This window comes from Methanobacteriaceae archaeon (assembly GCA_013403005.1).
Taxonomy (GTDB): domain Archaea; phylum Methanobacteriota; class Methanobacteria; order Methanobacteriales; family Methanobacteriaceae; genus Methanobacterium.
This window is the reverse complement of record JACBOA010000004.1, coordinates 27,501-85,171: the sequence shown is the minus strand read 5'-3', so window position 1 is coordinate 85,171 and position 57,671 is coordinate 27,501. Positions and strand designations below refer to the sequence as shown.

At 37.0% G+C, this 57,671-nt stretch carries 51 protein-coding genes, 3 tRNA genes, 1 other RNA gene and 1 pseudogene (2 of these 56 cut by a window edge); 21 read left to right on the top strand and 35 right to left on the bottom strand.

The annotated features are described in order from the left end of the window. Positions 1-634, top strand: the 3' portion of a protein-coding gene (locus HVN35_04485; GenBank protein ID NYB51800.1) for an NAD-binding protein. Its footprint begins 1,295 nt before the window's first position; only the last 634 of its 1,929 coding nucleotides appear in the window; its start codon lies off the left edge, out of view; its stop codon occupies positions 632-634. 105 nt (positions 635-739) lie between these two features. On the opposite strand, the gene fhcD is transcribed toward HVN35_04485, so the two are convergent. From fhcD to HVN35_04470, 3 genes are all read right to left on the bottom strand, one after another. After that, the gene (fhcD, locus tag HVN35_04480) at positions 740-1,633 is read right to left on the bottom strand and encodes a formylmethanofuran--tetrahydromethanopterin N-formyltransferase (GenBank protein ID NYB51799.1); all 894 of its coding nucleotides are present in this window, start codon (positions 1,631-1,633) and stop codon (positions 740-742) included. Between the two features lie 186 nt (positions 1,634-1,819). Continuing rightward, positions 1,820-2,836, bottom strand: a complete 1,017-nt coding sequence (locus tag HVN35_04475; GenBank protein ID NYB51798.1) for a UPF0104 family protein — start codon at positions 2,834-2,836, stop codon at positions 1,820-1,822. A 190-nt stretch (positions 2,837-3,026) separates the two neighbouring features. Next, the gene (locus HVN35_04470) at positions 3,027-3,509 is read right to left on the bottom strand and encodes a metallophosphoesterase (protein ID NYB51797.1); all 483 of its coding nucleotides are present in this window, start codon (positions 3,507-3,509) and stop codon (positions 3,027-3,029) included. A gap of 354 nt (positions 3,510-3,863) precedes the next feature. Between HVN35_04470 and HVN35_04465 the strand changes: the two genes are divergently transcribed. From HVN35_04465 to HVN35_04455, 3 genes are all read left to right on the top strand, one after another. Continuing rightward, the gene (locus tag HVN35_04465) at positions 3,864-4,649 is read left to right on the top strand and encodes a slipin family protein (protein ID NYB51796.1); all 786 of its coding nucleotides are present in this window, start codon (positions 3,864-3,866) and stop codon (positions 4,647-4,649) included. 270 nt (positions 4,650-4,919) lie between these two features. Then, on the top strand, positions 4,920-6,350 hold the full coding sequence (locus tag HVN35_04460; protein NYB51795.1) for a TrkH family potassium uptake protein: 1,431 nt from the start codon (positions 4,920-4,922) through the stop codon (positions 6,348-6,350). A 41-nt stretch (positions 6,351-6,391) separates the two neighbouring features. Beyond that, positions 6,392-7,348 (top strand): metal-dependent hydrolase, encoded by a 957-nt coding sequence (locus HVN35_04455; protein NYB51794.1) that lies wholly within the window; start codon positions 6,392-6,394, stop codon positions 7,346-7,348. Between the two features lie 106 nt (positions 7,349-7,454). On the opposite strand, the gene HVN35_04450 is transcribed toward HVN35_04455, so the two are convergent. The 25 genes and pseudogenes from HVN35_04450 to HVN35_04330 all read right to left on the bottom strand — a co-directional run bounded on the left by HVN35_04450 (position 7,455) and on the right by HVN35_04330 (position 28,005). Continuing rightward, entirely contained in the window at positions 7,455-8,075 is a 621-nt protein-coding gene (locus HVN35_04450) for an MBL fold metallo-hydrolase (protein ID NYB51793.1), read from the bottom strand. Between the two features lie 111 nt (positions 8,076-8,186). Next, positions 8,187-8,339, bottom strand: a tRNA-Trp gene (locus HVN35_04445). A gap of 40 nt (positions 8,340-8,379) precedes the next feature. After that, positions 8,380-8,451, bottom strand: a tRNA-Cys gene (locus HVN35_04440). A gap of 116 nt (positions 8,452-8,567) precedes the next feature. Continuing rightward, on the bottom strand, positions 8,568-8,948 hold the full coding sequence (locus HVN35_04435) for a DUF3221 domain-containing protein (protein ID NYB51792.1): 381 nt from the start codon (positions 8,946-8,948) through the stop codon (positions 8,568-8,570). 504 nt (positions 8,949-9,452) lie between these two features. Beyond that, positions 9,453-9,749, bottom strand: coding sequence for a hypothetical protein (locus HVN35_04430; GenBank protein ID NYB51791.1), 297 nt, complete (start codon positions 9,747-9,749; stop codon positions 9,453-9,455). A gap of 77 nt (positions 9,750-9,826) precedes the next feature. Then, complete coding sequence (locus HVN35_04425) at positions 9,827-10,414, bottom strand: transglutaminase domain-containing protein (protein NYB51790.1); 588 nt, start codon at positions 10,412-10,414, stop codon at positions 9,827-9,829. 34 nt (positions 10,415-10,448) lie between these two features. Next, positions 10,449-11,141, bottom strand: a complete 693-nt coding sequence (locus tag HVN35_04420; GenBank protein NYB51789.1) for a RibD family protein — start codon at positions 11,139-11,141, stop codon at positions 10,449-10,451. 35 nt (positions 11,142-11,176) lie between these two features. Further along, complete coding sequence (locus tag HVN35_04415; GenBank protein ID NYB51788.1) at positions 11,177-12,013, bottom strand: isocitrate lyase/phosphoenolpyruvate mutase family protein; 837 nt, start codon at positions 12,011-12,013, stop codon at positions 11,177-11,179. A 346-nt stretch (positions 12,014-12,359) separates the two neighbouring features. Then, on the bottom strand, positions 12,360-12,692 hold the full coding sequence (locus HVN35_04410; protein NYB51787.1) for a hypothetical protein: 333 nt from the start codon (positions 12,690-12,692) through the stop codon (positions 12,360-12,362). Positions 12,693-12,731: 39 nt separating this feature from the next. Then, positions 12,732-13,016 (bottom strand): winged helix-turn-helix transcriptional regulator, encoded by a 285-nt coding sequence (locus tag HVN35_04405; GenBank protein ID NYB51786.1) that lies wholly within the window; start codon positions 13,014-13,016, stop codon positions 12,732-12,734. A 350-nt stretch (positions 13,017-13,366) separates the two neighbouring features. Further along, positions 13,367-15,769 carry a DUF362 domain-containing protein gene (locus HVN35_04400; protein ID NYB51785.1) on the bottom strand — a complete coding sequence of 801 codons (2,403 nt, stop codon included), beginning with the start codon at positions 15,767-15,769 and terminating at the stop codon, positions 13,367-13,369. A 17-nt stretch (positions 15,770-15,786) separates the two neighbouring features. Then, positions 15,787-16,623 (bottom strand): SDR family oxidoreductase, encoded by an 837-nt coding sequence (locus HVN35_04395; protein NYB51784.1) that lies wholly within the window; start codon positions 16,621-16,623, stop codon positions 15,787-15,789. A gap of 23 nt (positions 16,624-16,646) precedes the next feature. Next, a complete protein-coding gene (locus tag HVN35_04390; GenBank protein ID NYB51783.1) occupies positions 16,647-17,441 on the bottom strand; it encodes an acetoacetate decarboxylase family protein in 795 nt (264 codons plus the stop codon). A gap of 592 nt (positions 17,442-18,033) precedes the next feature. Next, complete coding sequence (locus HVN35_04385; GenBank protein NYB51782.1) at positions 18,034-19,785, bottom strand: glycosyltransferase; 1,752 nt, start codon at positions 19,783-19,785, stop codon at positions 18,034-18,036. 720 nt (positions 19,786-20,505) lie between these two features. Continuing rightward, the gene (locus HVN35_04380) at positions 20,506-21,354 is read right to left on the bottom strand and encodes a bile acid:sodium symporter family protein (GenBank protein NYB51781.1); all 849 of its coding nucleotides are present in this window, start codon (positions 21,352-21,354) and stop codon (positions 20,506-20,508) included. Positions 21,355-21,602: 248 nt separating this feature from the next. Continuing rightward, positions 21,603-21,767, bottom strand: coding sequence for a hypothetical protein (locus HVN35_04375; protein ID NYB51780.1), 165 nt, complete (start codon positions 21,765-21,767; stop codon positions 21,603-21,605). Positions 21,768-21,800: 33 nt separating this feature from the next. After that, complete coding sequence (locus HVN35_04370; protein NYB51779.1) at positions 21,801-22,265, bottom strand: NAD(P)H-dependent oxidoreductase; 465 nt, start codon at positions 22,263-22,265, stop codon at positions 21,801-21,803. A gap of 23 nt (positions 22,266-22,288) precedes the next feature. Then, positions 22,289-22,954, bottom strand: coding sequence for an MBL fold metallo-hydrolase (locus tag HVN35_04365; GenBank protein ID NYB51778.1), 666 nt, complete (start codon positions 22,952-22,954; stop codon positions 22,289-22,291). A gap of 66 nt (positions 22,955-23,020) precedes the next feature. Further along, the gene (locus HVN35_04360; GenBank protein ID NYB51777.1) at positions 23,021-23,899 is read right to left on the bottom strand and encodes a CPBP family intramembrane metalloprotease; all 879 of its coding nucleotides are present in this window, start codon (positions 23,897-23,899) and stop codon (positions 23,021-23,023) included. Positions 23,900-24,097: 198 nt separating this feature from the next. Beyond that, positions 24,098-24,709, bottom strand: a complete 612-nt coding sequence (locus HVN35_04355; GenBank protein ID NYB51776.1) for a GNAT family N-acetyltransferase — start codon at positions 24,707-24,709, stop codon at positions 24,098-24,100. Position 24,710: 1 nt separating this feature from the next. Beyond that, a complete protein-coding gene (locus tag HVN35_04350) occupies positions 24,711-25,280 on the bottom strand; it encodes a class I SAM-dependent methyltransferase (GenBank protein ID NYB51775.1) in 570 nt (189 codons plus the stop codon). Between the two features lie 80 nt (positions 25,281-25,360). Further along, positions 25,361-25,798, bottom strand: a complete 438-nt coding sequence (locus tag HVN35_04345; GenBank protein NYB51774.1) for a 4Fe-4S ferredoxin — start codon at positions 25,796-25,798, stop codon at positions 25,361-25,363. A gap of 82 nt (positions 25,799-25,880) precedes the next feature. Continuing rightward, a pseudogene (locus HVN35_04340) lies at positions 25,881-26,207 on the bottom strand (ATP-binding cassette domain-containing protein). 174 nt (positions 26,208-26,381) lie between these two features. Continuing rightward, entirely contained in the window at positions 26,382-26,918 is a 537-nt protein-coding gene (locus HVN35_04335; protein NYB51773.1) for a PadR family transcriptional regulator, read from the bottom strand. 481 nt (positions 26,919-27,399) lie between these two features. Beyond that, positions 27,400-28,005: a GNAT family N-acetyltransferase gene (locus HVN35_04330; protein NYB51772.1), complete on the bottom strand. Its 606-nt coding sequence runs from the start codon at positions 28,003-28,005 to the stop codon at positions 27,400-27,402. 463 nt (positions 28,006-28,468) lie between these two features. On the opposite strand from HVN35_04330, the gene HVN35_04325 reads away from it, so the two are divergent. The 4 genes from HVN35_04325 to HVN35_04310 all read left to right on the top strand — a co-directional run bounded on the left by HVN35_04325 (position 28,469) and on the right by HVN35_04310 (position 30,973). Beyond that, entirely contained in the window at positions 28,469-30,250 is a 1,782-nt protein-coding gene (locus HVN35_04325) for a ribonuclease H-like domain-containing protein (GenBank protein NYB51771.1), read from the top strand. A 45-nt stretch (positions 30,251-30,295) separates the two neighbouring features. After that, on the top strand, positions 30,296-30,505 hold the full coding sequence (locus HVN35_04320; protein ID NYB51770.1) for a hypothetical protein: 210 nt from the start codon (positions 30,296-30,298) through the stop codon (positions 30,503-30,505). 47 nt (positions 30,506-30,552) lie between these two features. Further along, the gene (locus HVN35_04315) at positions 30,553-30,813 is read left to right on the top strand and encodes a hypothetical protein (protein ID NYB51769.1); all 261 of its coding nucleotides are present in this window, start codon (positions 30,553-30,555) and stop codon (positions 30,811-30,813) included. 77 nt (positions 30,814-30,890) lie between these two features. After that, positions 30,891-30,973, top strand: a tRNA-Leu gene (locus HVN35_04310). 54 nt (positions 30,974-31,027) lie between these two features. On the opposite strand, the gene HVN35_04305 is transcribed toward HVN35_04310, so the two are convergent. Then, positions 31,028-33,955, bottom strand: a complete 2,928-nt coding sequence (locus HVN35_04305; GenBank protein NYB51768.1) for a DEAD/DEAH box helicase family protein — start codon at positions 33,953-33,955, stop codon at positions 31,028-31,030. A gap of 2 nt (positions 33,956-33,957) precedes the next feature. Beyond that, positions 33,958-35,841, bottom strand: a complete 1,884-nt coding sequence (locus HVN35_04300; protein NYB51767.1) for a site-specific DNA-methyltransferase — start codon at positions 35,839-35,841, stop codon at positions 33,958-33,960. Positions 35,842-35,936: 95 nt separating this feature from the next. Here HVN35_04300 and HVN35_04295 point away from each other — a divergent pair, with 95 nt between their 5' ends. After that, positions 35,937-36,449 carry a DUF1802 family protein gene (locus tag HVN35_04295; protein ID NYB51766.1) on the top strand — a complete coding sequence of 171 codons (513 nt, stop codon included), beginning with the start codon at positions 35,937-35,939 and terminating at the stop codon, positions 36,447-36,449. A gap of 270 nt (positions 36,450-36,719) precedes the next feature. Here HVN35_04295 and HVN35_04290 read toward each other — a convergent pair whose 3' ends face one another. After that, positions 36,720-37,085, bottom strand: coding sequence for a cupin domain-containing protein (locus HVN35_04290; protein ID NYB51765.1), 366 nt, complete (start codon positions 37,083-37,085; stop codon positions 36,720-36,722). A gap of 335 nt (positions 37,086-37,420) precedes the next feature. Between HVN35_04290 and HVN35_04285 the strand changes: the two genes are divergently transcribed. From HVN35_04285 to HVN35_04275, 3 genes are all read left to right on the top strand, one after another. Then, positions 37,421-38,152: an epoxyqueuosine reductase gene (locus tag HVN35_04285; GenBank protein NYB51764.1), complete on the top strand. Its 732-nt coding sequence runs from the start codon at positions 37,421-37,423 to the stop codon at positions 38,150-38,152. A gap of 398 nt (positions 38,153-38,550) precedes the next feature. Then, complete coding sequence (locus HVN35_04280) at positions 38,551-38,886, top strand: winged helix-turn-helix transcriptional regulator (protein NYB51763.1); 336 nt, start codon at positions 38,551-38,553, stop codon at positions 38,884-38,886. Between the two features lie 103 nt (positions 38,887-38,989). Next, entirely contained in the window at positions 38,990-39,799 is an 810-nt protein-coding gene (locus tag HVN35_04275) for a phosphatase PAP2 family protein (GenBank protein NYB51762.1), read from the top strand. A 170-nt stretch (positions 39,800-39,969) separates the two neighbouring features. Here HVN35_04275 and larB read toward each other — a convergent pair whose 3' ends face one another. Both larB and HVN35_04265 read right to left on the bottom strand, forming a co-directional pair. After that, a complete protein-coding gene (larB, locus tag HVN35_04270) occupies positions 39,970-40,737 on the bottom strand; it encodes a nickel pincer cofactor biosynthesis protein LarB (GenBank protein NYB51761.1) in 768 nt (255 codons plus the stop codon). 163 nt (positions 40,738-40,900) lie between these two features. Further along, positions 40,901-42,274, bottom strand: coding sequence for an MFS transporter (locus tag HVN35_04265; GenBank protein NYB51760.1), 1,374 nt, complete (start codon positions 42,272-42,274; stop codon positions 40,901-40,903). Between the two features lie 186 nt (positions 42,275-42,460). On the opposite strand from HVN35_04265, the gene HVN35_04260 reads away from it, so the two are divergent. Both HVN35_04260 and hypF read left to right on the top strand, forming a co-directional pair. Beyond that, positions 42,461-43,690: a GDP-mannose 4,6-dehydratase gene (locus HVN35_04260; protein ID NYB51759.1), complete on the top strand. Its 1,230-nt coding sequence runs from the start codon at positions 42,461-42,463 to the stop codon at positions 43,688-43,690. A 292-nt stretch (positions 43,691-43,982) separates the two neighbouring features. Further along, positions 43,983-46,331, top strand: a complete 2,349-nt coding sequence (gene hypF / locus HVN35_04255; GenBank protein ID NYB51758.1) for a carbamoyltransferase HypF — start codon at positions 43,983-43,985, stop codon at positions 46,329-46,331. A gap of 39 nt (positions 46,332-46,370) precedes the next feature. Here hypF and HVN35_04250 read toward each other — a convergent pair whose 3' ends face one another. Continuing rightward, positions 46,371-46,874 carry an ArsR family transcriptional regulator gene (locus tag HVN35_04250; protein NYB51757.1) on the bottom strand — a complete coding sequence of 168 codons (504 nt, stop codon included), beginning with the start codon at positions 46,872-46,874 and terminating at the stop codon, positions 46,371-46,373. A gap of 383 nt (positions 46,875-47,257) precedes the next feature. Between HVN35_04250 and grpE the strand changes: the two genes are divergently transcribed. The 7 genes from grpE (at position 47,258) to HVN35_04215 (ending at position 57,608) form a co-directional block, all read left to right on the top strand. Next, positions 47,258-47,797 (top strand): nucleotide exchange factor GrpE, encoded by a 540-nt coding sequence (gene grpE / locus HVN35_04245; protein NYB51756.1) that lies wholly within the window; start codon positions 47,258-47,260, stop codon positions 47,795-47,797. Positions 47,798-47,830: 33 nt separating this feature from the next. Continuing rightward, positions 47,831-49,693 (top strand): molecular chaperone DnaK, encoded by a 1,863-nt coding sequence (gene dnaK, locus HVN35_04240; protein NYB51755.1) that lies wholly within the window; start codon positions 47,831-47,833, stop codon positions 49,691-49,693. Between the two features lie 300 nt (positions 49,694-49,993). Then, a complete protein-coding gene (dnaJ, locus tag HVN35_04235; protein NYB51754.1) occupies positions 49,994-51,157 on the top strand; it encodes a molecular chaperone DnaJ in 1,164 nt (387 codons plus the stop codon). A gap of 361 nt (positions 51,158-51,518) precedes the next feature. Next, positions 51,519-51,887 (top strand): carboxymuconolactone decarboxylase family protein, encoded by a 369-nt coding sequence (locus tag HVN35_04230; protein ID NYB51753.1) that lies wholly within the window; start codon positions 51,519-51,521, stop codon positions 51,885-51,887. 142 nt (positions 51,888-52,029) lie between these two features. After that, positions 52,030-52,905: a hypothetical protein gene (locus HVN35_04225; GenBank protein NYB51752.1), complete on the top strand. Its 876-nt coding sequence runs from the start codon at positions 52,030-52,032 to the stop codon at positions 52,903-52,905. Between the two features lie 330 nt (positions 52,906-53,235). Then, entirely contained in the window at positions 53,236-53,715 is a 480-nt protein-coding gene (locus HVN35_04220; GenBank protein NYB51751.1) for a DUF308 domain-containing protein, read from the top strand. 404 nt (positions 53,716-54,119) lie between these two features. Continuing rightward, positions 54,120-57,608 carry a PAS domain S-box protein gene (locus tag HVN35_04215; GenBank protein ID NYB51750.1) on the top strand — a complete coding sequence of 1,163 codons (3,489 nt, stop codon included), beginning with the start codon at positions 54,120-54,122 and terminating at the stop codon, positions 57,606-57,608. Positions 57,609-57,663: 55 nt separating this feature from the next. Here the strand turns inward: HVN35_04215 and rnpB are convergent. Beyond that, positions 57,664-57,671: RNase P RNA component (gene rnpB, locus HVN35_04210), an RNA gene on the bottom strand (it continues 300 nt past the right edge of the window).

The following is a 57,671-nucleotide window of genomic DNA, read 5'->3' as shown; positions in this document are numbered from 1 at the left end:
TGGACTTAAAGATGCTCATGAAATGGAAAGATTCCTTAAAAAGTTGGAAGCAGACTCAATACGGATGGAAACTCTGGAAAGGCTTTACACGCTTTCTGGTGGAGGTATACACTCCCATAGGATTACAGGACCCGACACTAAAAGTTTGGGACGTTTGGAAAAAGAGCTAAAGGAGAAAGGATTCCTATTGGGAGTTAATCTCAGTCAAGATGAGATATTTCAGAAGATAAAGGAATACGGTAGAGTTAGTGAACTATTACTGCGACATGAGCCTGGTGCCACTGACGATAAAAACATTATTATTAAAAATGGAGGGCGTATACTGGATTCAAAACACTATCTTCCAGGTTTAGAGCAAGTTGTAACCCGTAAACTATATTTAAAAGATTATGAAGACCTTAAAAGATGTGAAGAGGAGTACAGAAAGCCGGATGCCAGGAGATCATTGGATACTTTATCACAAATTTCACGGAATATACATTCGCACACTGTTTCTGCAACAGATGTTAAAACTATTAAAAAGATTATAAAAGCACTGGATAAAGCGGGTTTACTTTTAGGAGTTGATTTATCTGAGAAAGAGATATGGAATATAATAGAAAGTGCGGAGCCTGCTGGTTTTTGTGTAGAATAACAAACCACGAATAAAATATAATAGAATAAATAGGATATTTTAGAAAAAATTATTTAAAAAAAGAGAAATTAAGGTAGTTGAGAACCTTAAAATCCATCTTTATCTTTAAAATAGATCATGCAGATTTAGTTTGTATGCACCCAGGTTTCCTCCGAAGTTACCTGCACTAATTTTTAAAACACCGGGGACCCGTACTGCTGCTTCTATACCTGCTTTCATGGCTGCTTTAACTGCTTCTTCACTGACACCATCAATAACGATTTCGAAAACTCCATTGACTTCTGCAGGGATTTGTGTGTCTTCAACTTCGTCTTTAAGGGTTACGCACATTTTTTCGTTGGTGGATGCACCCAGGAATTTGTACTTGTTGGAGCCCACTTTGGAACCTGAAGCTACGATTCCCCCAGGGAAGGGTGTAATAGTTCCAGGAACAGATTCAATGGCATCTACTACTGCTTCTGCAGCTATTAATCCGGATGCAGGAGTATCAGCCATTATAAATAGATTTCCGCCTGCAACACCAGACTTTACCCCTAGTTCTTCTTCAACCAAGAAGTCTCCTGCCATAAGTGGGATGGAATGTATGGTTCTTCCATCGATTTCTGTTTTTTTCTCGTAACCGTCTCCGTAGAACTTGAGTTTCTTACCCGTGGTCATCTTCTCATCGGGGTCTTCCATGGCATCAAAGACTGCAGTGGTAGCTGCAGTTAGGATACACATTCCAACTCTTTCTAATAATTCGTGGTCCAGTTTCTTCTTGTCCATGTTGCAGATCATGATAATGTAACCAGGTCTGCCGTCTGGGGTTTTTTCTGGTGGGACATAACAGTCTATGCCTGCCTCTGCAGGGCAGCCAATAACTGATGTTCCGTATCCTGTAGCTTCTGTTGCAGCGATTTTTGCCAGTTTTTTGGTTGCTGCGGTTACCAGCAGTCGGGATACTTGTATACCGAATGCTTCTGCAAAAGTGTTTTCTATTTCCACTCCGTTTATTTCCATGATAATCACCGACTTGATCTAGTGTTGGAGGTTTTATATATTTTTCCATTTGTTCTTAGGGTATTGGAGACGATTTATAGATTTTTAAACCAATATATGTTTCAAATTGCCATGAAACCTCAAAAAATCAGTTTAATAGCTCTGAAAAAATTTAAGGTCTAATTCCATTAACTCCCAGGATATTTTCTAAAGTTTTTTGGAAAGTTTCTCCACTGCATCTGCACCAAAGTAGGGTAGGACAGCCACCCCCAGAATAGATGTCATCCAGAATGATATCAACCTCTCCACTATAGTAGCAGCTGCACTCACTGATGGAGGTATACCTGCATAGGAGTAGAGGAGTATCATCATACCATCCACTGCCCCCAGTCCTCCTGGTAGTAAGGGTATCATCCCTATTAATGTTGAAATAACAAAAACTGCAGCAATAATTTCCAGAGGAACATTAATATTAAGTGCAACGAAAACTAGGTAGACTCTGAGGATTTCAAGAGCCCAAATGAAAAAAGAGAGGGGTATCCCATATAAAAATACTTTCCGATCACTTAACATGACTTTCATACTATTTTGAAACCCTTCAACAGCATTTATGGCCCTTTGTTCGATTTTTTCATGTTGTTTCTGTGAAATCTTTTTTAAAATTCGTAAAAGAAACCTGATAACCCTGTCTCCGAATTCACGGTTAATTGACATGTAAAGGGCCAGGCAGAAAATCACAATTAAAACTATAAGACCTATCACCAGGAGCAGGACCATCCATTGAGGCAGATTCAGGTACAAAACAGCGGCAATTATAGTTATTACAGCTAAAGCTATGAAAGGAAAAGTATCAAGACCCCTATCCGCTATGACTGTTGCAAAAGCGTTTTCAGTAGGTGAACGTGAATATTTTCCCAGGATGTATGCTCTGACTGGTTCTCCTCCACCCCTACCACTGGGTGTGAGGTTGTTGATGGCCAGACCCACCATAAGCATAGGCAAAAGATGCCTTCGTTTAACAGATATTCCCAGGGAAGAGGTGGTTAAAGCCCATCTTTCAGTCCACATACCATATATAGCCAGTTGTATTAGAACCGCAAGGGCCAGATACCAGGGGTTAGCCAGTTTAATTGCATTTTCAATCTTATGAGGTCCGATGAAGAGCACCATAGCTACCAGAACCCCTAAACCTGCCAACATTAAAATAAGAGTCTTATGTTTCATGATAAATCTGCAACCCTTTAAACCTAACTTGAGATAATTATCGGCACTGATTATGGCTCTTTATACTGAGTAATGGGAATAATATTAAATTTTCTAATGTAATTTTCAATAATGTACTGGAGATGCCTAAAATGTCCAATCAAAACTTAAAATCAATTATAATTTTAAAAGATAAAAAAACATGTCTTGGTTAAAGATTAACCACTTCCCAACTTAAATCCTCCTCATCCAGAAGTACTACTGTCTTTTTACCAGATAAGTAGCCACATGTCTCCCCGGGGTTGATGACCATTGTTTTTCCTTCTCTAATATCCATTTTATGGGTGTGTCCCCTGATCACCACATGATATTTGCCACTGTATTTAAGAGCATCCACAACGGCTTCTGTTGTTCCGTGTATCAGGGCCATCTTTTTCCCATTAACTTCTAATTCTTTGAAATCTTCCAATACACATAATTCTTGGAATGCCAACTGTAATCCGCGCCTTTCTCCATCATTATTACCATAAATAGCCTCCAGCGGAGATTGGAGATTTTTAAATTCATTGGCAGTGAAAGGTGATATCAGATCCCCGGCATGGATCACCAAGTCAACTCCAGTTCTGTTAAAAACTTTCACTGCTCTTCTGATTGCATCCATGTGGTCGTGGCTATCGGACATTAAGCCTATCATATCATTTGCACCTCAAAAACTAAAATCAGCCTCATGCTAATATAAGATTCTAAAGGAATATAAACTTTCCAACATAAGTGAATTTAATAGGAAAATAACCTGTTTTAAACTATTATTTGAATTTATGAACTATGATTTAAGTTTGAATAGATTTTGAATTACATAATAATGTTATATTCATTGGATAAAATGTTTAAATTGTTTAGCTGTAAATTTTATGGCTCTATCAGGGATTTTATTTCCCAAAATTTGTCTTAAAATGCTTCCTATGATTTTATTAAGCAGTATGCCCCATATTATTACAAGGATTTGTTGTGGGAATAATTTTCCAATTCAATTAAGGAGGTTCCAAAGATGGATTTATTTACTTTACTTATTATCGCAGTTGTGGTGCTGATTATACTTGGACTTTCCATAAGAATCGTTAATCAGTATGAAAGAGGAGTTGTTTTTAGACTGGGGAAGGTAATTGGGGTTAAAGAACCAGGATTACGCTTAATCATCCCCCTGGTTGACAGGATGGTAAAGCCATCCCTACGGATAGTTACCATGCCCATCCCGGCTCAGAAGATTATAACCCAGGACAATGTCACCATCGACGTTGCTGCGGTAGCCTACTTTAAAGTTGTGGATGCTTACCGGGCGGTGGTGGAAATCGAAAATTACAATAGGGCAGTTAACCAGATTTCCCAGACCACTGTAAGAAGTGTTGTAGGACAGTTCACCCTTGACGAAGTTCTATCCGAGACCCCCAAAGTTAACACCAAGATTCAGGAAATTATAGATGGACACAGCGAACCATGGGGAATAAAAGTCACCACCGTTGAAATTAAGGATATTAAACTACCTGATAGCATGCAAAGAGCAATTGCACTGCAAGCTGAGGCTGAACGAGAGAAAAGGGCCAAAATCATATCTGCTGAAGGAGAATACCTTGCTGCGGGTAAACTGGGAGAGGCTGCAGACATCATCACTGAACATCCGGTAGCTCTACAACTCAGGATCATGCAAGTCTTAAGTAACATCGCTGCAGAGAAAAACTCCACCATTGTATTCCCCGCACAACTACTCAATAGTATTCGAGATATTAAAGACTTCCTGGGGTCTGAACTGGAAATTTTAGACAAAAAGGAAAAATAAACTAGTTTAATGATATTTAAGGAGTTTTATGGACCTTTAATTTAATTTAGGTCTTTAAACTCCTCATATATTCCTTTTCTAAAGTTATATCAAATTGTTAATATTAGCCAGGTATTAAATCTTTTTTTTATATAAATTGATTTAATGTTTTTAAACTATCACAGAGTACATTAAATACTTTGTTTAAATATTAGAAGATTAATATGGCAAATAATTCTTTAATGAGTCCCTAGTGAGATTTATATATGAGGTTGATTATCTTCTGATTATATGAGAAATTATCTTGGCAAGAAAGATTTAATGTTGATAGCCAATCCTCTGGGCATAATAATGCAAGGCATAGGTGCAGTGGTATTAATACCGCTAATAATTGCCATTATATATCAGGAAGCTAATTTCATTGAGTTTATAGTTTTTGGAGCGTTTTCGATTGCTTTGGGTTCTATTCTAAGACGTTTACCCTCAGACTACAGTCAATTAAAACTTAAACATGGTATGATAATTGCTTCCATAGCTTGGTTATGGGCTGCGCTCATTGGAAGCTTCTGTTTAATTTATGGTACAAATGTAGATTTTTTAAACGCTTATTTTGAAAGTATGTCTGCCTGGAGTGGTAGTGGTCTCAGCATATATACTGATGTTGAAATCTTACCCAAATCTATACTATTTTTAAGAAGCCTTGAACAGTGGGTGGGAGGTCTAGGAGTTGTCATTGTTGTAATTGGAATTTTAATCCGGCCAGGAACTGCCGCGGCACGTTTATACAAATCTGAAGCACGTGAGGAAAAGATTAAACCCAGTATAGCCAGTACTGTTAAGACCATCTGGTGGATATATCTTTTATACACAATTGTGGGGATTTTTCTTTACGTTTTAGCCGGAATGAACCTTTTTGATGCTATAAACAATACATTTACCAACCTTTCCACCGGTGGAATGTCCATTAAAAATAACAACATTGGTGCCTATAACAGCACCGCCATTTACATCATCACCATGGTACTGATGATTATTGGAGGTACCAGCTTCCTGGTTCATTACAAAGCTTTAAAGGGACGTGCCATCGATGTTTTCCATGATATCCAGTTTCAAGCCATGATCATTATAATAAGCGTGTTTTATATTCTTCTGGTAGTAAATGCTAAGTTTGCCTCTATGGATTCTGTTTTCTTTGTTGTTTCTGCTCTCAGTTGTACTGGATCCAGTATTCAGCCTGTCAGCACCATGATCAACTGGTCTGACTATGCTAAGGGGATTATCATAGTAGCCATGATCATTGGTATGTCCGCAGGTTCCACCACCGGAGCCATAAAGCTCATAAGGGTGGTGACCCTTTTTAAAGGATTGTACTGGGAGATTAAGAGGATATTATCCCCCCAGGGATCTGTGATTCCTCGCAAAATCAGTGGAAGACCCGTAGGAGATGTTGAGATTAGAGAAGCAGGAAGTTACACCTTTATTTACCTTTTCTTTATATTCATTAGCTGGATAGTGTTAATGCAGTATGGCTACGGAGGAATCAATTCACTCTTTGAAGTGGCCTCGGCCCAGGGAAATGTAGGGCTTTCCATGGGAATTGTAGGGGCCAATATGCCTGATGTGGCGGAAATATTCCTAATATTCAATATGTGGATAGGCAGACTTGAAATTATACCGGCATTAGTCTTGTTTAAAGGTTTATGGGATGCTTTAAAGGGATAAACATTTAATATAGTGATAATCAGTTAAAAAGAAGTTTTCACATGGATCTATTTACCCACTTCATTGTTCCCTTTGCCATTTTAGTCTTTTTAAAATTCAAAGACACAAAAGATAGGTTATCAGGCGCTTTCGGAGGTATATCTGTTGATTTTGATTTTATAATCTTCGCAATAGGATTTCTTGCCCCCGAACTATTTATTTTCACCCACCGGGGAATAACCCACAGTTTCATCTTCGGATTTATAACTGCAATTATTTTTATTTTCATAATTTCAAGGCCAAAGGTACATGGTCTGATAAATTATGTGTTAAAAAGAAATGTTAAGGTAGAATTTAACTTGCGCAGTTTAGGATTAGCATACTTTGGAGTTTTAACCCATCTTTCCCTGGACTTTTTAACCACTGGAGGAATACCACTCCTATTCCCATTTTCTCTTACTCGGTTTTCTGCCAACCTATACTACTACACCGATATGGCCACAACCATAGTGGCCCTGGCAGTTCTGGTGATACTTTACCTCCGCATAGATTTTAAATATAAAAAGATTGCCCTAGCTGCATTTATGATAATGTTAATTTCATTGGGAGGTATTAGAGCCTGCGAAAAAATGGATGCCCTTCAGAGCCAGAGCATCAGCAACAGTTACACCCATATAACTGCCTATCCCACCCCTGATATTTTCACCTGGACTATGGTAGAAAGTGATGGAAATGGCAGATACCAGGTTTTCACCTATAATACCCTGGAAAAGAAGTCCTCTAATTGGAGGGAATTGAATAATCTCACCATCAACAATGGGAGCTATGAATCAGCAAAAAAAGCCATGAAATATGCGGATAACCTCCCAGAAGTTGTGAAATTCAAATGGACGTCACCATATACTGCAATCAATGTAACCAAAATGGAGGGAGGATGGAATATAACCTATTATGACTTTATTGGATTTCATTATGGAATAAAGGAGTTAAACGTGCTGGTATCTGAAAATCAGATATAAAAAATGAAACTATATTGAATTTGAAGTTTTAAGGATATTTATTTTAAGGATATTTATACCCGTACTAGAAATACTTAAGGAAAAAACCTTCAGAATACATTTTTTACTAATAATATCCTTTAGAAATCTCATAAGCCAGTTTAACATGCCTCGATCCATGGTTAACTGCAGGACCGTGCCCTGGAAGTAAATATTTGATGTCCAGTTTACTCAATCTTTCCAAGGATTTCCTCATTTCATCCATACTACCACCCAGATCCACTCTGCCGAAACCTCCACCTGAAAAAACTGTGTCCCCTGAGATGAGAGTTTCACCATTGTATAGACATATGCTTCCAGAGGTATGGCCTGGTGTTAGTAAAACTTCGAAGTCGTGTATCTTATCGCCTTCATCCAGTTTATGAGTCACTTCCATTTTTTCTATGGATCTTCCGAACATATGGGCCAGTATGGCGTCCTGATCACCTCGTTCAATTGCCACTGCATCAATAGTGTGCATGGACACATCCAGATCCAGGTATTGATTTCCTCCGATGTGATCATAATGATTATGAGTGTTCACAATGAGTGAAAGATCATCCACACTGCTGCCTGCTTCTTTAATGGATTTCTCGATGTAATCCATGTTCTGACCGGTTCCTGTATCCACTATGATGTCCTCAAAGATGTAAACATTAGAATCGTATCCCATCCCCTCAATTACAATAACATCGCCCATTTTTATCAAAATACATCCATCCTATTGGATTAAACCTTTTTTATACATTATAATTATTTTATAATTATTGAATGTTACCTTAAATCTAAAAAAAATCGTTCCATATAAAATAAGAAGTAATGGGGTCACCGGGATTTGAACCCAGATCCTAGGATTTCTCTTGTCTCAGTACTCCAATCGATCATCATCCGATTGAATACCATAACGTCAGAGCGCGCGTTTCCTCAAAGACAACTGGAGTCCCAGATGATAGCCTGGTTACACTATGACCCCTGACAAATAGCCATTCATAATGACCTTTTTAATGATTTAAAGCCAAGGGAGAGATTTGAACTCCCGTGTAATGGATCTGCAGTCCACCGCTTCGCCTCTAAGCTACCTTGGCTCATTAGTTACGTTGCGCACTGTTAATATTTAAACCTTACGGAAGAAAAAATTAACCTGTTAAAATAACTTCAATTGCGTTAATGAATGTTTTTAAAACTTAAAATTAGATTTAAGCTATTGAAGAATGATTATTTGTTTAGCTGTAGTCTGAGGAGGATATGATTTTATGAATGGTCCGGTGAACATGACTGCTACTTTTCCCCCTGACTTGAGGTCAGTGAAAGATGCATTTTCACGTTTATTCCCATCCTTTTTAAGAATAACTGTGTCATTATTTATTCTAACAGATAAATTGTGTGTTTGGCTGTTACCAGCAACTGTTCCCTCCACTAAAATTGCATTAAATGTGTTATTTTCATTTTGAGGATTGGCCTGGCAAACTCCAATTATTACACCATTCATGTCTGCCTTTTCTTCCCCAGTTGCAAACATAACCCCATATACAACACCCATCATCAACACCACCAATATTGCAAACAAGGTTATGACTTTCATCTTCTCAAATCCTATTCTTTGATAATTACTGGCACCTTATTCCAGTTCTAGGAGATGTATTAGTTAATACTACTATAAATGGTTTGTTGCTTTACATCTTCTTCCTAGGTTATAAACAAACTATTCAACATAACTTGATATAAAAATAGCTACATTGGGTGTTTGATAGTGGCAAATGTCCTTGATCCGGTAACTATTCTAAACCTGTTTTTCTGCATAATGAATAGCTGGTTTAGGTTAGGAAAATACCGCGAAAAAACAGCCTAATCGCCATTTAAGTAGCAATAAATTTGGTTTATTTGGTATAGCTCATTTAGAAATTATTCTTGGGGTGAAAAGCTCAATATTTCCATCCTTATCATAAGATCCGTTGCATATCTGGTGATAATTTACGCCCTTTATAAAACTGCCATAGGACACTGAGATAAAGAATAATTTTTAATTTATTTTGTGAAAAATCGGAATTTTAGATTCTTTAATATCAAAAATAGCTACCAATGGTAATTAATTGACCCATTCCTCATTCAAGGTCCGTTTTATGTATTCATTTTTTCCAGCGGTTGCTTTAAAAAGTTCATCAAACACCAGAGGTGTTCTCATCTCCAGAACTTTAATCCCCTCCTGAGTTATGCCCCCCTTAGTAGCTACTCTCTTAATTAGTTCATCAAAACCCATATTTCCTTCACATAGAAGTTTAGCAGTCCCATAAAGTGTTTTTATTACCATTTCCTCTGCATCTTCTGGTTTTAAATTACTGTTGCTGATTCCAACATTGGTAAATTCCCTGAAAATTTGGGCAATAAATGCCTATCAATAATCTGACGATGAACCTGAATAATCTGAATAATATTATAGCTGAATGATTCATAATCAGCCAACTAAAAAGTCAAGACTGTTGGAATATTTTTATAGGCGTCTTCAACACTTTTGGAACTGACCATTACTTTTGTAACCCTGCTATCAGGAATGCTGTAAATATAAGGATAATCTTCTTCTCCGTCATCCTGAATAGGAAAAGCTAATTTCTCTTTATCCATGGAAAACTGGGCATCAATACCCTTATAGTTTCCCCGAGCATCTATTCGAACCCATTTTTCCCTGATAAAAACTGCGTTTAGGCCATGAACTAGATATCCATCTTCATGAACCAATCTTTGGTAGCAAAATCCAGTCGGAATTTCCATAAACCTTAAAAGAGCGGCTAATAAGTTAGATTTAGCGAAACATGTGCCATGACCTTCTTTTAAGACCTCTGAAGCCTTGAATGTTACCACATCCTGTCCGGAGTCCATGGAATGATCTATCTCATCCCGAACATAGTGGTAAATAGTTTTCACCATTTCCAGCCTATCTAAATCCGAGGATAGTTCCAGGGCTTTTTTCTGTATTTCAGGATTTTCATAGTCTAACCATTTAGAAGATCGCGTATACTCTTTTAAATCATCTTTTTGTATTAAATTAAGCATTTGAACCCCATATTAAGCATATTATATTCTTTAATTATTTTAACTTTTCATTAAAGACCTTATACTTCAAATATATGATATCACCCTTTACTTTTTCCATATTATCCAAATATAACTTAATCGGAACATCATTCTCCTCCAGATCCGGTGCCTGGAAAATTGAATTGGGTGTTGTGCCACCTACCAACTCAGGATGGATCAATAGATGTACTTCATCAGCCAAACCCTCCCTCAACAGAGCACCATTAAGAATCCCACCACTGTCAACCCTTAACTTTTTCACCCCAAAATTGGTGTTAAGTTCATCCAGGGCAGCTTCCAAATCAACCCGCTGATATCCCACCACCAAATAATCAATATAACGCTCATCCAGAAAATCCAGATACTCTGAAGGAGTGGAACGGCTGCATAAAACCAGCACATCCTTGATATATGGCATTTTTAAAAGTTCGCTCCAGATACGAATCTTTCCCCGACTATCTGGAACCACCAGCAACGGCCGGTCATCTGCAGCATCCTTCTTTCTAGGTTTGAAGGCATCTTCAGCTTCTTCTACAGTTTCACCAGCTTTGACACCGAACCCGGTTAAAACAGTATTGCTACCCATTAAAACTGCATCAACATCCAATTCAGTTGCTAATTCATAGTATAATTCCACATCTGCATTGAAACCTGTGATTCTACCATCTAAACTCATTGCATTATATAAAATAACCCATGGTATCATTAAAGCCCCCCATTTTCATCATTTGATTTTATTTATTAATTTAACAAATTATTCAAATTATCAGTGGAAAATAAATCATCTTCTTCCAGCATTTCACCCATGTTATCTTCATGGACGTGCGAAAGAGATTTTTCCATGGCTTTTAAACTGGAATACATAAGTAAGGTGGGTAAACTAATCCTGGCCACACCAATTTTTTCCAAATCCGAAATACTGAAGTTCTGGATGTTATAGGGCATTCCCGCGGCAATAGTTACAGGACCTTTGACTTCCCGGGTAATAGTCATTGCTTCGTCCAATGTTGCAGTATAAGTTATGAATGCAAGGGTAGCACCTGCATCAAGATAAGCATTGGCTCGTTCAATGGCAAGATTCAAAGATTCATCCCGGTCAGGAGTAGATTTCAATGCATCAGTGCGGCCGTTTATAACCAGATCAGGGTTTCCTTCGGCTATAGCAGTTTCCCTGGCCACCATGATCTTCTCCACCATCAGTTCCTCATCGAGAATCTGCAAAGGGCCTGATCCTCCCATTATCTGGTCTTCAATATTCATTCCCGCTACCCCTGTATCCATAAACCTTTGAACGGTTTCTATGATAGTTTCAGCATCACCATATCCATCTTCAGCATCCGCCATCACTGGCACATCCACTGCATTTACTATTCGACGGGTCCAATCCAGGTTCTCTTCCAGAGTTACATCGCTCTCCTTTGAGTAACCAGCACGAATAGAAAAGCTGTAACCGGAACATTGAACCGCTTTAAACCCTGATTTCTCGATCATCATGGCACTTATAGGATCATAGGCATTGGGCATGATTAGGGTTTCTTTATCTAAAATTAAATCTCTTAATAACTTGCTTTTGTTCAATATTTCGCCCCCAAAACTATTTAGTAATCTTTTATCTGGTTCACATTCATGAAATGTAAATAATTAATTTCAAACTTTTCTTTGAAATAATGGTTGATTGTTTCTTTAACCTCTTCTAACCATGCTTCGCATTCTTCTATGTGCTAAAAACAACCACTCTGAACATTTTACGGTAGAAATTCTCGATTACACAAAAATCAAGAACACAATCTTGCCATATTCTATCCAGTGGGTCCCCGAAAACTCTTATCTTCCTTTCAGTTTCAGCCGGAGTGTTAGATAAAGGATTTTAATTTAACAAAGACATTAATATTCACCTTTAATATTTACCCATTCATAGAGAATTTTATTCTCGGGTTATTTTGAAGAGTATAGAAAGGGCGATTAACTGCACTATGTTTATTAAAAATAGTGGTAATCTGGGCCCACCTATCTCTGGACCGTAAATTTCAACCTGTCCAAATAGAGGTAACGCCAGGAAGATAGTAGATAAGATGTTCTGAAATAATAGAAAAGTGGAAAAATAGAGCAATCCTATGGTGAATTTGGATTTAACCTGACGGTAGGTTCCCCAGTAAAGATATAATAACCCCATTAGCAGGCAAACATTTAAAATTCCAACTGCAACCGCCACAAATATTACCAAACCACCAAACTGACCATATTCTGCTAGTACCATGCTTTAACCCCTTTATACTTCCTAATCAGAGGAAATTTTTTAATTTATATTTATTTCTTCCCATATCTCCTGAAATGTTTCGTAATTTTCTTCCATTTTATCCGTTAAAAAGTACATTTCACCATACTTCTGCTTGCCCGCAGAGGTTATAATATTATTCTCTTCTAAGACCTTAATGTGATGTCTTATAGTCTTATAATTCAAATTTAAGGCCTCTGAAAGCTGATTAGCATTATAGGGTCTTTGGTTTAATGCTCGGATTATTCGGGCACGATTAGGCCCACCAGATGAACCAGCTATTAACCACCAAAGCAGCTTTCTCATAGGATCACCATATTAGATTGATACTAGCAATAATAATGCAATGTAATAATGCAATGAATATGAATTCATTTACTATAATAACCTTTGATATTAAAATAAATAAACACTATCCAAGGCAGGTTTTAAACTAAAACCGCTTAATTAAAAATAAAGAAAAATAGAAGGATAAAAACTCCTAAAAATCAACAGCACAATTTTAAGGATATATCAGATTTTTCGTGATTTTTAAACCTTTTTTGGCTTATTATAAGTTTTCAGTCCATAATCCTATTGATTCCTTGTTTATTATAACCTTAGGGATTTTAACAGTTAGAATTTATAGATAATTGTGTTCAATTGTATTCATTTTTTTACCATACTTCCTGACCTTGGTTAAAATGAGCCGTGAATATTTTGTCTGGATCACTGGTTTCTTCTACATTAGGAATTTTAGCATTTCCAAGGCTCCCCCATCCCTGGGGAACATATAGAATAAAATCTAAAAGATCTGCTCCTTTAGAAACTGCATTAAAGTATGCATTTAAGGCTTCCGGATCAGATTCACCCTGATCAACACTCCCAGTGTATAAGCCTTCATTTCCAGTTTTATCTGCATAACTGAATGCCAGCCCATAAAGGGAGTTGATGGTGATTTTATCTGGGGTTGAGGCACCATATATGGAACTGGATAACATGGTATGTTTTGCAAGCTCCCAGCTCGGCCACAAGCCATTTCCCCATTTCATGCCTGATACAAATGGATCTTCACTTTGGGTTTCGGATTTTGACATTTCATAGGCCATGGTAGCAATTCCTACTTGCACGTATTCCTGGGCAAAATCATGTCCCTGGGGATTCCATTTTGCATTTCCATTTTTAAGATAGAAATTCGCATTCTGATAAAAAGGCCCTTTAATAGCTCCAAAATCTTCTGTAATCATCATATGCAATGCATAGGACATTATGCTGAATCCTGGAGTCCAAATACCTTTCCGTCCATTCTCATCATAATCAATAATCCCATCATGGTTTTCGTCAAAACCATCCATGAATTCTTTGAAAATTGAGGTTCCTGTTAATTGATCGTTTGCTTCTGCATAGCTTAAAATAGTTTTTTGCATATCCCATAGCATGCAACTGGGATTATAGTACATGGTTTTAGTCATTAGTTCAACGAATTTTTCATTCTCAATTCTGCCCAGATGACCGGCCATTGAAGTTAAGGGAGTGCTGGTCACACTATCCCAACCGGTAACAAAGTATTTTTGCTGTCCTATTCCTCTTTTTTCAGCATATTCATAGAGATTATACCTGAAAAGTGGTGAATCAAGTCCTTCTTCAGTTTTTATGTTTTTTCCATCTATTTTAGCCACTGGAACGTGTCGAACGAACTCAGTATTCCAGTTATTTTCTTCTTTGAGTTTTATTCCTTCAGACATGGGAACTGTTTTGAAGCAGTACCGTGCACATAAAAGATCCAATGCAACACAATCTAGGGAAGACCAGATATATCCTTCAGGGATTCTAACTGCAATACCCTCTGGATTATGGTTAAGATTGATCATGTGCAGGCAATCAGAAACATGTACCATGAAAACTCCCTGGTTTTGCACTGCTTTGATTACATCCGCCTGGGTTGCTTTCATTCCCCCGGTTTTGGTAACTAGGTATGCTCCATTTTCATCCATAATGGGTAAGTTAGTATCTTCATCTATTTCCGCTACCCATGGCATATGTGGTAGTTTACCTTTAAAAGTTGGATTCTCTGTGGCAGGCATTGCATATTCCCATGAATTACTGCTTTTAATTGAGCTTGAAGGACATTCAGTTGGATAAAGGCCTATACCCAGGTTTTTGATGGCGTTTGTGATAAGGTCCTGGGCATGGATTTTCATTTTAGGAACATTTATCAAAACACATCCAGGGTAATCTTTTATATCATCAGTATTTTGAGGATCGCCCCCAACAACTGCTTTATGCAATGTGATATTCTTGAAATTCTCTCCTCCAGGAACAGGCACTGTTCTCCCCCTGGATGGATCTTCCCCCACTTTGTTTAGATCATAGACCATCAGCCGATCCTGGGCTTTACCAGGTTCAAGATATCTGCCTTTTATACTATCTTCATAGCCATTCATAGGATCATCAGTATGAGAGGAGGGATGATGCTCTTTAAGGTATTTGCGGACAAAATAGAAACCCCAACCTCCATAAAAATCTCCACATCTGCCTTCAAAAACTGCTTCGGTGGTTACCGTTTTTCCTGATTTAAGACTATATACCTTTCCAATAAGAAGTGAAGAGGTGGAGGCTTCACCTAAAGCCATCTGGTAGTAATCAATGTTTAATTTGTCGTGGAACCATCTCATCAAGGCAGCAATCACTGACCAGTCCGTACATACAGGAGCGCCCAGATCTTCACCATGCGTATCCTGATCAATAACCTGAGGACCAACCAGGTTAGGCTTAAACAACAATTTTTTACCTGATTTTATCTGTGATTGTATTTCTGAGACGAAATCCGTCTCCATATCAAGGGAACTCAGGGAGTAATCAACATGGTCATAAATGTAGTCGATTTTTTTAACAATTGTTGCCCAGGCAGATTGATCATCATGGTTAATAAACCTTTGAAGCAATTCTGGAATTTCTGTATAACCCTCTAGAGCATCCATTCTGGCACCGCAAACGGGTGATCCTTGTGAATCAGTATTTTTCTTCCCCAGATCTGAATCTACAAGATTTCCTTTCCCATAATGTTCAACTACAACCATGAAATCACCGTTAAATCTTAGAAGTAAGTTCCTCGCTTTTCGTAGGATTCTCTACGGTCATGGGCCATTTGCAGTAAAATTTTTTCTGCTTCCTCTTTACCCTGTACATAACTTCTCCAGCCTTGGGTAGTAGGTTCCTCAGGTACTATAATTATTCCCTTTTTTTCGGATACCTGATCTAAAATATATGTTGCTGCTTTGTCCACAGGATACGCGTCTTCGGGGATCTTAGCTTCATCATGAATCTTCCCATCAATTGATTTTTTATAGATGGGTGTTGCTATATCAGACGGGCATATGGTCGAAAAATAGAGTCCTTTTTCCGCATACTCGTATTTCAGACATTCTGTGAGGCCGGTCACCCCAAATTTTGTAAGAGAATATAGCGCCTGGAAAGGGAAAGGTATAATCCCTGCAGCTGAGCTGGTGTTGATGATGTGTCCAGATCCCTGTTTCAGCATAATGGGCACTGCTGTATGGACCCCGTAAATAACACTCCACAAATTGGTGTCAATGATATTTTTCCAATCTTCCAAGGTAGCATTTTCAAACGGCAGAGTCCCGCCAACCCCTGCATTGTTGAATAACATGTCCAGCCGACCTTCCTCTGCCACAGTATCTTCAATGGCTTTTTGCACCTGTTCTTGAACTGTTACATCCACTATAATTGTGTGAATCCGATCTCCATATTCTGAAAGCTGTTCTGCGGCGTTTGATACCCTTTCAGGGTTGCGTCCTGCCATGTAAACAATTGCTCCTCTTTTTAAGAGTTCCTCACATAGTGCGTACCCAATACCTGAATTTCCCCCAGTTACAATACAAATTTTATCCTTATAATATTCTGAATTACTCATCATACCACTCCTTAAATTATCATTCATTCTAAGATTCTAGCACCAAACGCCCTAAGAATAGCCTTCCCCTCTGAGAACATAGCATTAGTTATCTTTTTTATAGGTAGGGCAGCGAGACTGTTGATTATATGGGACTGGGCAGGATTTTGCATTGGAGTCATCTCAGTCCACTTTAGACTGGCATTTCCCCTTTGCGCTGTTTCCATTTCCATGCCCTGAGGATAAAGGATAAATTGACTTAATTCAGCCCCGGGAACTCCAACTTTAGGAATATATCTCCACCCAATGGTGTTTAAAGATGAAAACTGCGCTTTGTATTGTTCTAATTCCTCTCCAGTGATTTCATCGGTGGCTTCAAAATTAATGTTTAAAAAAGTGTTTCCAGCATAACTGGCTGTGGTGCTATAGTGAGGTTTTAGAATATGCAGGTCTTCTATATCCGCGTAAATTTTGGGAATTCCTGTTTGTTCACGTCCTCCGAGTATAGGTGTGGTGTTATTTTCCCAGACCACCAGTGAATAGTTTCCATCCACTTGTTCTTTCTTACCATTAAATCTGACCGGTGCAGACACATCAATTAGATTATAGTATCCACCATGCATCCAGTTGATCTCAGTAAACCTGTTGAAAACAACCTGAATCTCAGGAGCCCGCAGTTCAAATCCTTCAGGAATATAATTTTCAAGAAGTTTCTGGTTAGTTTCATAACTGATAGACAGTGCTGTTGCTTTCTGGGTGAGTTTTGCCTCGGGATCAAACTCACCCCCACCGAAATGAGCCGGCATCAGATAGGTGTAGCCTTCTTGTGTTTGGAACATTTTCATTTCTCCATGAATTTTAAGATATTTATTTAATTTGATATTATTTAATTTTTTTGAAACTAGTAGAGGCTGTCTTAATTGTAAATCATGAAAAAATAAACGCCCATATGAACAAAGTCATGAAAGAAGAAAAATTTAATTTAACAAAAATGATTATTAGAAAGCATTCCTAATAATAAAAAAACAACCTTATGAAAAGAGATATAAATATTAAAAGCAGTATAGGGCTTTAAATTATGTTTTAATACTATTCCAGTGATACATACCATTATAAAATTATTGATCATGAAAAAGCAGATTTGGAATTATTAAAAATAGGTTGATGTTTGAGCAAAGATATGAAAATTAAAGGTTTAATGAGTAAAAAAGGTTTTAAATATAATAATTGATAATTATCCCACACAAAAGGCCTTACTGGTTAAAAAATTAGCTTTTTTATATAAATTTAATATTTTTACCTGAAAATTTACCAGATCAAACCCTATTGAAAACAAAAAAAAGCTTATGACAGGGAAAACACCTACAATACAATGCCCCCTCAGAGATCCAATCTAAAAAGTAAGTTAATCAAATTCTACTAATTAGAAATCTATATTTTTTCTAGAATCTGTGTTAAAGAACTGATATTTATGGGTTTTATTAATAACCCTGCATAGGGGGATGCTTTTAATCTTTCTAAAGTTCTTTGATCTGAATGAGCAGTTATGTAGACCACTGGTATTTTGAAACGCTTCCATATCTCATGGGTTGCATCAATTCCGTCAATATTTCCTTGCAGGATGATATCCATTAAAACTAAGTCTGGTTTTTTTATTGCAATTTTTTTAAGGGCATCCTCAGCAGAAGTTGTGATTCCCAAAACTTTGTATCCCATTTGTTCCAAGGTTATCTGCAAGTCCTGGGCGAATATTATCTCGTCCTCAACAATTAAAAGATTACGAATTGATTTATTTTTTTGAGATGAGATCATAGGACTGTTGAGGGTGGATTTTATTTCTCTAGGAGACTTTAAGATAAGATTTGATCCTTTATGGGTAGTTTTAACCCAAAATTTGTTTCGAACGGTTATTACCCTATAGAGGGCAGCGAAAAATACAGGGATCCAATGCAGGCAGAATAACCAGAACCTTAAGCTACGGTAAATAATTATATGCGGTCTTTTATCTACTTCAAAGTACAGACCAGTTATGATGGTTGGGAAAAAGACTAGTGATGCGAAAATCCATAGTATTTCTGGTATGGATGACTTGAATCCTCCTATCAAAAACTGGATAAATCCCAAGACATAGCTAAGTAATATTAGAAATACTATATTTATTCCCACGAGGTAGAAGAGAAAATCTATTCTGCGGCTCAGGGGTATGCCTGGAGTTTTCAGGACTTTCCATGAAGAATTGATCATGGTTTCAAGGTGTCCTTCCGCCCATCTGATTCTTTGTTTTAGGAAGTTTTTCCAGTGAGGAACTGCCTCCTGGTATACAATGGCCTGATCACAGTACTTTATAGTGCCCTGGTCTAACAATACACTTACACTAAGATCTAAATCTTCAGTAATGGATTTCTCATTCCAGCCCCCTACTGATTCTATGGTTTTCCTTTTCACCATCTGTCCGTTGCCACCTAATGCAGTTGCTCCATCTATAACTGTTCTGCCCTTCTGTATAATTCTGTTAAATGTGGCGAATTCATCATCCTGGAGTGATGTGAGGTGGTTTACAGATGGATTTTTCATTCGAACCTTTGCTTGCACTCCCACTACCTCTGGATCAGAAAAGTACTTGGTCATCAATGACAGGAAGTCAGGTTTAACTATGGCATCGGCATCAAAAACTAAAATACATTCTCCCCGACATACCTTTAGCCCTGCATTTAGGGCTGCGCCTTTACCTTTTCCTGACAAGGGAGGTTCTCTTCTAATTAACTTAAAATTTAGAGATTGCTTAAGATTTTCTAGAACTCGAGGTGTTTGATCTGTTGATCCATCATCAACCACAACCAGTTCAAAGTTCTTTTTCCCATCTTTAAAGTAATCCATCTGGCATATAGACTGGACAGACTCTGAAATAGTATGTTCTTCATTATGCGCAGGTACTATTATGCTTACAAAAGGTTTTAAATCCTTTTTTTTAGGATGTTCTATATGGAAAAAACTTGAAATGGTAATTAACAGATAATAAGAACCAAATGTAAATAATATAATTTGAAGCCAGATAACATCGGAATTAATCATTGTATGGGCAATCAACAAAGCTACCATAAAGAGGATTGCCAGAGCACCTATACTTACCTTCCATCTCAGCCAAAAACTGTTAACATTATTCAAAAACTTCTCTAGGGCCAATCAGCACACCTGTAATATTAATTCGTGAAATAAAACTAGCACTGATCATGTTGCTATGCTAAGTAAAAATTGTATTGTCTAAACAATTATACATAAATTGCTATATAAATGTATAGTTTGAATGTATAGTGAATACTATACATTGACTAATAACCCCTTACATCACAACTGGTGTAAGTCATCACAGACTCTTGACTGATTTTAATCATAGCAATAAACATCCAAAACCTTATGAAAAATTTTTTTGATCTTTCTTGTTTCTAGTCCGCTTTTTTCCACTGGATGATTCTATTATCAACAAAAATTCTAAAGAAGACTATCCAGTAACATGAAATAACATATCCATGAATTTAGCACTGATATTCAGGAAATACCATAGTCTAAAAAGTATTAATTACTAAATAAAGCCTATTGAACTTTTTTTAGCTTTACGAGTTACCATAGTTTTTGTTGATCATTTCATAAAAAATTGGTATGATCTCTCTTGAGGGTTCCTAGTTCCTAATAATACTCTAAATTAAGATGTTGAATAAACTTGAGATTATTCATGAAAGAAAAGATATTTGCCTGTTTTATATGTTAATAGACTTTTTACCAGTTGGATCTAACAAATGTAAAAATCAATCCCACCAATATTTTACAGAGCCCCTAAAATAAGGTCAATAATCCTATTTCTTAAGAATATGAAATTAATAGAATTATCTGAAGTTTATGAAAAGTTTATGAAACTTTGCTTCTTTTTCCAATTTCCCCGGAGATGATCATCATCATGATTATGCTGATCATGTAAACTACTATTATCATGGCCATGACATCATATTCCGAGCTGAAATTGGCTATAGCTACCACAAAAGCAGCAGAGGAGTTTCTTATAGCAGTACCCAGACCTAGCACTGTTTTTGTATTCTGGGAAGGACCGCCAAGTAAGTATCCGATTATAAAAGCAGTTAATACGAAACCAAAAGCAGCTATCAATGCTCCAGTACCGAATACTGCCAAAAAGTCCTGGTAGTTTAGAATCAAGTAAAGAACTATTACTGTAAAGATGAATATGTTAGATATCTGGTTAAAAGTTGGTTGAATAGTTTTAGCTATTTTATCATACCGTGATTTGATAACCGTTCCACTAATTAAGGGTATGAATATCAATACCAGCAGGGAAACTGCTATAGATAATGGATTCACCGATACGCCGGGTAAAAGAATAGAAAGGACCAGTGGCATGTAGATTAACGTGACCATGGATAATATTAACATCAATCCCACTGCAAAGGCAATATCTGCCTTGGTAAATTGAACCAATTTCAGCATGAAAGGTGAACCTGCACCTGCAGCCATTAAAATCAGGCCTATGGCAAGACCTTGCTGGAGAGGAATTATCTGCAGTATAATATAGGTTAAGATTGGCAATATTACGAAATTTGCGGCTAAAGACTTTAATATAAGATTTTTATCTTTTAACGGCTCTATAAATTGTTTAGGGTAAAAACTAAGCCCCATAGATAACATGGTGCTTACGATGTATATTAAAACACTTAAATTAGCAAACTGCTGAAGAATAACTTCCATTTGAATTTACCTCATTGTTTTTCTGTTTAATTTTATCATTGAAACTGGTAAACGTAGCATGCGTGAAAAATTTATATGATGGAAAAAAACTCCCATATTAATCACAGTATCATATCTGACACTTTCACATCATGAGGATGATATTTTACATTTTTATGGAGTTCATTACTAGTAATAGCCTCTTCTGGGCACCAGTGAAAACAGGCTAGGCAAAATTCCGTACTATCCTTGGAACCCCACCCTATGGTTCATAATGTGGGGAAAACAACACCCATCACATCTGCATCAGTTTTTATCTTCTTTATCTGCATAGAAGCGATGGGAATGAGTTCTAATCCCATTTTTCGGGCTATGTCTCTGGCTACAACCAGGGAATTGCCAGTAACTGAAAAATAATAAATTTCAGGGCTCATAAGCCCATCCTTATCATTTTCGAACTTTAAACTTTAAAATATTACACTGAATTTCCGGGTCAAGTCATTGATTTTTTTATTTATGTCACCCCTCCAGACCACGATATCTGTACCCACAATAGTAGCCCCTTTGGACTGGCATATTTTTTCCATCTGTCCTATGGCCCGGGTTCCACCTGTGAAATTTAATGGTAATGCCTTGGTCACGTAAAGTGCCACTTTTTTATCCTGCAAGGATGGGATTTGTTCTAAGTACACCTTCATTGCTGGTGCCAGTGAAAAGGCATGTACTGGAGAGCCAAAGACTATGGCATCGTATTCTGCAACCTCTGGAGGGTTTTCGATCTGTATATCTTTACCCTGAGGTTTATTACCCCCCACCATATTCACCCTTTCAATATTCACATCGTTACCCGCTTCCTGAAGCTTTTCATGGAGTTTTTCAGCAACAGAATAGGTATTATTGGTTTGGGAATGTACTATAATTCCTATTTTCATCTATATTAACCCCCTCTAAATGTTTATACCTCGGTTAAATTAGTCCAGGGGAATGGTTCCCCATGGCCCGGGTAAACCTGATTAATATTTAACTTTTTTAGTTTTTCTATGCTTTCTTTTGCCTTGACCTTATCATCCATGATGGAATGGACGGATGCTTTTCCATTGCTTGAAAAGAGATCCCCACAGAAAAACTCGCCATTTACTGTTAGTACGCCTATTGAACCCGATGAATGTCCTGGAATGTGGATCACCCTAGCATCCCATCCGTACAAGTTGAGATCATAACCATCATCCACCAGAATATCCGGTGTGAACCTGTTGGATTTACTTAAACCCATAAAAGGACTTATTATCCTAGATATGATGTTTCCTTCCCTATTGTACAACATATCCCCCTTTTCAACCATCCCTAAATCACCCAGATGCATGGCTACCCTTGTACTGTATTTATCACGGATAAAGGCGCAGTTTCCTGTGTGGTCAGTGTCACCATGGGTTAACAAGATTAACTTAAGATTTTGAGATGTGCAACCAGCTTTTTCAAGCTCTTTATCTATTTTATTACGATTTCTTGAGTCTCCAGTGTCTATCAGGATAAAGTTTCCCTCAATTCTTACTAAGTAGCAGTTTACACTGGCTAATCCACCAAATATTTTTAAGTGAATGGTTTTTATTTCTTGACTCATTGGGTTACCCACATGTTTTTTTAAAAAATATTCCTGATTGAATAACAGCCTTCATTCATTTTAAATTTACATTATCGACTCTTCAGCCAGTTTTTTATCATAGAATACCAGTAACAGGTTGAGTATGGCCATGGAAATAAATCCTGCCAGTCCCATCACTCCCACTGTGAGATCGCTTCCTCCACTGGTAAAAAGTATGGCTATTCCTGCGGTGGCATTCAGGGTCCCGTGCATTATAGCTGCAGCAATGACTGATCCAGAACGGATACGAACGTAAGCGATGAGGGGGGTGAAAAGAACTGTGAAACCAATCATCATGAACACGCCAATGATTGGGTTTTGAGGATAATTATAACCCTGAATTATGATGGGAGCGTGCCATAATCCCCATATCACACCTATCACCAGGGACATTTTCCAAAAACTCATGTAACTGTATTGTTTCTGGAGGAATCCCCTCCATCCGTATTCTTCACCAAAGGCAGCCACTGCATTGATGGTTGCCCCATATATCAAACCCTGAATTATCATGGTTACGAATATTATTAATGGTGAACTTGTTATCTGAGCTTTTAGCATTTCTAATTGTTCGGGAGTTAGGGATTCGCTTAATCTGGCTATGAATCCTTCCATTCCTGGCGAGTATTGAACTCCTGGAATGAGCAGACCCACTGCAAAGGTTAAAATAGATAGAATCAAAGGTAATATCCAGGCAACAACCCACCACCAGTTAAATTTTAATGATAAACCCAGATCCTTTAGGGAATCTTTATAAAGGAATTTCTGCAGTATGATGGCAATTATCATCGGGATGAACATGTATCCAATGGCCATGAACATGAAGCCCGGGTCTTGAATCCGTCCTCCCATCAGATAATAAACTGAAGCAAGGAGGTAACTGAAAATGAATGTTAAAATAACAAAATACAATCCTTTCTTCTTCATCAATTTCTGATCTTGTTGATTAGGATCCAATTGTGTTCCCCCTTACATATCTTCATATAAAGAATAGTTAATTAATTTAATTATTTTTCAAAATGAATGTGAGTTCACACCTCCCTGAATAACTATTGGTAAATCTTAATTTCCTATAAAAAAAACATTTTAGATAGTTTCCATGAAAATAAACTATTATATGAACTTTTAAAGTTCTTTAACCATGACTGTCCTGTTTTGATTATTATAAAAACCGTTTTTCAAGTAAAAAATTTCAGCAGGTATTCCTTTGTTGGTGAATAAGATTATACGTGTATATCCTTCTTTTAGTAGACTTTGAGATACAAAATTCATGAGTTTTGTTCCAATCCCTTCGCCCTGCATGTCATTTTCCACCAAGAACTCGTCAACAAAGAACTCCTTTCCATTCCACCATGATCTTCTGCGTCCCATGCAAGCAGCAATGATATGCGAGTTTTCCTGGACTATAAAACCTTCGAAAACCGGGTTGGAAGCTAATTCACCCAGATAGTTTCTGACTTCATCAAGTGATCTCCAGTTATCATACCAGGGCCCTGCATTAAATACTTTTTTGAATAATTCTGCAGATTCATCAAAATCTTCCCAGGAGAACCTTCTAAATACCAATTTTTCCTGGTGAATCTCTCCCAATGCTCCATCTTCAGTTTTATCTTGGATAAAATAATCCCCATGGATTTTGGAATTGTTAGCTAAATGTTCTTGGAATGATAAGTTACCCCCATCTTCTTTAAAAAGATGGTTGATGAAATGATTCTTTACTGCTGCTTTTATTGACATCTTAATCTCCTTTCCTGGCGAAAATTACGAATAACTGATCCGGTAGAAATTCATGTTTTTCCAGAGGATAGAATCCTGCTTTATTCATAATGTCTAAAAGAACGCTTTCTGGAGTGTAATGTCCAAATAGTCCTGTGAAGGTGTATTTTTTCTTTTCATAATCAATAATGGCAATTCTGCCCTTGTTTTTTAAAAATTGTTTAATGTTTTTAAAGTATTCAACCCGGTTGTGGAGGTGATGGAACACATTTCTTAAAAAGAATAAGTCCACGGTTTCAGGCAATTTAAATCCGTTTTCTTCTGCTAACACAGGTTTTATATTGTTTAACATCTCTTTTCTTGATTTATTTCCTATGTAATCCAATGATTTGCGATGGGTATCAATTGCATACACCCTGCCATTTAAACCTACTTTTTTGGAAAATTTATAGGTAAAATATCCTCCACCACAGCCTATATCACCCACAACCATTCCATCTACTATATCGAGGTGTTCAACAATGGCAGATGGCTTATTTTTAGGTGAAGATGCTTCTCTGTTTAACATTTTCATCCGGTATTCAGTTAACATTTTTATCAACACATTTTTTTATCCTCAGGCATGAAAACTTCATTGCTGCATTAATTGTCTGATCTGAAGCATTTCCCAGTTCATAATGGGGCGTTGGTTAACACAGTCCCCCAGTTAACCTTTGATCCTGCTTCAGGTGTTATCAGAAGATTATTCTCAATTTTACCCATTTCTGCCAGATAAGCAACTGCTTCGTGGAATGAAATGTGAGGATGATTTTTTCGAGATTTGGGCATGGGTAAAGCCTGATATCCCTCTCTTTCCAGTAACCTGCTTAATTGTGAGGTGATGTATTTTAACTGGCAGTTTGTCTGTTTGTAAAACTTTTTATAATCTTTTAATCTGTCATAGAAACTGGGTAAGGTTATCCCCACTGATATTGCTCGAGGATATTCTGCGATTAATGAATCATATTTTTTAGTCAGTTGATTTTCTAAAAGAGATAAATCAACCGCTCCTAAGAAATAATCCTCGCATTCTGTTTCAATGGAACTCCTTATTTCCTTCTCAAATTTCATAAATATTCCTCCTAGCTCTTTTTCCATCTAGTCCTCCTATTTGGTCATTGATTTTCTAAAAAAATCCTCTCTTTTAGTCTAACTTTGGTACGGAACATAAGTTTCCGAAGAATCGGAGGTTTTCTCCTGCAGTGAGCCGGTCATACATGATCATCTTTTCTGCCACCAGGCCGATAGTCTGGCGGACTTTATCTGATTCTTTAATTAAATCATACCCTGCAACCCGGGCGGATCCTGATGTGGGCTGGGTGAGAGTGCAAAGCATTCGTATGGTGGTGCTTTTTCCCGCACCATTAGGACCCAGAAATCCGAAGATTTCACCATCCTTTACCTTTAAAGATAAATTATCCACTGCTGTAAAATCTCCGAACATTTTAGTAAGATTATTCATTTCTATAGCATTTGTCATGTTTTCCCCCTTTTTAATTGTATTTAAGGACAATAATAGCCCGGGACAAGAATCTAAGGAGAATCATAGCCCAAGCTAAGCCAGTGAATTTTTTTATCATCCATCTTCCAGAAAGTTTTAAAATGGAATCCAGACAATTGTAAATTTATTTATGTGAATCATCTGGAAGGTGATTTATTTATCTGGAAGTGATTCTTCCATTTTTTTGAGTCTTTCGCTTAATTCTGCTATTAAATTTTTATGAGAAGCCAGTTTTTCTTCTTTTATGTCCTCTAAATATGAGATATACCCTTCGATTTCTGTGAGTGCTTTTCTTATGGATAATTCCCCACGGTCCATTTTTTTATGGAATCCGAAACGTCCCCCTATTTTATAAACTATCTCCTGTCCTCTTTCAGTTAGTTCATATTTTCCATCGTCAAGTTTGTTGATTAAACCTTCTTCAACCATTTTTTTAAGCATAGGATACACTGAGCCTGGTGAAGGCCGGGGTGTCCTGCGTTTGGGGCCTCGGCAGGACACACGGTCAAATGGTGCCGCACGTTCTATTGCCTCGTAGTGAGCCTGAATCCCATCCATAATTTCCACACCATTTGCAGGACCATGTTCATCAATTACATGCAATATCCAGATTCTCAAACCTCCGAATCTTTGCATTTCCTCTATTCTCTCATGAAATTCTCTGTGCAGATTTCTAAAGGCATCCCACATTTTGAACCAGTACCTCCTTTGACAGTATTTTTATCGTATAACCGATTTAAGATCGAAAATTTGATGTTATGATATCAGTTAAATGAGATTTAACCTAATTTTTTGACTTTTTCACATCACATTTATCGATTAACCGATATCAACTAATCGATAAATAAGCAAGTTATTATATAAATAGTTTTTGATCAGTATTATAGTTTAAATTAAAAATATGATAATTATTGTTTGATGGTTAGAGTTGACAGATTAACAGAGTATGGAAAAAACTCATCCTCCTTATTAATTTCAAAAAAATCAAGTCTTTAGTTAAATGATAATTAGAGAATAAATTATTAGAGAATAAAACAAAAGACAATTTAGTTTTTCTTGAGTTAAAAAAAATTGACTGTGAACTAGTTTTTTTGGAATATAAAAACTTATCTGTGGTTACCTTTATCTTTCAACACCATAAAATGCAAAAATATAGTCAATAAAGCGTTCTCTAATTTTCAAGCAGATATTCCATATTATAAGCCCCTTTCTTCCACCCGAATATTGATATAATTTTTTCTTTAAATTTTTTGAAACCGAATCTTTCATACAACCTTAAAGCACCCTCATTTTCTATGTCAACGTCCAGAACAGCCCTTTTACAACCTTTTTTCCGGGCAATTTTTATGCCTTCTTCTAAGATAAATGAACCGATTCCCTGTCCTCTTGCTTGCTCATCAACAGCTACTATGGCAAAATAGTAGTCATCATCATCCAGATCAGACATAAAAATACTGTCCAGTATTTCAAGCATTATAAATCTCAATGAATCTAAAATATTAAGATTTTTGAATAGAACCTTTAATTCTTTTATTTTATCTATTTTCCCAATTGAATAGACCATAACTCCTAGAATACGGGAGTCTTCATTGGTTGCCACGTAAATCTGCTCATAACCCAGACTGTTGTTCCCGGCAGCCACCAGTTTCTGGAGTTTCCGAGATGCATTCTCCTGGTTACCGAAGAAAAAATTGAATGTATCCACATCAGCCTCATAGATAAGTTTTGAAACCATTAAGGAGTCATGTTTTTCCTTATTCATTTTTTGAAGATGCATTTAATCTTTTACTCCCTTAGAATATTCTAAATAATTAAATTTCAGTTACCCGGGATTAATAATATGAAGAAATTTACAATGTTGTTATTCATTAACAATATTTACACTTGAAATGTATGGCGAAGTTGGGCAAATGTTATGACTCTGCCAAGTTATATTTTAATCAACATTTTTATACAGTTGCAATATATGACGAATTAATCTTGATGGTATGATTTTAAACACAATAATGTTCACTTAATCATATTTTTTTGATGGAATAAATTGAGAATTCAAGGGATTGAATAGTATTGGATAACAGATTAAGAAAACATAGTACATATTAGCAACCATTCTTCTTTCGGATTTAAAAAAAAACATCCTATTATTGTTATTAGCATTTTACTGCTTAAATCTATGGAAATTTGCTGGATTTCTCATTCAACAAATTATATACCTTCATTATAATAAATTAGAGGATCGTATGGAAATCAAAAAAATGGTACTTCTGGACATTGATTATATTACCCAAGACGAAAAAGCCGTGATCAGGCTTTTTGGAACAGAAAAAAATGATAAGGAGGAGAATCCCATTATCGTGCTGGATGATGGATTCAAACCCTACATCTATGTAATGCCTCATGACCTTGATGCCTGCCAGGAGCAAATAGAGAAAATGGAAATTCTGAAAGTTGAAAAAGTGAAAAAGAAAGACCTGGCCCGTGATAAAGATTTTTTAAAAGTCACTTTGAAACATCCCCAAGATGTGCCCAAATTAAGAGATAAAATAAGAGATTTATCAGAGGTTAAGGAAATCAGAGAACATGATATTCCATTTTATCGGAGATATCTGATAGATAAGGGATTGTTTCCCATGGCAGAGGTGGAAGTGGAAGTTGAAACTGTAGATTCCCTCCAAGTAAAAGAAATACCTCCAGATAGTAAAACTTGTATAGTTGATTTGAAAGGTGAAATTCGCCCCATTAGCTCTGAATTCCCCAATCTTAAAACATTAAGTCTGGATATTGAAGTTTACAACCCCCAGGGAATGCCTAACTCAGAAAGAGATCCCATAATTATGATCAGCCTCTCCACTAACCATGGATTGCGGAAGGTGCTATCCACTGCTGAATCTCGCTTGGATTTTGTAGAAACTGTAGAAAGTGAGGCTGAAATGATTAAAAGGCTGGTTGAAATTGTAGAGGAAGAAAACCCCTACATTATCATTGGTTATAACTCTGACAACTTTGATTTTCCCTATATCAAAGACCGGGCTGCAATTCTAGACATTCCTCTAAACCTGGGAACTGATGGTTCTTCCCTTAAATTCATTAAAAGAGGTTTTGCCAATGCTGCGCTGGTTAAAGGAAGAGTTCATGTTGATCTTTACCTTATCATGCGCCGTTACCTCCAACTAGACCGTTATACATTAGATAGAGTTTATTTGGAGCTTTTTGGACGGGAAAAAGAGGATATTCCCGGGGATGAGATATACCAGTACTGGGAAGAGGGTGGCGAGAAACTGGAAACACTCCATAAGTACTCTCTGGATGATGCTGTAGCAGTTACTGAAATTGGGGAGAAAATGTTACCATTACCCCTGGAAATTACTCGAATTGTGGGTCAACCATTTTTTGATGTGGCCCGTATGGCCACTGGTCAGCTGGTGGAATGGTATCTCATCCGCAAAGCCTACGAACAGGGTGAAGTGGTGCCTAACAAGCCTTCAGCATCCCAGTATTCAAATCGGAGAGGTAAAAGGGCTGCCGGAGGTTATGTGAAGGATCCGGTTAAAGGACTCCATGAAAACATTGTTTACTTCGATTTTCGCAGCCTGTACCCCAGCATCATCATATCCAAAAATGTCTCCCCAGACACTATTGTGAAAGAATGTGACCCTCAAAAATGTCATATTTCCCCTGAAGGAGGATACAAATTTCTTAAAGAACCACCTGGTTTTGTTCCATCAATTATAGGCAACATACTAAAGGAAAGGGTGCGTCTTAAAACCATGATGAAAGAATCAGAGGATGAAGAGGAAAAGAGGATCCTCAATGTGCAGCAGGAAGCTTTGAAAAGGCTGGCCAATTCCATGTACGGAGTTTACGGTTATTCTCGTTTCAGATGGTACCGTCTGGAATGTGCTGATGCCATAACTGCCTGGGGAAGAGATTACATTAAAAAAACCATGGCAAAGGCAGAAAAGTTCGGATTTAAACCAGTTTACGCTGACACTGATGGTTTTTATGCGGTTTATCAACCTTAAATTAAGAATTCGATTAATGTGATGAAAAATTTGAGTGTTTGAATTTTGAATGTGGCCAGAGCACGGGGTGAAAAACTCCACACAGTGCGATTGGACACACCATCATCCAGAAGGGGAGATTTCACCATTTTATCTGTGAATCAAGATGGGAATTGGATCTTAGAGGCTTCAAACATGGGAGAATATTATGTTAGTGGGAGTATTAAAGAAGAAGAAATTGGGGAGCTTAATCCTTCTGGATGCCTATGGAATTAGAACCTCTATCAGCAACTGTGTTTGATTTTTCAAGGGTATTGTAAGAGGTGGATAGAGAGCCACTGGCCAAAAGAGGGAGATGTTCAGGGGCCAAAAAAGTGATGAGATGTCATGATTGTCACCAAAACTTTCACCAAAACTTGCTTTTACCTCTGAAAGAGGATATCGAGAAATGTGAGTGCGTGGGGCGATTTGAAAATCTTCCTCACACCCTCATTGAACATGAAGAAATTATATATGACCTGCCAGAGCCAGCTGAAATTCGGGGATTCGTTTTAGAACAACCTATTCATCTTCCTGATTTATAGACTCCACACACACTAAATATATAAGTACAAACAAGATAAGAAAACTTTTAAGTGATCTTTAACTATGCATGGTATAAGCAGGGGTTCCCGAGCGGTCAAAGGGGATAGGTTCAGGGCCTATTGGCGTAGGCCTTCAAGGGTTCGAATCCCTTCCCCTGCACTATCTTGACTTATTTTAACATTTAATTTGATGATTCAAATGCGTGCAAATGATTTAGATAAAATAATCCTCTAAAGTACCTTCAATCTGCCCTCTTGTTTTCTTCTCATATTCAAGGATATCAATAGTATCGGCACCCTTTTCACTTAGCTCATAGAAAGTGTTCTCACCAAGTAAAACGTAATGCCATTGGGAGTAAAGCCTATCTTCTGGTTTAAGTTGGTTAATTTTATCTATCCAGTCAATAGTGGCTCTTCTCTTTTGCTGAACATCAGGATTTTTAACATCTTTTTCAGCTTTTGTCTCAACAAGATACACCTTATTAGATGTTCGCACTAAGAAGTCCGGATAGTAATGAGATAAAAGTCCATCTTCTCTGATATAAGTAATATGAGCAAAGTCATGATAAACTTCGTTGATTTTAATAAAAGAATGAACTTCTGAATCTTTGTCAATGAACTCCATGAATGCTTTTTCAAATCCTCCTCTATGAGAAGGATAAGCTAATTTTTCATATATAGCCTTGGAAATGTCTAGAGAGAAGTTCTCCCTCATTTTTATTTCTGCTACATCGGAAAATGGTTTTTTGATTACTTCTGCTTCCGTGACATCCACATTGTTCTGCATCTCATAGATTGCTTTGCTGACATTTTTAATGATATGCGATAGTATCTTGGACTCAGATAAAAAGAGTATCCTCCAATTATCATCAACCATCGGATCAAAATATTGATCAAACAATCTATGCCGTATATAATCATCAGTAAGTTTGGCTATTTCTGCATTGTTAATTTGCATCATAGGGAACGATTTTTTCCTTTTACGACCCATGGGTATCAACATAGAAGTTACACCCTTTACCAGTTTGGCTAGGAATTCATTATAACTATTAGCATTAAATATATCCGCAGTTACAGAATACTCTCCAAACCTAGTCCTAACAGTAACCTCCTCAGAATAAAAAACATCACCCTTCTTGGGAACTAATTGCTTCAAATCTTCCAAGGCAACCGGAAATGATTCCATGTTCTCGAATGATAATTCCGTAGGTGCGAGGTTTTCCTCACTTTCACGGATAATTAAGGGCCAATAAAAATCATATTTCTCATAATCTTCCCTCAATCCAACATTAATAATGTCACCTAAGATGTTCTCGCGTTCAGTTGGTGGTTTTTCAGCAGTTCCCACTGTACCTTCATCAATTAACTTCTCATAAAATTCTATGAACGCAGGATGTTCCACAATACTCAATATATCCAAATAATTTATGGGTTCTTCCTTTTTATCCAATAATCGTATCCTATTCTCAGCTTTAACTTCTTCGAAAATAGGTTCTCTCCACATTAACCTTAATCCACGACCAATAGTCTGTTCCAAGAGTATAAACGAAGTAGTTGATCTTAATGGAACAATAACACAGATGTTGTTAACATCAAAACCTTCCCTTAACATAAGAACAGAAACAATGACTCTTGGACTCTTATGTTTGTCAATATTAAATAATCGCTGTTTGGTTTCATCCCACTCTTTCTGAGGTATGTTACCTTTACGATCTGAATGAATCTCCATCACATCATCTTCAGATAAACCCTCTGATTTAATCAAGAAGTCTGTTACAAAAGGAGCAACCTTAGTATCCTCACAAATAACCATCATCTTCGGATGTTTACTGGAAACACCCTCTTCGTTGGAAGTTAGATCAACAAATTCTCTTTCAAGGATATTTAACTTTTGTAAACCCGCTCTAAGCATGATTTTCTGCCCATCAGACAAACCCACAACGTCTTTACCTTCCCTAATGGCTTTGAAATCAAGTTTCATGGTGGCAACTTCTTTTCTCCTATCCAAAGCTATGGTTTTAACCAACCCGTGCCTAATGGATGTTCTTAGGTCAAAATTAACAACTATGTGAGGGAAGAAATGCCTAGTACGTTTCTGTCCACTGCCTGTGACACTGTAAGGAGTTGCAGAAAAGTCTATTTGAATAAAATTCTCATTTTTAGGCTCAGATATCTTTAACAAACTCCTTTGCCATTGCACTTCAAATATTTCTCCACCACGTTTCACTTCATGAATGTGATGAGCTTCATCATTAAATACAACTAAATCTGGTAAATTAGCAAGATATTCTACTTCTCTTCCCCTAAGATACTGGCTGTCTAAAGAATCTAAAGCATTACCAGCTCTTTTCCCTGGAGTGATTGGAAGAACATCTTTAATGACTGCTGTGGGATCCTCAATTGGAGATTTATCACTATATTTTTCTTCCTCTTCAGCCAATAAATGCCAATTAGTGATAGCAATAAGGCCTTCACCAGTTACTTTAGTTCCTATTTCTTCTTTGCGAGCTACATTAGATTGTATGAATCCAAAAATAATATCCTTATATGCTGGAGGTACAAATAACTTCTCAAAGGTCTTGAAGTCTGATTGATCAAAGTCTCTAGTACCATCCACCTGCTCTTTTCCTAAAAATGCATCTAAAAGTCTTTCATAAACAATCAATCCCGGTGCAACAAGTAAGAAATTCTTAGAATATCTTCCAGAAGGTTCGTTTTCATGTTTAGCATTTAAAAACTGCCAGAGGAGCAATGCATGCATAACCCATGTTTTACCAGTACCTGTAGCCATCTTAATAGCATATTTAGGATGTTTGTATTTGTCTTTCTCCAGATCCAGAAGATTCATCTCACTAAGTAACTCAGGGCGAATAGATTTATACATATCCATCACATTACTAACACCCATTACCTCATGAAGATATATCGTGTTCAAAATAGCTTGTCTTTGACCTTCGTGGAAATTGAACTTTCGTGTATCACAAAATGCTTCAGTAAACCAGAACCTCAACAAATCCTTTGTTATCGGAGTTACACTTTCTATAAATGATCCATCTTTCCAAGCCCTGTTCACTTTATTAGTCAATTCCCTGGCGAATAATAAGGGAATATCCCTGGTACCTTGGTGTGTCATCCTAGACATAATTATTCCACCTCTACCACGGTCGCACTTTCAAAACCAAACACATCAACAGCCTTAACACAGATTTTTCTTTTCCTATTTTCCTTAGGAATGATTAATTCTGCCTTACGAATCACCCGGAACGGATCATTATCATTAGCAACATTTTGACGGTAATCCTGCCACTTACTACGGAAAACTTCACCATCATAATCAGGGTCAATACTCCAATATTCAATAAGGCTAAGAGGATCCTCTTTAATAACATTCTCCAATAAAGCTTTGTTTTTTTCATCAAGGGGGAGGGCATCTGGAGAAAGTAATATATAATTATCTAGCTCCACAGTTATCTTATCATTATTTGAATCATAATCTGATTTTTGAACAGGTTTAACAGTTAAATACTGGAGAGAAGAGAACCTTACCTTACCTGACTGAATTAATTTCTTATACTTCGCTTTAGTCTTTAAAGTGTCTAATAAATCAGCAGGAATTACAAGAACCTCAAGATTCTTGTCATCTAAGCTACTTATGATCTCTCCGATATTTGATACAAAGTTCCATCCCAAGACTACTACCTTTTTCCAACCTCCTGCAAACGAGTTTCTAAACTCTTGAGCCCTTCTTAGAGTATTATAACCAGTCATTTTAGAAGGAGAATCAACAACAACGAGAGTTCTCGATTGTTTGATATAACCTGCATTAGCTGGAGCACCTTCATTAGCAGGGAATGGAGTGGCACCATAAAGGTTAATGATTACATGAGCTAAATCTCTAATTGTTCTAAATTCCGACTTTTCATATTGTTCTTTCTGATAATCACCAATAGATTGGAATAGAAATGGCTTAGAATTCAAATCTATCATTCTTTTCCTTGTGATCATACACGCTGGTTTTCCTAAATCTGATAATATCCATTTTCTTCCAAGTTTTTCTGCAACTGCCCCAGTAGTACCACTACCTGCAAAAAAATCAGCAACAATCCCATTTTCCGGACAAGAAGAATCAATCATTCTCTTAATAAGCTTTTCAGGTTTTTGTGTTGAGTAATTTATGAATTCTCCACTTGCAGGCATAACTCTAGGAATGTCTCCCCAGTTATCATCTACTAGTTTCTCAGTTATCATCACATATTTAACAGAGCCATCTGGGTTTCTTGCATTTTTTAATTTTCCATCTACCATTTCTCTTGCTAAACGTTTAACTGGTTTATCTAATTTATTTTTAACAGGAATGAAATAATTATCGTTAGATTTCTTATAGAAATAAATTACATCGTGATTCGCAAGAAATTTCTTCGATGAAGAAGCCATCTTTCCATATGACCAAACAATTTCATTAACAAAGTTATCCTTACCAAATATGTCATCCATAATAACCTTTAAGTAATGACCAACATGCCAATCAATATGCACATAGATTGAACCTTGCTCAGAAAGAAGTTCTCTCATCAAAATAAGTCGAGGGATCATCATCTGAAGGTAACTTGCGGTTCCATCTTTCCAAGTATCCGAATATGCAAATTGTTCGATAACTGTGGGTCTTTGCTCAATATCAACATTTGGTAATTGTATTTTGGTCCTATAATCTGCTTTTGAGTCATATGGAGGATCAATATAGATCAAATCAATTTTACCTCTAAGAGAGGGTGAATTATTGTCACCCGCTAGTAAAGCTTGCATAGCTAGCAAATTATCTCCATAAATTAATCGGTTAAACCAATCATTATCGTCAATATCCTTTATCTGGCCTCTATACAAACCTGAGCTATCCTTAGAAGGTAAAACTAATTCATTTGTTTGTAACGTGATTCTATTCTTTTTTGAAAGTCCGTCTAAAATTCTTTGTGCTTCTCGTTTTCCTTGCTTTAAGATTTTTGGCAAAGCTTCTACAAGTGAATCAGACATTTACAATCACCATCTCCCCAGCTAATCTAAATACTTAATTTGTTATAGTATCATATTTATTATTAAAATTATGTACAAGTTAGGGGGATTATTACATGGTAAAAATAAAGAAGTGCCTCAATGAATGGAATGCTACAGTAGAAGCATTAGGACAAGGTAAACAATCTATTCTTATCAGGAAATATAAAACTAATCTCCAAGAATTCATCTTATACCCTACAATTAGTTATGCATTAAAAGAAGGTTCTTTAGATAGTTTCAAAAAGGAATATCAATCCTTTGTTGAAGAAAACGCTTTACCTACTATTGATGATAAAAAAATGGAAATAAAATATTACGCCAGACTTGAAGCTATTATAGAAAAACCTATTACTAGGATTGGAGGCCTATCTAAGTTTCACATCTGGACTAATGACCATGTTAAATCTTACCTTCATAATAAAAAAGGTTTTGTGTGGATTTTGAGGGTTCATAAATTGAAGGAACCAATTATGGCTGAACGTACTAGGGGCATGAGATATGCTAATCTTTTAGAAGAAGTATCTCTTGAAGGTATAAAACCTGTTTTAAGTGATTCGGAGTTTGATGAAATATTAAAAGAGATTTGAAACTAAATAGTGGAACAGATGGTATTCGTAGCCTAGATAAAGGATATATCCTTTTTAAGAATGCTGTAACTATTCGGAGGCACATTACAATTGAAACTACAAATGAATGAGTACCTCAATTCATCTATCCACATAGAATCTATGAAGGTTTAAACCCATACACAGATCCATGCATAAAACAAATGATTGAAATGTCATAGGATATGGTGGGATGAAATCTGACAATTAAAATAAACGTCTATCCTATCGAAAAGATGGGAGAGATCTAGATTATATCCATTCAACATTTTCATCTGTTAGGTCTCCTCCAGCATCACCAGTATTAAGAGTGTCTGATGGTTCTATTAACAATACATGACATTCTTCATCACACGAAGGTTTATGTTCAATTCCCTTTGGAATCACTGCCATTTCTCCTTCCTTCAAATATAATGTTTTATCCCTCAAATCAATTTGTAGGTTCCCCTGAATAACCAAGAATACTTCATCAGTCTCTGGATGGCTATGCCATATAAAATCTCTTTTAGCTTTAACAATTTTGAAATAGTAATTATTCATTTGAGCAATAACCTTGTAAGAATGTAACTCATCTATTTTAGAGAATTTATCCTTGAAATTAATAACATTAACTTCCATTTGGAACACCTAACTTACTATATTCAATCATATCTATTTATAGTATTATATGAGTGCAATTATAACAATTATACGACAAAATAAACCATAATTAAATACATAAAAGGATTTTAAATTGTGGAAACTGTTGTGGAAAAATCACTAGATTAGGTCATCTTTGACAAATGCACTTTTAAAGAAGCGTTATTTATCTGAATCACCTCTATAATGTTTGGATTTTTATAATAATCCTGCTGAAATAGATAATTGAATACATGAATAATAATTTACAAGTGAAGAAAGGATATAGAGAATAAGCTAAATTTAGTTACTAAAAGAGTTATGAAGGCATCAAGATGGATATTGAAGAATTAGATCAGAATCTGCGAGAAATATCCTCTCTTGAAGGTGCTGATTTTTATGGTGTGGCTGACCTTTCATCTGCCCATGATTTTATCCGGGATCAGGGTGGTGATGAAGTTGCTTCCTATCCCCGGGCTATTTCATTGGGCATGAGAATCATGGACAGTATTGTAGATCAGCTTCCCCACAGAGAAGAACGTTCCGTGGCATTAAACTACCGCCATCACGGTTATGAAATTATAAACATGAGACTTGACCTTCTGGCTTCACGTTTAAGCAGTTGTGTTCAGAGTGCAGGTTTCAGGGCTCTTCCCATACCTGCTTCTCAGCGATATGATGACGAGCGGATCTGTGGAGTTATCTCCCATAAGTTGGCAGCTAATCTGGCAGGACACGGTTGGATTGGGAAAAGTTGCCTTCTCATCACCCCTCAAGCAGGCCCCAGGGTGCGGTGGATTACCATTCCCACCGATGCACCACTGAAAGTCACTGGGAAGAAAATGAATGATCACTGTGGGAACTGCACCGGCTGCGTGGATATCTGTCCTGTTTCTGCATTCACCGGTGCTCCCTTTCATGAAGATGAAAACAGAGATGTGCGTTACGATGCCCGTAAGTGCGAAGAATACTTGGGTTCTGGTGAAGAATGGAATGTTTGTGGATTGTGCATTTATATCTGTCCGCACGGAAGAAAGAAAAAAATGAATGGCAACAGGATTAAATAAATGCCATTAAAATTTAACAAACTTCAAATAAAACTTCAAATAAAACACTTAGAGTTTAAATAAAAAAAATAGAAGAATAGAAATTTTTATTTAATAAAAAAAATCTATTAATCTTCTGCATCCATCATTTCGCCGTATACTACTTCTAATTCACATCCTTTAGGACCACAGCAGAAATGTTGTAAATCGAATTTTACTTGCATTTTTTCACCTCAACATATTAACAATATAAAAAGGTAAGTAATAGTATATAAAATATGTACTGACAATAATCATATATACTTACAAAAAGTATACTTACTATCATAAATTATATCATTAACTAGTCTGATAACAATATCAAAAATATATTTTGATATGCATTTAGTCACTGCGCTCTTAGTTCAGGGGGTGATAAAATGACCGTTAATGGTGAAAACCATGAATATATCTGTTCAGTAGAAGCTGCCATTAACCAGATAGGTGGTAAATGGAAATCATTGGTTTTGTGTTCATTAAAGGACGGGAAATTGAGGTTTAGTGAGATAAATAAGAAATTACCGGATATTACACAGAGAATGCTTACCAAAACCCTTAGAGAACTGGAAAAAGACAGGATAATCAATAGAAAAGTTTATCCACAAGTTCCCCCTAAAGTGGAGTATTCCCTTACACCCAAGGGAGAGTCTGTACTTCCCATTTTAGACTCTTTATGCGAGTGGGGAAAGAAATACTGTGACTCTGATGAAAATTAGGGAAACTAACCTTAATAGATTTAATATCCAATTAACCATCCAATATGTAGTATTTCAATCTGACCAACACCATCTCCTTTATCAATTCAACATGTGATTGTAAATGGACATTAACCCCCCTAATAATTCTCAACTGAAATTATTTGAGTTTGGAACCAAGAAGAAGCTGATTTTACTATTATTTGCCTTTATTTTATGGATAATTGCTTTTATTGCCTATTTGAGCTATGGATTTGATTATTACTTAGTGGCCAGTTTTAATTCCCTGCGCACTAATCCGTTTTTTGCAGATTTCTGGTATATTTATACCAAATATATGCTTTATCTTGTTGGATTGCCTCTTCTGACCGTTTATTTAGCATCTTTCAAGGTTGAAATCTTGAAAAAATATCGCTTAGTGTTCTTTTTATCCATTATGATATTGGCTATTGGCAATCCTATTGTAGACCCCATTCTAAAGGATTTTTTTGCACGTCCGCGGCCGCAAGTGGCACATCTAGATCTTAATGCCCTATATTACTCCAGCGGGTTCTCGTTTCCCTCTGGACATGCCTTCCAGTCATTTGCAGGGACGCTGCCACTGATAATCTGTTTTTTGACTGATGATGCCACATTCAAAAGAAGTTGGATGAAGATATGTTTAGCATTGATAATTCTTATTTACGCCATATCGCTGGCTTTTAGCCGGATTTTGGTGGGGGTCCATTATCTTTCGGATGTTTTATTTGGAATTGGATTTGCAATCATCTTAATGGTTATTTTAACCAGTTTATTACAGTGGTTACTCCACACTGGAAAATTCAACCTTCAAAACGAAAAATGGTACGCAATGATTTTTGTAATCCTCTATTTGAGCTTTATTATTTTTAGCTGGGATTATCTACTGTACTTCAAGGTCTATTTTATCCCTTAAAATAATCTTTTAATAATATACTGCATTCATAATCTAATCCATCCCCCAGAATTATTACCTCAAATTATTAATAATCCTCAATTACACCTAACCCAAAAATCCGATATAGAACCCTTAAAACAAACATTCAATGATAGTTATTAATTTGAAAGCACAACCCCATACCAAATCTAGCCATTAATTGTTTGTTTTACTACAGTTGCGGCGAATACTGCTGCTCCGAATCCATTATCAATGTTTACCACGGCTATTCCCGGGGCACAGGATTGTAACATGGCATTAAGGGCTGCGAATCCCCCTGCCCCTACCCCATAACCTACTGAAGTGGGAACTCCAATTACTGGAATATCCACCAGTCCGGCAACCACTGAGGGTAGTGCTCCTTCCATGCCTGCAACTACAATTATGGCCTTCACATCTTCTTCCAACATACGCCGTATCTGGGAAAATAATCTGTGTATACCTGCCACTCCCACGTCATAAGATGTTAAAACTTCACACCCTGCTTCCTCAGCCACCACACGAGCTTCTTCGGCTACTGGTATGTCTGAGGTGCCGGCAGTGATTATTCCAATTTTTCCCTGTTTTTCTATTTCATGATCTTTAAGGAGTAAAATTCGGGCTTTGTGATTGTATTCTATTTTAAACCCTTCTTTTTGAAGAAATTCAAGTTCTTTTTTGATTTTTTGGTACCTTTCGTCTTCTAAACGAGTTACCAGCACCCTTCTCTGTTTCGAACATCCCTGGATTATCTCTACCAGTTCTTCGTCATCCTTTCCCTCGGCGAAAACTGCTTCAGGAAAACCAGTTCGAATATCCCTAGCAGAGTCTATTTTAGCAAAATCTCCTAATTCATCTATTTGCATGATTTTAAGCCGTTTTTCAGCTTCTTCCATTGATATATGACCCTTGACTAGTTCCTGAAGTATTTTCTTCATATCATCATGCCTCACCAGTATATTTTATTTATATCATACTAGAACATTTAAAACAGTTGCATTCCACGCGCACTATATATTGAGGAGTATTTATTTTTAAAGGCAGTTTTTTATAGTTTAAAGATTCTACTGGTTCTTTATAATAATTTGAGAGGTTAAATTTTCAAGAATACTTCCAACATAATATCCCCAAGGCAAACACAGCACCCAATGAAATGATTGCAATGATAAAGAAAATTATCTGGATGCTAGAAAGAAGTGAAGGATAGTTTTCAGGGATTATTTGACCATAACCCAGATATTTGGAAAATATTAGAATTATTAAGGACATGCTGAAGGTTTGTCCAGTCATTCGCATGGTGCTGACCATGGCCGAGGTCACTCCATAGAACTTTGGTTTCACATTCCCTAAAATAGCATGGGTATTGGGTGCAGAGAATAATCCTAAACCAATACCCAGAAGGGCCAAATAGAACAGTATTAAATTTAGATTGGTGTAAGAATTGATGAATGCCAATGAAAAAAGGGATATATTAGATATAGTTAGACCTATTAATCCTATTATTTCGCCTTTAAATCTGTCTGAAAGTTCTCCGGCTAAGGGAGATATTAAGATCATGCACAGTGGTTGTATTGTTAAAATTATCCCCACAGAACCAGGATCTAATCCTTTTATATACTGTAAATAGAGATTTAGAAGAAATGCCACAGCAACTGATCCAATTACGCTTATGAAAATGGCTATGTTCCCCATAATGAAATTTTTGCTTTTTAATAATATGTTCAGGTTCAAAACATTAATTTTCCCTTCCAATTCCAGGAAAACATAGCTTAGAATGCCTATTAATCCAGTTAAAACCATTATTTTCCCTGGATCAGTGTAAATATTGGAAAATCCAATTAGTAGAATTAACAGAGTTAAACTAAAAACTAGAGAACCTTTGATATCAAATTTACCAGCAGATTTTACATTGAATTTATTATCACCAGTTTTTTGGAAAAAAAGAATTGCTATTAATCCCAATATCGCTGTTGTGAAGAAAATGCTCCTCCATCCAATAAACTGTGTTAAAAAACCACCTATTAATGGCCCGGATGACATTCCCATAAAAACTGCAGCACTGTTAATCCCAATAGCCTTACCTTTCTCCCCTGTTTTAAATATTACAACTAACATTGCCAATCCAGTTACCAGCATCATAGCACTCCCCATACCCTGAAGTGCTCTGAAAACTATTAGAATTTCCATGGACATGCACAAACCAGCTAGAAAAGAAGATAATGTGAAAATTATCACCCCATAGGTAAATATCTTACGAATACCATATATATCTGCAATCCTCCCCAGAGGAATGGTGGAAACGGCTGTTACCAGGTAAAAAGACAGTGGCAGCCAACTTAACAAAATTGCATTGTTGGCTAGTTCATTAGAAATCGAAGGAAGGGCAATGTTGAGAGCTGATCCAGTGAAAGGTGTTAAAAATGAAGATATGCTGGTAATTATCAAAATCAGATGTTTATTCAGATAATCAGTCATTGAATTTTATATTTTTGCATATATTACTATTAAAATATGGGTTCCAAAAAGAATTATTTAATTAGATAATTCACTAAGTTTAATTTACATCATGATTTGATATACACGGGGAAATTCTGATATTTGAATTATGATATCAGTGTCAAACCTAAATATTAAGGTTTTAGAGGTTTTAGGAAGATATATATGAACTGGAATGAAAAAAATGTTCTGATAACAGGGGCTAACGGTTTTGTTGGGTCTTATTTAGCAAAAGAGCTTTTAGATAGTGGTGCAGATGTATATGGTTTTGTAAGGCCTGAGGACATTGATGCCATGGAAAAAAACTTAATTGACAAGGGTATTGAAGATAAGTTGATCCTGTTGGAAGGTGATCTTACGGATATAACTTCCCTGGCCAATGCTCTTGATAATTCCCAACCTGACTTTATTTTTCACTTGGCAGCTCAATCATCTGTTGAATTCTCCTTCCACCAACCCCTGGAAACTCAGAATATTAATTGCATAGGAACTTTGAACCTTTTAGAAGCCGTGCGCATAAAGGATCTGGATACTAAGATTGTGTTTGCTGGTTCAGGTGATGAATATGGTATGGTCATATCCTCAGAGGAACAGTACCTGCGTGTTAAACAACAGCATAAGACAGTTTTCCCGGAACCTGTAAACATTCCAGAATTACCAGTTAAGGAAAGCAATCCCCTCCGTCCCCTGTCACCATATGCAGTATCCAAGGTGTACGGAGATTACTTGATGCAAAATTATCACCAGTCTTATGGTCTGGATACTGTGGTGTCACGGGCATTTAACCATGAAGGTGCTGGTAGGGGAATGATGTTTGTCACATCCGTCATCACCAGCCAGATTATGAGACTTAAATATGGAGAATCAGACCGTATTGTTATCGGAAACCTTAATGCCTTCCGTGACTGGTCCCATGTGAATGATATTATAAAAGGATATCTTCTACTGGCTGATAAAGGCCAGAAAGGTGAAGTTTATAATCAGGGATCCATGAGAACCAACTCGGTCCTCAGTTATATATTATTGGGATTGGAACAGGCTGGTTGGACTATTAGCAGTATTGAATCTATTAAGGGTGGTAAAACTGTTGATAACCCCACGGAACTAAATAACAATCCCTTTTTCGGAGTAAAATTTGTTAAAACCCGGGTAGATCAGCTGATGCTGGAAGGTAAACTTGAATTCACCATCCCTGATAAGGGTATTATTGTTAACAGCAGCCAGGGGAAGGTGCTTATCGAATTCAATCCCAACCGGTTCAGACCCGCAGAAATTCCCCTGATCCTTTCCAGTAATGAAAAAATTCAGAAAATTGGTGGAAAAATTGAATACAGCCTCAGTGATATTATAGAAGACCAGTTGAACTTTTTTGACCATGAAAAAAACAGAATCTGAGGTTTTATCTTATAATAATCTTTTTGATCAATCTAAATTAATAAAAAAATTTATATTTAGCACCATTAGGCTGCAAGGAGTCATTACATGCAGATTTATTCCACTTATAAATTGCTCAAAATCAAATAAAAAGTTGAATGGAACTGGTATGAAATCTAATCCTTATAGGTTCATAATGCGAAAGAAGATTTATTTGGTTTGGGAATTTATCTATGTTACCTGAATAAAAAATTTAACTGCAATAAAATTAATCTTAAAGAAAAGTATCTAGACTTCCGATTATTACGAATTAATGTTTAATCTGTTTAAAATTAGAATAAGAGGCTCTAAATTGAAAAAAGCATGCATAATTGTCCAGGGAATTGTACAGGGAGTTGGCTTCCGACCAAATGTCTACCGACTAGCCCGGAACCTGGAACTTAATGGATATGTACGTAACCTTGGCAATGTGGTTGAAATAGTAGTTGAGGGTGATGAAAAAGATATTAAAACCTTTTTAAATGATTTAAAGGTTAAAAAACCGCCTATATCCAAGATTGATTCATTGAAAATTGAGCGCTGCGAGGAGAATATTACACCGGATTTCACTGATTTTCAGATACGGGAAAGCTCAGCTAACTTCTCCGGATCCTCGGTTATACCTCCTGATGTGGCTACCTGTGATAATTGTCTGGCTGAAGTGATGAAAGAGGGGGATAGACGTTACAGTTATCCTTTCACTGCCTGTACTGATTGCGGGCCACGCTTCACAGTTATCACATCTATTCCCTACGACCGTGAGCGAACTTCCATGGAGGAATTTCCACTTTGTCCGGAGTGTAGAGTGGAATACCAGAACCCGGAAGACCGGCGTTACCATGCTGAGGCTACTTGCTGTCCGGTGTGCGGCCCTGAAGTTTTCCTTTACCATGAAGAACGGATGGATTCGGAAAATCCCATTAAAAATGCGGCTGAACTCTTAGATGAAGGTAATATACTGGCTATAAAGGGCATTGGGGGTACTCATCTGGTGGCCAATACCCTTGATGACTTGCCAGTTGTCAAAATGCGTGAGAGGCTGGGTAGAATGAACCAACCCTTCGCCTGCATGTCCCCCTCTATTGGCACCATTCGTACCTTTGCAGAGGTGGCTGATTTTGAAGAGGAAACACTATTATCCCGGAGTAGGCCCATTGTTGTGCTCAAAAAGAGTGAAAGTTACTATTTATCCCCTTATGTTGCTCCGGATCTACATAATTTAGGGGTGATGCTTCCCTACTCTGCACTGCATCATCTGCTTTTCAGCTACACTGATACACCAGCTTATATCATGACCTCTGCTAACATGCCGGGAGAGCCCATGCTAACCCAGAATCAGGAAATAATAAATAAACTGGAAAATGTGGCTGATTATTTCTTATTACACAACCGTGAGATTGTAAACCGATGCGATGATAGTGTGGTGCGCTTCCGTGGTGGTGATCTGGCATTCATCCGCAGGTCACGGGGTTATGTGCCTGAACCATACGATTTTTCCACCATCACTAAGGATTTGAATGTGCTGGCCCTGGGACCGGAGATTGATGTTACTTTCTCCCTCCTTAAAGAAGGTAAATGTTATGTATCTCAACATATTGGAGACACAACCAAATATGAGACTTTCCTCTACCTCCAGGAAGCAATTGAATACATGATGAGAATTACTCGAACCAGTTCAATTGATGTGGTGACCTGTGATCTTCATCCTCAATTTTTCACCACTAAACTGGCCTATAAACTGGGAGATAGGTTTAAATGTCCTGTTTTAAAGGTTCAACATCATCATGCCCATGCTGCTGCCCTATCCATGGATTGGGGTGTGGATGAGCTTATCTGTATTGCTGCCGATGGTGTGGGTTATGGTGCTGATGGAGGTGCCTGGGGTGGGGAGATCCTTTACTCCAATGGAGCAGAATACGAAAGATTAGCCAGTTTAATACCCCATAAAATGCCTGGAGGAGATTTAACCACCCGTTATCCTGCCAGGATGATGATGGCCATGTTATACTCCCTTTATGATAAAGAAGAAATTGTTGAAATCATGAAAACCAGTTATGTTGACTATTTCCCCCACCGAGAAAAGGAAGTGGATGTGGTAGCCAATCAGCTGGATAAGGACTTCAATCTCACAGAAACCACCAGCACAGGTCGTGTTCTTGATGCTCTTTCTGCTGCCATGCATATTTGTGGAGAGAGAACTTATGAAGGCGAGTGTGCTATGAAACTGGAATCTGCAGCTTATCATGGTAAAGATGTTTACCCCATACCCATTAAAATCGTTAAAAATGACGGTAGAAGTGTTTTAGATACTTCAAGGATTCTTTTATATGTCCTGGAGAAAAAAATGGAAGGAGAACCCGTTAGGGATCTAGCTTGCTCTGCACAGAGGGCTGTTTCCCAGGGACTGGCAGAACTGGCCATTGAAGCTGCGGATAAGAAGGGGGTTGAAGTTATTGGCGGTTCAGGAGGGGTTTTCTACAATGAAGCCATTAGTATGACCATTAAAAAAGTTGTGGAGGATGCGGGTTTCAGTTTCCTCCAGCATAAGAATAGTTGTGCAGGTGATGGTTCTGTTTCCCTGGGACAGGCTGCAGTAGCTGCTTTAAGATGCAAAAAGAAGTAATGGCGAAACTTGATTATAAAATCATTAAGAAGGAGCCATTCAAGGCTCCTCATCCTGAGATTCTTCATCTCCGAACATAACTGGCAAGTTAAAGGAACGTATTTTCAGGGCTCTTTTTCTATCATCTAGCTGTTTCAGAAGTATTTCAGCGTGTTTTTTAGCCTCATCATAGTTTTGGATGAGCTGTTCCAATTCAGATGAAACATCATCCCCTCTACGGGCACGTTCCTCCAATATCTGCAGTTCCTGGAATTCATGGCCAGGTGACTTTACCCTTATGTTACCCTGACTAATGAAAATCTGGAATTCCACATCATGGGATATGTCATAGTATTTTCTTGGCCTTCCACGCTCTATTTTTTGGAATGAAGAACTAAGAAGTCCTGCTTCTTCCATAGCACGCAGATGTTCAATTATAGCTTTCTGACCAATCTCCAGTTCTCTGGATATCTGGCTTACAAAACGAGGCTCATCCCTTAAAAGATCCAGTATATCTCGACGGGTTTTGCAGCCCATTACATCCAGCAATAACTCTAAATCCATCATTTATCACTTTATCGTCGTATTTTATATAGTGCTAGTTAGTGCTAATATTTTTATTTACTTTTTTTATCTTCGATTTATCTTAAATCCTTATTTTTTTAAAACAGTTCATCTTACTATTCTTCCAATTTTTAAAAATATTTCAATTACAGTGAATGTGAAGAAAACATGATGACACCAGATAATATCTAAGACACCGAATATATTATGGTAACTATGAGTTACTATAATCACTATTTTTAGAAAGGTTTATATAACGTTTGGTTACAATAATTTATATAACTTTTGGTAACTATAACCATGATTTTCAAAAGGTTTATATAACCAATAGTAACTATAATGGTAAGTTACTTATCTTCCCATCCACCACGAAAGGTGAATAAATGAGTGATAAAAAGGACGAAAAAAAGATGCAAAAGGATCTGAAGGAATTGGAATCCCAGATCCAGGAAAAAAATGATGAACTAAAGGAGAAGGAAGAGGTAATTGTTAAAAAAGACCAGGAATTAGAAAAGTACAAAGAACAGTTACTAAGACTTCAGGCTGATTTCGAGAACTTTAAAAAACGAACAGAAAAACAATTAAGTGATCAAATCCGTTACGCCAACGAACAACTTATCTTAAAAATATTAGATGCATATGAGGATTTCGAACGAGCCCTTGAATCCGGAAAGTCCGATGAACTCAAGGAAGGTGTGGAGCTAATCTACAAGAAACTTAAAAAAGTTCTGGAAGAGGAAGGATTAGAGAAAATCCCTGCTGAAGGAGAGAAATTCGACCCATATCAACACGAAGCACTTATGGCAGAGGATCATGATGACTTTGAAAACGGAGAAGTAATTGAAGAACTTTGTAAAGGTTACAAATTGAATTCTAAGGTTATAAAGTATTCTAAAGTTAAAGTTTGTAAAAAAAATGATTAATTAGAACTATTATAATGCAAGAGGTGAATTTATATGGCTAAAACAGAAAAAATAATTGGAATTGACTTAGGAACCAGTAACTCCGCTGCTGCGGTGTTAATTGGTGGAAAACCAACCATCATACCCAGTGCAGAGGGAGCCACCCAGTACGGTAAATCATTCCCCAGTTACGTGGCCTTCACTGATGATGGTCAGCGCCTGGTGGGTGAACCTGCCAGAAGACAGGCTGTAACCAATCCTGAAAAAACCATTACCTCTATTAAAAGAAAAATGGGAACCAATTACAAGGTAGAAATTGCTGGCAAGCAATATACTCCCCAGGAGATCTCCGCTTTTATCCTGCAGAAAATCAAAAAAGATGCTGAAGCATTCCTGGGTGAAGAAGTTAAAAAAGCAGTTATTACCGTGCCTGCTTACTTCGACGACAACCAGAGAACAGCCACCAAGGACGCGGGGACCATTGCCGGTCTGGATGTAGTTAGACTGGTTAATGAACCCACCGCTGCCAGCCTGGCCTATGGTATTGACAAATCCAGTGAAGATGAACTGGAAATCATGGTTTTCGACTTCGGAGGAGGAACCCTGGATGTGACCATCATGGAATTCGGAGGAGGAGTATTCGAAGTTAAATCCACCAGTGGAGACACCAAACTGGGTGGTACTGACATGGATGCTGCAGTCATGAACTACCTGGCCGAAGAATTTAAGAAAGACACCGGCGTGGACCTCATGAACGATGATCAGGCAGTACAGAGACTCAGAGAAGCTGCTGAAAAAGCTAAAATCGAATTATCCACCACCCTAACCACTGAAATCAACCTACCTTTCATAACCGCCACCCAGGACGGCCCCAAACACTTAACACACACCCTAACCCGGGCTAAACTGGAAGAACTGGTGGATTCCATCATCAAACGCTGCTCCGGACCTATGGAACAGGCCCTGAAAGATGCTAAAATGACCAAAAACGATGTGGATAAAATCATCCTGGTGGGAGGACCTACCAGAATGCCCATAGTCCAGAAATTCGTGGAAGATTACATTGGCAAACCAGTTGAAAGGGGAATTGATCCCATGGAATGTGTGGCTGTGGGAGCCGCCATCCAGGGAGGAGTTCTCGCCGGAGAAATCAAAGACCTGGTTTTACTGGATGTTACCCCCTTATCCCTGGGAATTGAAACCCTGGGAGGAGTCTTCACCAAATTAATCGAAAGAAACACCACCATACCCACCAAGAAAAGCCAGGTTTTCACCACCGCTGCTGACAACCAGACCTCAGTGGATATACACGTATTGCAGGGTGAAAGATCAGTGGCCACTGGAAACACCACTCTGGGCAGGTTCCAGCTGGTTGGAATACCACCAGCACCGCGTGGAATGCCCCAGATCGAAGTTACCTTCGACATAGATGCTAACGGTATCCTCAATGTTTCAGCCAAGGATATGGGAACTGGTAAAGAACAGGCCATAACCATTACCGCACCCAACAAACTATCTGAGGATGAAATTGAACAGAAGATTAGGGAAGCCGAACAGCACGCTGAAGAGGATAAAAAACGCCAGGAAGAAGTGGAAATCCGTAACAATGCAGATTCCATGATCTACACTGCTGAGAAAACCCTGGATGAACTGGCTGACAAAGTTCAACCGGACCAGAAGACTAAAATCGAAGAACTGGTCAAGGAACTCCGGGAAGTTGTGGGCGGAGATGATGTGGAAGCCATTAAAAACAAAACTGAAGAATTAACCAAAGCTGTGCAAGAAGTGGGAGCTGCCATTTACCAGCAAGCCCAGCAAGAACAGGCCCAAAAACAGCAGAGCCAGGATGCTCAAGGTAGTGCAGATTCAGATTCTGGTGACGACACCATAGACGCCGACTATGAGGTTAAAAAATAGGTCCAGTAAACCCAAAGCAGCAAACATATAATGGTGGGGATGAATAGTGTTCAACTCCCCACACCCACAATTTTTATTATATTTATTTTACTAAAAAGAAACAGACATTAGCATTGCATTATTCACTACTAAGTAAAATAAAATTACTAAGTACATGCAAAATAATTTAGAATTACAAAATCATTATTAGAATCATATTAATCATCATATTATATTAGAATTGGTTTTAAATTCACATTTTCATCCCATTAATATTATCATCCATTTAATAGAATTCATAGTATTTGAGGAAGATTAACCATGGCAGAGAAGCGTGATTACTACGAAGTACTGGGACTGGAAAAAGGAGCCAGCAAAAAAGATATTAAAAAGGCCTACCGGAAGTTGGCCATGGAATATCACCCTGATGTAAGTGAAGACCCTGAAGCAGGGGAAAAATTCAAAGAAATAAGTGAAGCCTACGCAGTTCTTTCTGATGATGAGAAAAGAAACACCTATGACCAGTATGGTCATGCTGGAATGGGTGGATTCAGTCAGGAAGACATCTTTAACAATATCAACTTCGAAGACATTTTCCGTGGCTTCGGCTTCGGAGGAAGTCGTGGCGGGGGAGCCAGTGGTTTCGAGAGCATATTCGACCTTTTTGGATTTGGAGGAAGTCGCCGTGACGGCCCCCAGCAGGGAGCTGATGTACTCTATGAAATGAAAATCACCCTGGAAGATGCAGCACACGGATTGGAAGAGGACATCGAAGTACCACATAAAAAGACCTGTCCAAGATGTAACGGATCCAAAGCCGAGCCTGGAACTGAAAGCCGAACCTGTGATACTTGTGGAGGTAGTGGTCAGGTGCGCCATGTGCAGAACACCCCCCTGGGCCAGTTTGCAACCATCCGCCCCTGCAATGTCTGTCGTGGCGAAGGTAAAATAATTGACAACCCCTGCCATGAGTGCCATGGTAAGGGAATTGTCCGGCAAAAAAGCACCATACATGTTAAAATCCCTCCTGGTGTGGAGGACGGGTCCCGTTTACGCGTTCCTGGAGAAGGAGATGTTGGTAAACGGGGCGGACCACCAGGAGATCTTTATGTTCTTATAAGGGTGAAACCTCATAAGTACTTTAAAAGGGAAGGAGCCAATCTCTACTATGAAAAACCCATCAGCTTTGTGCAGGCTGCTCTGGGGGATAAGGTAGATATACCAACCATTGATGGAGAAGTGGAGCTTAAAATACCTGAAGGAACTCAGACCGGCACATCCTTCCGGATAAAAGGCCAGGGGATGCCTCATTTACGCTGGAATGGTAAAGGGAATCTTTACGTGAAAGTTAAAGTTATCACTCCCAAGAAACTCAGCCCCCGTCAGAAGGAACTTTTAGAAGAGTTTGCTGATATTAGTGGCCAAGAGATTTATGAGGAAGAGAAAGGTTTTTTTGATAAAGTAAAAGATGCCATCAGCCACTGATAATTCCAGACCAGTTTAAAAAGACAATTTTTATCTTAAAATCCTTTTTTACTTTTTTATCAAATATTTCATTATATTTCCTTTTTATTTTTTATTAACCCCTGTTTATTGTTTTTATTGTCCCCACCTACCAGGAAAAGGTGATTGTAAAGTTAACAGGTGTTGGAGTTTTCATTAAAATTTAAAATTCGTTTATTATGGTTCTTTCACCAAACAAAGACAATTTAAGGCAAATTTTATTGCAGATATCCATCAACCCCCCCAATAACTTTACAGTCCCAGGAAAAGTAAAATTATTTATTTGTGATAAAATTGCATTTAATTGACTATAACTTGAAATACACTTTTAAGATGTGATCCCGTGAAGTATGATGAGAATCAGGAAATAGATGTAGAAGAGATACTGGACAAGATCAGTGGTTATTTTGGTTTCGTGCCCCCTATCTTCCAAGTTTTACAAGCCAACCCACCGGCTCTAAAGGCCTATTTTGATAAATTTGAAGTTCTGATGGTGGACAATACATTAACACCCCTCATAAAAGAATTTATATCCATTGGAGCTGCTGCTGCTCTTGGATCATCCCATTGCCTTGGCACTCATTTGGAAGTGGCTAGGAAGTTTGGAGCCTCTGACGAAGAATTACTTCTGGCTATTAACATAGGAGCATCCATTGCAGAAACCACTGCTCTTTCAAAGTCACTGCGAGTTTATGACAAGTTTAAAGAGTGATAATAAAGTAGAATAAAAATTTAGATTTTATTTTTTCCTTAAGATTTTCTTTTTCCGTTAATTAAAAAAACCATTAACATACATAGTATCTACGGAAGTATATTATTGAAAGATTTAGTCTAATATGAGGAGTTGGGGGCTTATGATCAAACTTCTAAGTGATAAATGGCACATTGAAGATCAAATACGACCTGCTTTAGGTAGGAAAGTCAATTTAACCTTGGATATGGCCACTGATGAAACCGTGCTTATAATACCTCTTTTAAAAGATATTGAGAAACATGTGATAGGATTAAAAGTTTATGGTGTGAATCTTGGCAGGGAATTAACTTTTTTTAAGGAAAATAATCATCTGATAATTGATTTAGGTGATCTGAACAGGTGGACCTGCACTCCTGACCAAGAGGGATTGTATAAAGTGCGTTTAAATGTAAAGTTCACCGTTAAAGATCCGCGTTTTGAATTATCAAGGTGGGACCTTGGATATACCAGCACCTTCGAAGTGGATGGTTATATGTTAGACAAAGGTTCTTTAACTCTCCCACCAGGCTTAAAACTGGCAAGAAATCGAATACAGGCACATGCCAGTTTAAAATGTAAGGATGGAGAAATTAAACAATTTTCACTGAATTCTGAGGCAGATTATGTTACCAAAAAAGATAAAGGGAAAAATTATGTGTTCCTTATGGATCCTGAAAGTATTGAGATGATGAAATCAGAAGAATGTGCCTCCTCCATCAAAATATGCTACCAGGCTGTTAATGAAAGAATATATTATCTGATTTCCATAATTGGATTTGCCCTCCTTTTAGTCTCTCTTTTAAGGTTTTATGCCCTTGTTACTGGCGATCCCAAGCTGCAATTCGACATCCGCTTTCTAGCGGCTTCCGTGGCATTTCTGGGATTGATCATGGGCTTGGTGAGAGAAGGGTATGAATTACCATTCCGTCGCATGGTTTTCATCGCCATACTGTTTTTAGTGGTGGATTTGGGACTGGAAATCATATTACTAAAATGAAGGATAAAAGCAAATGAAGAGAGAAAAGTGGTAATAATTAAGTTAATTAGATATAAACCATAGTTTTCTCTCTTACTATCTGGCCGTATTATTGCTTTTATCAGCTTTGCTTAACCTGTTCCGTGAAAAATAGGAGTTACCCTTATCAAATCCTTCCGAAAAATAATGGTTTAAAATGCGGTGTTAATTGGGATTGAACTGTTTTTGAGCTTTTAAGGGAATAATCAGATAGATTTGAGGCTATCAAAAAATTTAATACTAATAGAAAATATAATATATCAAAGAGATGGATTTTTCAAATTCGTGAATATTGACTAGGAGGGAAAAAATATGCAAAAAAATAATTTGGCCATAATACTGATAATTCTGGGTATAATTGTACTGGCCATTCCCATGCTAGGAGTTGTCCCCTTAAGTGTGCTTACCGGTTTAGGAGTTGCATTTTTAGGTATAGGACTTATCCTGGCTGGTTTAACTGACAGAGAAGTAAGCACTGGTTTGGGTTTGCTGGAAATAGTTTTAGGAATCATAGCCCTGGTACTGGGTCTTGGATTTATTTTAAATCCCGGTCTTTTCAGTTTCGTGGCAGGGTTATTGGTCTATATGGCAGGTTTATTCCTGATCATAGTAGGTATTGTTGCCGTGTTTACTAAAGCTGGAGGTAGTCGATGGAACGGAGTGATTGCCATAATTATCGGGCTCGTATACCTTATATTCGGATACTTAATTTCCGACCCATTCTATCTGGGAATATTAATCGGCCTATGGTTGCTAATAACCGGAATTTTGATTTTTTTACAGAAAGACTAAACTAGTAAACCCAATAATTCCCATTATTTTTTTATTTTTTTATTTTTCAGGGCCCACTCATATTCGGCTATTTTTAAAATCTCCAATTATGAATCATAGCAGTGAAAATTTACTAATTTAAAATTTCAGCGAATTTTTATCCGAATTTTTTTATATATAAGCATATGAAAGAATTAATTTAAAAAAAAATACAAATACTTGAATTTTTATTGATTTGGAGATATTAATATAGTTAAATGCCTTTAAATGAATTCATAGATGTATTCTATTCATTTATATTTTTTTCACCACAAAATAAGTTAATATTAAATAGATGAACAACACATAAATTGGTTATACCTAACAATATTGTTACTTATTTAAAATTTTTGAAGGTTTATAAAGATCACGTGAGGAGGGGTTTGATGTCGGAGGCAAAAATTTTAGTAGTTGAAGACGAAGGACTTACTGCAATGGAAATTCAGAGAAAACTGAAAAATTGGGGTTATAAAGTTCCATCATTTGCTTTCTCACGTAAAGAGGCTGTTAAAAAAGCCAAAGAAATGAAACCTGATCTTATTTTAATGGATGTGATGCTTAAGGGCGAAGGAGATGGAGTGGATGCTGCTAAAGAAATTAAAAGTGAACAAGACATTCCCATTATTTATATAACTGCATATGATGATATTAAAACGCGAAAAAGGGCTGAAAGCACCAATCCAGACGCTTATTTAATAAAACCTTACGAAGAACACGAACTTCAAAACAAGATCAAATCCGTGCTTTCTGGACATGATACTTGGAAAAAATTGATAGAAATTGGAAAAAGGCTCGAAACTAATTCTAAAGATTTAGGAATAATAGTAATAGACTCTGAAGGAATCATTAGATATTCTAATAAAGTTGCATCTGATTTAACTGGTTCTGAAAGCGAAAAAATTTTATTAAAATATCTGTATGAGGTATTTCCAATTAAGGATATCAATGATGAAAAAGACTTTACCAACTATTTGGAAGAAATTTTTATAAATAATAAAGCAGGGATTACGGACAGATCCGTTATTAAACAGGATACTGGGAAAAATATTAATTTAGAGTACAGTTTTAACCCTATTTACGATAATAATGAAGTTATAGGAGCTAGTCTAGTTTTCAAAGAATTGAGTAAGGAAAATTTCGAGGAAAAAATCCCCATTCAGTCCCCAAGTGAGTCTGCAATGGAAAAACAGTTGAACAAATTTTATCAGAAGTCGCTGATTCAAGATTCCCTGGTGGCAACTGAGATATTCAACAAAAAAGGAGAGTTGGTAAATGCAAATCCAGCTTGTCTTAAGCTTTTTGGCGCAGAAAAAGTCGAAGAACTAAGAAGTTTTAGACTTTTCGAATCTTTCAAAATGGAAGCTGAAGATATCAAAGCCCTGAAAGAAGACTCAAAGATCAGTGCGAAATGTCAATTTAGTGCTGAAGAATTAAGAGAATTTGGATTAAACATCAAAACCGAAGATTCGATATATTTAAGCCTTTACATAAGTCCTTTAAAGTTAGATGAAACAGTTGAAGGATATTTAGTCCAATTCCAGGACATATCTACCCCCCGGAAACGAGAAGAATCTCATATAGATAACGAGAAACTCCATTTAGAAATTTTGAATACATTAGATCAGGCAGTGATAGCCTTCGATGGAGATTTAAAATCCTTTTATTTTAATAATGAATTCAATGAACTCTTAGGCTTGAAAAACAGTGACATTATTGGTAAATCCCTTTCTGAATCCATTAAACCACTTTGGGATGAAGAACTGGAGACCATGTGCAGGAATACATTAGAAACTAAACAGCCTTCAAATGTAATTAAAAGTTTCCAAAAAGATGAAAAATTTTTAAATATTGAGATAAAGGTTTATAACCTGTTCAAAGGCCTGGTTATTCTTTTAGATGACATCACTGACATTCAGAAAAGGGAAGAAAATCTGGAAAGAAATGAAAACCTTTATAGTTCGGTAGTAGATGATCAAAGCGAAATAATATGCCGTTTTAATAAAGATTTAGAGCTCACATTCGCTAATAGAGCCTATTATCAATGCTTTGGTATGAAAAATGAGTCTGGTTTAGTTTTTTCACTTACTGAAGAAGATTCTGATGAGATGAAAGTTCATTTGAAGTCATTGGATGAAGAAAATCCTGTTAAAATCTTTGAAAGTCCCATGAAAATGCCTGATGGTGATACTAAATGGTGGCAATGGGTTACTAAAGCAAATTTTGATGAGGAGGGGAATATTTCCGAGTATCAATCAGTAGGGCGTGATGTTACTCAAAGCCACCTTCTAATTGAAGAATTTAAAAATAACATTAAAAAGCTTCAAGTTTCTTTAAAAGAGAAGGATAAAGAAATTGAAGATCTTAAAAAGTCATTTGAATCTAAATTGGATGAAAAAAAAGTAAAAATAGATGATTTTGAAAAAATAAGTAACAAAAAGTATGAAGAATACAGTGAAGAATTACAGGATTTGATGGAAACCATTAAAAACCAGAAAATAGAACTAAAAATCTTCCAAGAAAGGGAAAACTCCTACAAAGAAAACATAAAACTACTCAAAAACGAAATAAACACCAAAAACAACCAACTAAAAGAACTACGCCAAAAAATAGAAACAGAAATCAACACCAGAGAACAAACAGAAAAACAACTACAAAAACAAACCACCAAACTCCAACAACAACAAAAAGAAACACAAGAAAACCAAAACCAAATCAACACACTCAAAAAACAAATAAGCAACCACAAAAAAGAAGCACACGACCTAACAGAAACCATAAAAAACCAGAAAATAGAACTAAAAATCTTCCAAGAAAGGGAAAACTCCTACAAAGAAAACATAAAACTACTCAAAAACGAAATAAACACCAAAAACAACCAACTAAAAGAACTACGCCAAAAAATAGAAACAGAAATCAACACCAGAGAACAAACAGAAAAACAACTACAAAAACAAAAACAGGAAAACCAAAACCAAATCAACACACTCAAAAAACAAATAAGTGATTTAAGAAACTCTGAACTATCTTTAAGGGAATCACAGGAACGACTGGAAAAGGAGATTGAAAATAAAATAAACGAACTTAACAGTGCCCGTGAAGATTTAGATTTAGAGAAAGCTAATAGAATCAAAGCGGAAAAAAACCTTGAAGATACCAAAAATCAGATTCGAAATGAGATTAAAGAAAAAGATAAAGAGATTAATCGCATTAAAAATGATTATGATGCCAGAATATCGAATCTGGAAAATTCAGAACGCATTGTAAGAGAATCTCTTGAAAAGAAAGAGAATATCATTAAAAATATGCGTAAAGGAGTTTTGACCAACATAAAAATGATATCAAACCTGAACAGATTCCATTCTGATATCCTTATAAATGATATGATTAAAAAATTAGAGGACGGTCGCAGCTATCTGAGATCTTTGGAAACAATACCTGAAACATTATACCAATCTAACAACCTGGAAGATGTGAATCTACAGGAATACCTTGATAATATCTTAAGTGATATTCCACGTTCTCCTGAGGCAGAGAATATTGACCTTGAAATTGAAGCCAATGATTTGTCCTTAGATATGGAAAATTCATTATTAACAGGCATGATTATAACCGAACTTGTGATAAATTCTTTCAAACATACCTTCCCTAATGATAAAGGAGAGATTAGGGTGGAAGTGTTATCTGAAGATGATAATCTCGTGATTAAAGTATCTGATAATAGTATCAGGCTACCAACCCAGACTTCCTTGGGAAAAAAGGACAATGGTTTGGATCTGGTTAATACCTTCGTAGAACAGTGTGAAGGAACTTTGGAATTTATAGAGAAAGATGGAACAACTTTTATTGTTAAAATCCCATCAAAACACTCCACATAAGTATAGGAATTATCTCAAAACTAACTCTCAAAACTAACTTTAATTAGATTTCATGGCCTGCTG

Coding starts and splice junctions, on each gene's coding strand:
- HVN35_04400 (NYB51785.1), bottom strand. CDS start 15,769: ATGGTTGTAGTTGAACATTATGGGAAAGGAAATCTTGTAGATTCAGAT.
- HVN35_04410 (NYB51787.1), bottom strand. CDS start 12,692: ATGGTACTAGCAGAATATGGTCAGTTTGGTGGTTTGGTAATATTTGTG.
- HVN35_04465 (NYB51796.1), top strand. CDS start 3,864: ATGGATTTATTTACTTTACTTATTATCGCAGTTGTGGTGCTGATTATA.
- HVN35_04290 (NYB51765.1), bottom strand. CDS start 37,085: ATGGAAGTTAATGTTATTAATTTCAAGGATAAATTCTCTAAAATAGAT.
- HVN35_04220 (NYB51751.1), top strand. CDS start 53,236: ATGCAAAAAAATAATTTGGCCATAATACTGATAATTCTGGGTATAATT.
- HVN35_04330 (NYB51772.1), bottom strand. CDS start 28,005: ATGCATCTTCAAAAAATGAATAAGGAAAAACATGACTCCTTAATGGTT.
- HVN35_04360 (NYB51777.1), bottom strand. CDS start 23,899: ATGAAGAAGAAAGGATTGTATTTTGTTATTTTAACATTCATTTTCAGT.
- HVN35_04455 (NYB51794.1), top strand. CDS start 6,392: ATGGATCTATTTACCCACTTCATTGTTCCCTTTGCCATTTTAGTCTTT.
- HVN35_04225 (NYB51752.1), top strand. CDS start 52,030: ATGATCAAACTTCTAAGTGATAAATGGCACATTGAAGATCAAATACGA.
- HVN35_04470 (NYB51797.1), bottom strand. CDS start 3,509: ATGATAGGCTTAATGTCCGATAGCCACGACCACATGGATGCAATCAGA.
- HVN35_04435 (NYB51792.1), bottom strand. CDS start 8,948: ATGAAAGTCATAACCTTGTTTGCAATATTGGTGGTGTTGATGATGGGT.
- HVN35_04355 (NYB51776.1), bottom strand. CDS start 24,709: ATGTCAATAAAAGCAGCAGTAAAGAATCATTTCATCAACCATCTTTTT.
- HVN35_04285 (NYB51764.1), top strand. CDS start 37,421: ATGGATATTGAAGAATTAGATCAGAATCTGCGAGAAATATCCTCTCTT.
- dnaK (NYB51755.1), top strand. CDS start 47,831: ATGGCTAAAACAGAAAAAATAATTGGAATTGACTTAGGAACCAGTAAC.
- HVN35_04275 (NYB51762.1), top strand. CDS start 38,990: ATGGACATTAACCCCCCTAATAATTCTCAACTGAAATTATTTGAGTTT.
- HVN35_04345 (NYB51774.1), bottom strand. CDS start 25,798: ATGAAATTTGAGAAGGAAATAAGGAGTTCCATTGAAACAGAATGCGAG.
- HVN35_04380 (NYB51781.1), bottom strand. CDS start 21,354: ATGGAAGTTATTCTTCAGCAGTTTGCTAATTTAAGTGTTTTAATATAC.
- HVN35_04350 (NYB51775.1), bottom strand. CDS start 25,280: ATGTTAACTGAATACCGGATGAAAATGTTAAACAGAGAAGCATCTTCA.
- HVN35_04250 (NYB51757.1), bottom strand. CDS start 46,874: ATGGATTTAGAGTTATTGCTGGATGTAATGGGCTGCAAAACCCGTCGA.
- HVN35_04300 (NYB51767.1), bottom strand. CDS start 35,841: ATGTCTGATTCACTTGTAGAAGCTTTGCCAAAAATCTTAAAGCAAGGA.
- HVN35_04390 (NYB51783.1), bottom strand. CDS start 17,441: ATGTTCCAAACACAAGAAGGCTACACCTATCTGATGCCGGCTCATTTC.
- HVN35_04215 (NYB51750.1), top strand. CDS start 54,120: ATGTCGGAGGCAAAAATTTTAGTAGTTGAAGACGAAGGACTTACTGCA.
- HVN35_04260 (NYB51759.1), top strand. CDS start 42,461: ATGAACTGGAATGAAAAAAATGTTCTGATAACAGGGGCTAACGGTTTT.
- larB (NYB51761.1), bottom strand. CDS start 40,737: ATGAAGAAAATACTTCAGGAACTAGTCAAGGGTCATATATCAATGGAA.
- dnaJ (NYB51754.1), top strand. CDS start 49,994: ATGGCAGAGAAGCGTGATTACTACGAAGTACTGGGACTGGAAAAAGGA.
- HVN35_04395 (NYB51784.1), bottom strand. CDS start 16,623: ATGAGTAATTCAGAATATTATAAGGATAAAATTTGTATTGTAACTGGG.
- HVN35_04365 (NYB51778.1), bottom strand. CDS start 22,954: ATGAGTCAAGAAATAAAAACCATTCACTTAAAAATATTTGGTGGATTA.
- hypF (NYB51758.1), top strand. CDS start 43,983: ATGTTTAATCTGTTTAAAATTAGAATAAGAGGCTCTAAATTGAAAAAA.
- HVN35_04425 (NYB51790.1), bottom strand. CDS start 10,414: ATGCTTAATTTAATACAAAAAGATGATTTAAAAGAGTATACGCGATCT.
- fhcD (NYB51799.1), bottom strand. CDS start 1,633: ATGGAAATAAACGGAGTGGAAATAGAAAACACTTTTGCAGAAGCATTC.
- HVN35_04405 (NYB51786.1), bottom strand. CDS start 13,016: ATGAGAAAGCTGCTTTGGTGGTTAATAGCTGGTTCATCTGGTGGGCCT.
- HVN35_04475 (NYB51798.1), bottom strand. CDS start 2,836: ATGAAACATAAGACTCTTATTTTAATGTTGGCAGGTTTAGGGGTTCTG.
- grpE (NYB51756.1), top strand. CDS start 47,258: ATGAGTGATAAAAAGGACGAAAAAAAGATGCAAAAGGATCTGAAGGAA.
- HVN35_04295 (NYB51766.1), top strand. CDS start 35,937: ATGGTAAAAATAAAGAAGTGCCTCAATGAATGGAATGCTACAGTAGAA.
- HVN35_04460 (NYB51795.1), top strand. CDS start 4,920: ATGAGAAATTATCTTGGCAAGAAAGATTTAATGTTGATAGCCAATCCT.
- HVN35_04335 (NYB51773.1), bottom strand. CDS start 26,918: ATGTGGGATGCCTTTAGAAATCTGCACAGAGAATTTCATGAGAGAATA.
- HVN35_04265 (NYB51760.1), bottom strand. CDS start 42,274: ATGACTGATTATCTGAATAAACATCTGATTTTGATAATTACCAGCATA.
- HVN35_04375 (NYB51780.1), bottom strand. CDS start 21,767: ATGAGCCCTGAAATTTATTATTTTTCAGTTACTGGCAATTCCCTGGTT.
- HVN35_04370 (NYB51779.1), bottom strand. CDS start 22,265: ATGAAAATAGGAATTATAGTACATTCCCAAACCAATAATACCTATTCT.
- HVN35_04280 (NYB51763.1), top strand. CDS start 38,551: ATGACCGTTAATGGTGAAAACCATGAATATATCTGTTCAGTAGAAGCT.
- HVN35_04420 (NYB51789.1), bottom strand. CDS start 11,141: ATGATACCATGGGTTATTTTATATAATGCAATGAGTTTAGATGGTAGA.
- HVN35_04305 (NYB51768.1), bottom strand. CDS start 33,955: ATGTCTAGGATGACACACCAAGGTACCAGGGATATTCCCTTATTATTC.
- HVN35_04325 (NYB51771.1), top strand. CDS start 28,469: ATGGAAATCAAAAAAATGGTACTTCTGGACATTGATTATATTACCCAA.